Here is a 57,292-nt window from a genome sequence, read left to right on the forward strand (position 1 = left end):
TTGACCGGCTCACAGTCAGCAGCATATTGTTGACCCCGTTTGACGTATTTCCGGATCGTCCGTTCCATGATGAACCGGTCATGATCACTGATTTCACGAACGATTTTTGCCGGAACGCCCATGACCATCGAATTCGGAGGAACGACCATTTTAGGTGGGACCAGACTGCCGGCTGCAACGAAGGCACCGCTTCCGATTTCAGCTTCGTCCAAAATCGTCGCCGACATCCCGATCAAAGCGCCTTGGCGAATGATTCCCCCGTGAATCATTGCCATGTGTCCGATCGTGACATCATCTTCAATGATGGTCGGATACCCTTCATACTGATGAATCATGGATCCGTCCTGAATATTGACACGCTCGCCAATTTTAATCGGACCTTCATCTCCCCGGATGACCGTATTGAACCACACAGTCGAATCTTTACCGATTTCGACCTCTCCGATGACTTTGGCGCCGTCTGCGATGTAGACGCTCGGGTCAACGTTTGGAACCAATTGACCTACACGATATTTCATGTCTGTTCCTCCCTTTTACTTTCAAGTGTACGCTTTCATCTTGACTGTTGGAAAAATAAATTGCAACTGCTTCCAAACTAATTGTAAGATGGTAAAAATACCGTTCACACCAGGAGGAAACAGGATGAATCAGACAGTTCGGGCACGACTTATTACCATCGCCGCAAAAAAAGAAAAAGCAGCAGTCGTCTATCAAGGCATTCAGGTCATCGATGTCATGACACGTGAGACGTATCAAGCGGATGTTGCGGTAGATTCCGGCTACATTGCCGCTGTCGGCGACGGATATGAAGGAATTGAAATGATTGACGGAACAGGAAAATTCATTGCGCCGAGTTTCATTGACGGCCATGTCCATATCGAGTCATCGATGGTGACACCAAGTGAATACGAACAGGCAATTTTACCACTCGGTGTAACGACCGTCATTGCCGATCCGCATGAGATTGCGAACGTAAAGGGAGCGGAAGGGCTCCAGTTCATGTTGGACGATGCAGCAGGACTGTCGCTTGACGTGCGGATGATGTTGCCGAGCTGTGTTCCAGCGACATCATTTGAACATGCCGGGGCATCGCTCGATGCAGCGGCACTCGCACCTTTCGTGGATCATCCGGGCGTGCACGGCTTAGGAGAAGTCATGGACTATCCGGCGGTGGAACGGGCGGATCAGGATATGCTGAAAAAAATCGAACAAATCGAAGCTGCCGGGAAACTCGTGGATGGTCATGCCGCAGGACTCGGTGCACGTGAATTGAACATCTACGGTGTGGCAGGCATCCGGACGGATCACGAAGCGGTCAGCAAGCAAGAAGCGATTGAACGGGCGCGACGCGGATTATACGTCGAAGTCCGGGAAGGGTCGGCTGCCCGGAATCTCCAGGAAGTGCTTGATGCGGTCACGGAAAGTAATGCCGGTCGATTCCTGTTCTGTACGGACGATAAGCATCTGGACGATACGTTACGTGAAGGCACGATTGACTATAATATCCGCTATGCCATACAACACGGGATTAAGCGGGAAACGGCTTATGCGATGGCTTCTCTTCATGCAGCCAATGCGTATCAACTAAACGATCGTGGAGCAATCGTCCCGGGACGTCGTGCAGACTTTGTCCTTTTAGAGGATGCCGATCAAGTGACGATTAAGGAAGTCTTCGTCAATGGACAGGCGGTCGCCCGTGACGGAAAAACCATTATTTCATCGAAGAAAGTACCGGTGCCTGCGACACTGCGCGGCGAATTAAAAACGAAGCCGATCACGGATCAGGTGTTTGAGTTGGTGTTGACGGAACCGAAAGCGCATGTGATCGGTGTCATTCCGAAAAGTATCGTCACGGAACATTTGATTTTGGATGTCCCTTTGGAGGACGGAAAATTTATCCCTGTTCCGGAGCAGGACTTATTAAAAATTGCCGTCATCGAACGTCACAACGCGACCGATTTCTCAGCAGTCGGCATCGTCAAAGGTTTTGGTATGAAGCGGGGGGCGATTGCCGCGACAGTGGCCCATGACTCGCACAACCTTGTCATTGTCGGGACATCGGATGCTGAGATGAAACTTGCCGCAGAACGACTCGTTAAAGCGGGCGGTGGGGTCATCGCGGTCAACGGGACAGAGGTTTTGGCCGAGTTGCCTCTTGAAATTGCGGGACTCATGACAAGTCGTCCTTTCCAGGAAGTCGGAGATACACTCGAAGCGCTCAATGATGCACTTGATGTATTAGAAGCCGACCGTTCCTTTAATCCGTACTTGACGATGTCGTTCCTCTGTTTGCCTGTCATCCCGAATCTGAAGTTAACGGACAGCGGATTGTTTGACGTTAAAACGTTCCAACATATTGCAGTACAAGCTTAAATGAAAAGGTAAAGTCCACGAAAGGTGATGACGTGGACTTTACCTTTTCTTAATAGTTTTCCGGTTGAATCATTATTTGATCCTTGTTATAGTAGGTCTTATATCTTTGTGAAAAGTGTAGCTTAATGAAACTTTTCAGGAGGATACTCCGTAGAAAAGAAGAGAACAATCAGAAAGGACAGATTCAATGGATAAGTCATATTTTGAAGGTCATGAAAAGTTGATTGCTGATGTATACCGTTCGTTTATCAATCAGTTTCATGAACTGCCGAATAATCGACGTACCAAACGTCAGTTACGAAATCTTGCGTTTTCAGTCATTCGACAAGCTGGTCCGACCTATCAGGAACGAACCGTCTTGTACGCATTTTTTGCTGAATTTTTCCGGGCTGTCGAAGAAGGACAGCGGGAAGAAATCGAATTTTATAAACAAATCGCACAGTAAAGACCCCGATCGGCTCCGGCAGAAGGGGTCTTTGTTGTATACAAAAACCGGTCACCAAGGGAATCCTGGTAACCGGTAGGAAGATACTTATTTTACTTCCATCCATTTGAAGCTCATGTCTGCTCCGAATGGGTGACGATATAGTTTGTCGATGTTCGCACGTTGCAAGTATGCTTCACCTTTTTGGTAGATTGGAGCAATCGCATAGTCTTCTGCCAAGAGCATTTTTTCAGCTTCTTGAAGCGTCGACCAGCGTTTTGCTTCATCCGGCTCTGCTTTTGCTTCTTTAATCATCTTATCGAACTCTTTGTTCGAGTATTCCATGCGGTTAAAGCTTCCGCCTGTTAACCACATATCGAGGAACGTCATTGGATCCTGGTAGTCAGGGCCCCAACCGGCAGCAGAGATGTCGTAATCACCTTTAGACTCGAGGTCCAGGAAGTTTTTGAACGGTTGCTGCTTGATGTTGACAGTAAGACCCGGTAAGTTTTTCTCGAGATCCCCTTTTAAGAATTCAGAAACTTTCTTGAAGGCATCTTCATCACGTGACAACATATCGAGTTCTACTGTTTTGACACCGAGTTCTTTTAGGCCGGCATCCCAGGCTTTTTTCGCTTCTGTTGCATCAAAGCTTTGGAGATCTGGATATTTGGCACGGAAATCTTCCCCATCCGGTGTGAATGTAAAGTCTTTTGCGACGATGAAGTTAGCCGGTTTTGAACCGTCATTTAAGATGACGTCTGTAATTCCTTGTTTTTCAAAACCAAGTGCAAGCGCTTTACGGATGTTTTCGTTTTTAAGTGCTTTATTTTTTTGGTTGAATCGGAGGAAGTTGATCCGTGCATCTGGACGTGTCTTGTAGTTGTCGGATTTTTCGTATTGTGAGACGAACTCCGATGTGATAGGTGCGAAGTCGACGTCTTTCGACTCGAACAAGTTGACACCAGTCGAAATTTCTTTAACGACTTTTACATCGATTTTTTCCATTTTGACGTTTGCTTTATCCCAGTAATCCGGGTTTTTCTTATATGTCCAACCGGAATTAGATTGCCACTTATCCAAAATGAATGGTCCGTTGAAGAGCATCGAGTCGACGTTTGTCGCAAACTTGTCGCCTTTTTCTTCGACAAACGATTGCTTGAGTGGTAAGTAAGTAGGGAAACTTGTCAATCCGAGGAAGTATGGAGCCGGAGCTTCCAATTGCACTTCAAGAGTTTGATCGTCTACTTTCTTGACACCGAGCGAATCGAGTTCTGCTTCACCGGCTAAGATTTTGTTAGCATTTTTTAAATCCTGAAGGATGTATGCGTACTCTGCTCCTGTTTTTGGATCGAGTGCACGTTTCCAAGAGTAGATGAAGTCGTCTGCCGTAACAGCTGAACCATCTGACCACTTGGCATCTTTACGGAGTTTAAATGTATATGTTTTCTTATCATCTGATACTTCGACACTTTCTGCGATTCCGGCAGTCGGTTTGTTGTCGCCGTCAAGACGGTAGAGACCTTCAAAGACGTTGTTCGTAACGATGATGGATGTTGAGTCCGTTGTTTTTGTTGGATCAAGTTGTGGCACGTCCGTAGTCGAGATGAGTGTCACCTCTTGCTTTTTTTCTTTTGAGGAAGAAGAGTTTCCATCTGATTCATTGCTTTGGCCGCAAGCTGCTACTGCGAGCAGCGCCATGCTGGATAGTCCAGCAAAGGCAATTTTAGTTTGTTTCTTCATGTGAAAGATGACCCCCCGATTAGATTGAAATGATTTCAGAAAAGTGTGAACATAATGTAAATTTAAGTGAAAGCGAGTAAAAATGCAACACAAATTTTCTGACAATTTCTATTGATCAAGGTCTATATGCTCAATTCCGAGTGTTTTCAAGTAGTCATAAAGTATGAATATCGTCAGTTTATGAGGAGAATACATCCGTAAAGTCAACTGCCGCGCATGACCGCGTAACCGGATATTAGTAATGCGGACTCCTTTTTTTTCTAATGCTGTTTTGACCGTTTGAGCATCCGTATCCGCTGCGAGAGTCAGGTGGGCAACGATGACGTTAGCTTCGAACCGGCTATTGTTGACCCGCTTCATGACCCAAGTCAGTCCTTCCAATGAAAAAAATAAAAAGAGGACTAAAAACGTTGCTTCTAGGATAAAGCCAGCTCCGAGTGCAATGCCAATTCCACTGGCTGCCCAAATGATGGCAGCAGTCGTCAAACCACTGACGATATCGTGCGGACGTCTTAAAATCACGCCGGCGCCGATGAAGCCGATTCCGGCGACGACTTGAGCGACAAGACGCATCGGATCCATTTGGACATTGGGGGCAATCGTACTGTACAGCACGACAGACTTAATGGATACGATGGTTAACAGACAACTGATCAGGGTAATTACGAGGCTAGTACGTATACCAACAGGCTTATTTTTGATTTCGCGTTCGAATCCGATGATGATACCGAACAGTGCGGCTATCATCAATTTAAAAAAGTCCTCTAGTTGGAACGAATGGATCCAATTCATATTGATCAAATCCTTTCTTTACAATGGCTTTGATTTTGTTATAATGAATTTTGTGTCTTTCGAATGAATATACGTTTGATATGAATAGATATACAAGAAATAAAGGACGTGTTAGAGAATGAATCAACAAAAAATCGGCTTTTTTGCTTTAGCCGCAATGGTCATTGGATCGATGGTCGGTGGAGGTGCCTTTAATCTGCCGGGAGCGATGGCTCAAAAAGCAAGTGCAGGTCCGATTTTGATCGGATGGGGAATTACTGGTCTTGGTATGATTATGCTGGCACTGGTATTTCAGCACTTAGCAAACAGTAAACCGGAACTTGAGGGCGGCATTTACGCGTATGCCCGTGAAGGATTCGGACGATTTATCGGTTTTAACAGTGCCTGGGGATATTGGGTCTCGGCCTGGATCGGGACAGTTGCCAACATAACGTTGGTCTTTAATGCACTCAGTTACTTTTTCCCGATTTTCTCATCAGAAAATCGTGTATTTTTGTTGATAATGAGTATTTTCGTCGTCTGGGGACTTTTTTTCATCGTCTCGAGTGGGATTAAAGAAGCGACACTTGTCAATCTGATTACGACGATCGCCAAGCTTGTTCCGATTTTGATCTTTATTTTACTGGTAGCAATTGCGTTTAATGTGAAGACGTTTAACCTCAATTTTTGGGGAGAAGGAACAGAATTAGGCAGTATCTTTACGCAAGTCAAAGGAACGATGCTTGTAACGCTTTGGGCCTTCGTCGGGATTGAAGGGGCTGTCGTCTTGTCGACACGCGCCAACAAACGGAGTGATGTCGGGAAGGCGACAGTCGTAGGACTTGTCGGAGTACTTGTCATCTACATCCTGATTTCCGTCTTATCGCTCGGTGTTTTGAACCAGGAGCAATTAGCAGGATTACAAGAACCGACAATGGCTTATGTGCTCGAAGCGGCGATTGGTCCGTTTGGAGCCACATTGATTATGATCGGATTGATCATTTCGTTATCAGGAGCATTGCTCGGATGGACGATTCTTGCATCTGAAATTTCCTACCTTGTCGCGAAAGACGGTGCGTTTCCAAAGTTCTTTGCAAAAACGAACCGTAAAGGGGCGCCGGTCGGTGCGTTGCTGATCACTCAAATTGCGACCCAGTTCGTTGCGGGTATCGCCTTATTTTCTGCACAGACGTATTTAGTCTTATCCAGTATTGCCGGAATTTGTGCTTTGTTGCCGTATCTGTTGTCTGCCGTATACAGTGTCCGTTTTTCACGAGCAGAACGTAATACGAAGATGTTAATCTTCTCGACGATTGCTGCTGCCTATTCACTGTGGCTCGTCTACGCTTCAGGGATTTGGTATATCGTCATCGCAGCCCTCGTCTATGCACCGGGTATCATTGCCTACCTGATGGCAGAACGGGAACAGAAACGGGGCGGCATGTCGCGTTACGAAATGATTGCAAGCGGAATTTTAATTATCTTAGCTGCCGTTGCGATTTACGGAATGGTCGGAGGTCAAATTCAATTGTAAGACAAAAAAGCAAGAGGGACGTTAATATCCGTCTTGATAGACAAAACAGGAACCGGATCAGCATCCGGCTCCTGTTTTTTTGTTGTCTGGTATCTATCTCAGTCTTCAGAATTTGCTGAGCCGAAGCGTTGTTCCACTGCATCAACAGACAGTGGTTCAGAGAAAATGAATCCTTGCATTTGTTGGCAAGGCGTCTCTTGTAAATAATGTAAGGCGGTTGCCGTTTCGACACCTTCTGCGACGAGGTTCAGCTTTAAGTTTTGACCAAGTTGAATGATTGAGTCGAGCAACCCGTTTTCTCCTAAATCGATGCCGTCAATGAAGACTTTATCGATCTTGAGTTCATCAATCGGAAAAGCACGCAAATATTGTAAGGAAGAATAACCTGTTCCAAAATCATCAATCGATAATCGGAAGCCAAGCGCTTTGATCAGTTGCATCCGTTCAATTGTCCGCTGTGTTTGTAAAATTGCGATGTTCTCCGTCAATTCAAGGGTGACGAATTGCGGATTAATTATTTTCTGGGTCACGACGTGTTGCAGCGTCCGGACGAACGAGTCACTTTGGAACTGGTGCGGTGAAATATTGATGGCCATCGTCAAATCAGCCGCAATCCGTTTCTGCCAAATGGCGAGCCGCTCACAGGCCTCGATGACGACCCAGTTGTTAATGGGTGTGATCAAAGCGGCTTCTTCCGCAAGTGGAATGAATTCATCAGGAGGAATGCTCCCGAGTGCCGTATGATTCCAACGCAACAGCGCTTCAAAACCATCGACATGTTTGGTTTTCAAGTTGATGATTGGTTGATAGACCAAATGAAGGGCTTGATCCTCTAAAGCCGTAAATAATGAGCGTTCGAGCTGTAATTTCCGGGTGAACTGCTCATCCATTTCATGGGTTAAATATTGAATCGTTCCTGTACCGATTGATTTTCCGGCATACAAGGCCATTTCCGAACGGCGGTACAAATCTTCAAGTGATTTGGCTTCCGAAGGATAGACGGTAATTCCGAACGTACAGGAGATGATTAAGGAATGCCCATTAATATAATAGGGACGTTGCAATACTTGTTGCAGTTTCCGGGCATACTGGAACAGGGCATTCCGGTCGGTGACTTTTAGCAATAAACCAAACAAGTCACTCGTCGGATGGAACGTTAACAGCTGTTTTGCATGTTGAGACAAACGTTTGGCTAACGCTTGTAACAGTTGGTCGCCTACATGTGTACCGAAAGAATCGTTGATGACTTTAAAACGATCAATATCAAATAAGATGAGTGAGATCGGGAAATCATCAGATGCTTGGGAGAATAAGACCTGACCTTCACGAAGGAAGCCTCGTTTATTCAGCAGATGGGTCAATTCATTATGATGGACTAAAAAATCAAGTTCCTGCTCCAAATGTTCAGTCTCCGTGATATCAGTCCCGATAAAGATATGTTGGAAACGGACACCATTTACGTCATAGACCGGAATCAGGGTGGCACGAAGGACTTTTTTAGAATCATCCCGGGTCGAAATCGATAGTTTTCCGGACCAGGCCTTTTTTCTTTTGATTTGAGAGCGGATCATTGGAAGAGCCTCTTCCGACGAATCAAGGAGGATCGTCCAAGCTTGTCCAAGCAACGCATTTGGACAAAATCCTGTGACGTCCGTCAAGTTGGCATTGGCATATTGAATCGTTCCCCGTGCGTCGAAGATGGCGACACAAGCGATTTGATCAAACGCATATCGTAAATCCATCAAGCCTTGGAATAGCGGTTTGCTTGCATTCTGTTGAGTAGAAGAAGGCAATTGACAGAAAAAAGCACCAGACGGCTCGTTTTTATCATCAAAAAGCGGTGAGACGAGCATCGTTGCTGTTGAACGTTCACCTGATTTATGCAGAAAGGTTGTATTAGGTAATTGGATCGATTGTCGTTTTTCTAAAAATGAATGCCAGATTTGCCGACTGAACGCGGCATCTTCCGAGTTGAGTAGAGGAATCAATTGTCCGATAACTTCTTGTGCCGACCAGCCCCAGCAGGATTCGGCAGCCTCATTCCAAGAATGAACAGTTAAATCGACGTGCAGGATAAATGCAGGCAAAGGAAATCCCTGCATGACAGTTTCATAGGAATTAATGGTCGAACGATCCATTACGGACGCACACTCCTTTTAAATGATCAGAGATGACGGTTCACTTGTCTTGTCTATTCCCAGTATATTCAATTTTCATGCGGGTAAATCCTGTATTTCGATTGAAGATTATCTGTGTGAATCTGTTATAATCATAATGAAAGCGTTTTCTAAGCGAAAAAAGGGGGATTTATCATGAATCAAACAGAGAAAATCATTACACAAACAGAGAAATTCGGAGCACACAACTATCATCCACTTCCAATCGTCATTTCAGAGGCCGAAGGGGTGTTCGTCAAAGATCCGGAAGGCCGCGAATATATGGATATGCTCAGTGCCTATTCAGCCGTGAACCAAGGACACCGTCATCCGAAAATCATTGAGGCTCTAAAACGGCAAGCGGATAAGATCACATTGACATCACGTGCCTTTCACAATGATCAGCTCGGATTCTTTTATGAAAAGGTCGCACAACTGACAGGAAAAGATATGGTCTTGCCGATGAATACGGGAGCGGAAGCGGTCGAGACAGCAGTCAAGGCAGCACGTCGTTGGGCATATGAAGTGAAACAAATTCCGGGAGACGCAGAAATCATCGTTTGCGAAGGGAACTTCCACGGCCGGACGATGACAGCTGTCTCGATGTCGACGGAAGCGGAATATCAACGTGGATTTGGTCCGCTCCTACCGGGCATCAAAACGATTCCATACGGAGATTTAGAGGCACTGAAAGGTGCCATCACGGAAAATACAGCGGCTTTCATCGTGGAACCGATTCAGGGAGAAGCGGGAATTTTAATTCCATACGAAGGATTCCTGAAAGACGCCCAAGACGTCTGTAAGGAACAAAATGTATTACTCGTCTCGGATGAAATCCAATCAGGACTCGGCCGTTCAGGGAAATGGTTTGCTTCGGACTGGGACAATGTAACGCCGGATATGTACATCTTAGGTAAAGCACTCGGCGGCGGCGTCTTCCCGATTTCCTGTGTAGCCGCCAATCACGATATTTTGAGTGTCTTTAATCCGGGATCACACGGTTCGACATTTGGTGGAAATCCGTTGGCTTGTGCGGTATCTGTCGCTTCACTCGAAGTTTTGGAAGAAGAGAAGTTACCGGAACGTTCGCTTGAACTCGGCACATACTTTATGAATCGTCTGAAAGAAATCGACAACCCGATGATTAAAGAAGTTCGTGGACGCGGATTGTTCATTGGTGTCGAATTGACTGAAGCGGCTCGTCCATATTGCGAAGCATTAAAAGAAAAAGGGTTGCTCTGTAAAGAAACACACGAGACGGTCATTCGTTTTGCACCGCCACTCGTCATTACAAAAGACGAGTTGGACTGGGCATTTGAACGGATTGAACAAGTTCTCGGCGTATCGGTCGCCCGGTAACAAACTACTCCCTGTCAAAGCGATGGGGAGTTTTTCGATTGACTGACTTACGGATTTAAAAAGAAAGCGATGTTTGAATCTGTTTCAGGTGGGAACATACTACTATGCGTTAAAAAAATAGGGGGTAATGAACATGTCACATGATAGCGGATTAAACAAAAAAGCTGATGGTTTAGTTGATAAAGTTGCCGGAAAAGCGAAAGAAGCGCTCGGAAAAGCAACAGGAGATAAATCAACAGAACGTGAAGGCAAAAAAGATCAGCTTAAAGGCGATGCCAAAAAAACAGTTGGTAATGTTCAACAGAATCTCGAAGATACGAATCGTCGTTAATCTGTACCCGTAAGGTCCCTTATTTAAAGGGATCTTTTTTTATGAAAAAATATGTATAAAGGTCTAGTCATTTAGACGTGTATGTGGAATAATAATAGGTGTTAAAGCGTTTTCATCGTCATGTCATTATTTGTTTTTATTTAGGAAAGGATGAAGTATATGTTGCAGTTTCTTCAACGAATCGGTAAAGCTTTAATGCTGCCGATCGCCGTTTTACCAGCCGCGGGAATTGTCCTTCGACTCGGTTCAGCCGATATGTTGGATATTCCGTTAATGGTGGCAGCAGGTGGTGCGATTTTTGATAATCTTCCACTGATTTTTGCGATTGGTGTTGCGATTGGATTATCCATTGATGCCAGCGGAGCTGCCGGATTGGCAGGAGCAGTCGGGTATTTGGTCTTAAAAACGGGCGTTGACTCGATGAATAAGGATTATTCAAATGCCCAGATTCAGGCCAAGTACGATGCGATTGCCGCCATTGTCAATGACTCCTCGACGAAAGTGGACGGAGCGACCTTAAGTTCCATTGCCAATCAGGCAACCTTAGGATCAATGGTCAACATGGCTGTCTTCGGCGGAATCATTGCCGGTATCGTCGCCGGTTTGCTGTACAACCGATTTTACAATATTAAATTACCGGATTGGTTAGCATTCTTCGGCGGACGCCGTTTTGTTCCGATCATCACGTCAGCCGCTATGCTGGTCTTAGCGTTTGTCTTTGGTTACTTATGGCCGTTCATTGAAGACGGAATCAATAATGCGGGAGAATGGATGGTCAGCCTTGGAGCAGGAGGGGCCGCACTGTTTGGATTCTTCAACCGTCTGTTAATTCCTGTCGGTCTTCACCATGTCTTGAACAATATTTTCTGGTTTGTCTTCGGTTCATATGAAAAAGCGGATGGAACAATTGCGAATGGAGATATCGCACGCTTCTTCGCTGGAGATCCGACAGCCGGTATTTATCAAGCCGGATTTTTCCCGATCATGATGTTCGCTTTACCGGCTGCAGCAGCAGCCATGGTCATGGCGGCACGCAAAGAAAATCGGAAAGCCGTCGCAGGGGCGATGATTGGTCTTGGATTAACATCATTCCTGACAGGGATTACGGAACCGATTGAGTTTTCATTCATGTTCTTGTCACCGGTCTTATATGTCATGCACGCCGTGTTGACGGGTGTTTCCATGGCAGTCGTCAATTTACTCGGTATCTTGCACGGGTTCTCCTTCTCTGCCGGTTTCATCGATTATGTCCTGAACTTCGGAATCGCTACAAAACCGTTGCTTTTACTCGTTGTCGGTCTCGTGTTCGCCGTCATTTATTACTTCCTGTTCTACTTCATGATCACGAAATTCGATCTGAAAACGCCGGGTCGTGAAGATGAATCACTTGTGACGGATGCAGGCCCTGTCACGGGTGTATCGGACGATAAGTACGAGCAACAAGCAGCACGGATTCTTGCAGGCTTACAAGGAACGGACAACGTTACAGCGATTGATAACTGTGCGACACGTCTCCGTCTCCAGGTAAAAGATTCAACGATTATTGACGAAGCTGCAATTAAAGCGGCCGGCGCAAAAGGTGTGATGAAGATGGGCGCGAAAAACGTCCAAATCATCATCGGTACGGATGTTGAGTTCGTCGCTGATGCGATGAAACGTCAAAAATAATGCTATAAAAAAACGACCTTTCCTGATTGCTCAGGAGAGGTCGTTTTGACGTGGAACAGAAGTGGTCGATTGTTTCAGACTGCTGACGTAAATCGGATAGAAAATTCCAATCAGGATGATGATGATCCCGATCCACTGTGAACCGGAGAGATGCTCACCGAGGATGAGGACGGAACAGATGACGGCAGTCGGCAGTTCGGCTGCACCAAGCAAGGAGACGCTGGCCGGGCTTAAGTGTGGGGCACCTGCTGCGAATAACAGCGGTGGCAGAATTAAGGCGAACAGACCCAGTGGAAGTGCGTACCAGATCAGTCCCTGTTCGAAATTCGCTGCAGTCAGGAAAGTCGTCGGCGGATACATGATCATGACGAACAGAAGTCCGCCTGTCATCATATAAAAGCTTTTTTTAATGACCGGTACATGGTTTGCGACCCGTCCGCTCGCAAGCAGGAAGATCGAGAAACTGACGGCTGCGCCGAGTCCGAACAACGTACCGCGCACGTCAAGGGCGCTCGTATAAGCAGCGCTCGCTAAAATGGCACCGCCGATCAAAAGGACGGCAGACAAGAAATGAGAACGCGACGGCAGACGTTTTGCCAAAATCGAATCAATCACGACACCAATCCATGTGAATTGGAAGAGGAGAATGATGGCGACTGAAGCGGAGACGGTTTGTAGGCTCTGATAATACAGGTAACCGGTCGTGCCGCTTGAAATCCCGATGGCCATTAAAGTAAGAGCTGTTTTCGGATTCAGACGAAGATTTTTTGACAGCAGGGCTAAGACAAAAATCATCAGCCATCCGAAGAAAAATTGACTTCCGGAAACAGCGGCTGAGTCAAAACCGGCACCGTAAGCCAGTTTGACGATGGTCGACAGGACGCCGTAACTGATGGCGCCGATTAAGACGAAAAGTGTTGCTTTTGAACGATTCATACAGATCCCTCCATGTTTTAGAACGCACAAAAAAGGTTGCAACGGGGCCTTGTCCAGGTTTTTTGGACAGGGTTTGGTTGCAACCTGTGTGAGTTATTTAATGTTGAGTCCAGCCTTTTTATAAAAGACGGGCTTTAATTCATTGTATCGGACGGTCAATCGATTAAAGGTTTTGAGTGCTTCTGTCGCTTGACGGGAAGTCCGGTTTAAATCAGCTGTCGCTTCGTCAATCTTAACGAAGTTCGGTTTTTCGGTCAAGTAGGAGAGCACTTTCTTTTCTGACGCGATTGCTGCCGTGTAACGTTTTAAAAACGTATCAAAAGCTTTCTCCCGCTCTTTAAAGGCCTTAATAAGAGCGGTCCCGTCTTTTTTAGCGGCGGGTAACGAAGATAAGCTGCCCGTTAGTTCCGAAAGATCCAACTCATCAAAAGCACGGGTACGAATGGTTTTTTCCTGCTTTAACAAATCGACACGATCTTGATTCAAAGCGGTTAATTCTTCCCGTTCATTTTGTGACCGTTTGATGTCATCGGCTCCGGCTTCGAGAACGGCTTGATACGTATTAACGGAAATTTCGTCTTGGCGTGTCCGTTGTTCAGCAATCGCTGCGGCTTTTCGTTCAGACTTGGCCTGTTCTTCCAACTGGTTATATATCGAAGCAGCGGGATCGCTCGAGCAGGCACTGAGAAATAAGACGCCGAGACAGGTGAAACAGCTATTAAAAATCATCCGTTTTTTGATCATGAAAGTAACTCCTTACAAATTAGAGAATTTTGCGAAATTATACGGGATATGAAAGTCTTCATCATAGACGGAAAATTGATATCCTTTTTTCTTTAGTCCGGCGACGATCGCAGGCAATGCCCGCAATGTTTGCGGTTGTTCATGTAACAGGATGATTTCGACCGGATCTTCTGCCCGGTTGATAACGGTTTTCGCAACTTCTTTCGCACTGTCTTTGTAGTACCAGTCCATCGAATCAATCGACCAGTCCCACATCCGGAGTTTAGCCTGCTCCATTTCTTTCGCAATGGACTTGCTAATGCCGGGCGTTGATCCATAAGGCGGACGTGTCAATAATGGAGCATGATTCGTTAGTTGTTTAATTTGTTTCTGCACCCTCAGCATCTCAGGAACATACTGCTTTTTCTTATACAGCGTGTCATAGTCATGGGTTTCACTGTGTGGTCCGATGTAATGTCCATCCTTTGCCATTGAGCGGACGACATCCGGTTGCTCGGCGATATTACTTCCAATCAGAAAGAAGGTCGCCTTAACATTTTGTTCTTTTAATGATTTCAAGATATCCGGAGTCAAAGCGGTCGGACCGTCTTCAAATGTCAGATAAGCTACTTTTTTAGTAATCCCGTTCCATTTCTCGACACGTGCCTTGTCCAAGTTCGGAGTCGGGACTTTCTGTAAAGGTTGAACGGATTTTACATCCGCTTGTTGTTGTGTTGAAGTCAGGTATTGATAAACGATATAACCACCAAGCGGAAGAAGGATAAGTGCCATTAGAATAAAAAGCTTGGCGAAATATTTTCGTTTTGGTTTTCGATGCCTTGGACCAAGTCCGAGGGGATTGCCTGAGTTGTATGGATCCATTGATGTCTAAGCTCCTTTACGGAAAATCTTATGACTTAAATGTAACATTTTGTCTGTTTCATTTGTAACAAAGATGTTACAAAAAGATGACTCGTAGAGCTATAATCTAAAAAAACGTTATTAAAATAGAAAACTAAAAAGTTTTTTTAACAAAAAAAGAAGTCCATCCGTTATCGGAGACTTCTTTTTTCGGACAATTCTCGATCAGTGTTCTGTAACAGCACACTCATCACATTCTGTTTTATATGATTCGCACTGTTCATCCATTTCTTTTCCGCAATGAGAGCAGGTCTTGACCGGAAGTTGACGGTAAAACTCCGGAGAAGTTTCTTGGTAAAGGGGTTGTTCCATGATTTTGTTCCTCCTCTTAATGTATGGATATGGCAGCAAGAAACATTGAATTTCTTTTATTGTACTAGTACAGAATATGTATGTCAATCTTTGTTTTATAACAGATAGAATATCAGCGAGTCTTGTCGTATGACAGGTAGTGAAGAGGATGATACGATAACAAAGTAAACAGATGTACTTAAAGGGGGATCATTATGAATCAAACACTATCCGACACACTATCACTTTTGGCAGAACGCCGTTCAGTTCGTCATTACGATGAGACATTCACGCTTTCGCAAGAAGACGTACAAGAATTGATTGAATTGACGACAGCTGCGCCAAGTGCTTGGAACTTGCAACATTGGCATTTCGTCGCCTTCCATTCGGAAGAAGCGAAGCAGCAATTGGCTCCAATCGCTTACAATCAGCCTGCCATCAGTTCTTCTTCAGTCGTCATTGCCGTACTAGGGGATTTACAGGCAAACCGAAACTATAATCCGGTTTATGGTCCAGCCGTAGAAGCAGGAGGTATGACGGAAGACTTGTTCGACGCGATCAAAGGACAAGTGGAAGGAGCTTACCAAAGCGAGGCTTATGCGAGAGATGCAGCCATGTCAAACGCAAGTCTAGCAGCGATGCAACTCATGTTGGTCGCTGAAGCAAAAGGATTATCAACACTTGCGATGGGGGGATTCAATCACCAACTCTTTACGGAAACGTTTATTACAGATGAACGTTATGTTCCGGTCATGTTGATTGCCGTCGGTAAAGCAGTGGAAGATGCGAAAAAACGTCCGGCCCTTCGTCTGCCGGTTGATCAAGTCACGACAATTCTATAAGTAAATGTGAAGGGGCCGACTCGAAATCATGGTTCGGTCCCGTTCATTTTTATTTTTAATTTTTTTAGAAAAGTACTTGTCAGATGGTTAGTTTCTTGCTATATTAATACATGTCCTAGCAAGTACATAACGTACTGCATCATGATTCTGTAGCTCAGCTGGGAGAGCGCTACCTTGACAGGGTAGAGGTCGCTGGTTCGAGCCCAGTCAGAATCATACCAAAAACTCCGTTCATCCTTGGATGAACGGAGTTTTTTTATTTAATTTTTGGCTTGAAGTTCGTCTTCCGTCACCCATTTATGGTTCTTAATGGTTTTTCCACCAGTTGTCGGTTTAAAATCGACCATATACACGGTTGTTTCATCGGCTTGATCAATCGTCGCTTTAGCCCCATCCATGCCCTTCATGTGGTCCGCCGCTAACGTCACTTTGTCACCTGCTTTTAGCGGTGAATCCGGAACCGGACTCAGTTCTTCCTGAATCACCCATTTATGATTGCTGACTTTTTTTCCGCCGTTTGTTGGTGTAAAGCTGACGGCATAGACCGTCGTATCAAATGAGTCGACGACGGTTGCTTCTGCGCCGTCCATGCCTTTCATATGATCTGACGATAAAACGACATTCGCACCGTCCTTAAATTTTGGATTTTCGGCTTGTTTGAGTCCGGCTGGAATTTTTCCGTCACTTGAATGCATCATTCCTGCGTGAGAATCCTTCATATCATCGTGCATATCGTGCGAATTAGACGAATTCGAATCAGATCCGCAAGCACTTAAACCTATGACTGCAGAAAGTGCCAATGATGTGACGAACAGTTGTTTTTTCATGAAAAATGACCTCCTGTAAGTAATCTGGTTATGTCATTACTATACCCATGTTTTGTGCAGAAACCGTGCAGAAAAGGTGACGATTCAATGGTCTGACTGAATAAGCTTTTAAAAAAGTGTATCGTAAGAGTGAAGAGAGGAGGGAGCGGGACATGCGACATATTTCTTACTACATCGGTCTGCTTTTTTTGACTGCGATTCTTGTCATCGGCGGTATTCTGTTCAGTACCCTCTACTTTAATCTTGTGAATCAACGGACGGACGAAGTGGTCCTTGGTTTGTTGAACCGGGGAAATACACACCGTGATGTCCTCGAGGAATCTTTTAATGCAGAAACATTGGAACATGTCACTTTGATGGAATCAGCATCTGAATTTACCGTCGTCATCACAAATGAAGAGGGTGAAATTTTAAAGTCTTCGCCTCGACTTACTCCAGAAATGACAGAAGAGCTTATACACGTAGAATTTCAAACGCAACGAAACGATCGTATCCTACAATCTCAAGCAAAAGCGAACGGCTTTTTAATGACAGACAGTCCAATCACGATTTCAGGTGCTCATCGTGGACATGTCTTCATGTTTGCTCCTGAGACGTTGATTCAACAAGTAGTTAATCCGTTAAGACAGCAATTCATTCAAGTCGGTATTATTGCCGTACTTCTGTCACTCGCGACTGTCGTCTTATGCACACGAGTGATCTCAAGACCGCTCATTAAGATGGAACGCGCGACTGCTAAACTGAAAGAAGGGAATCTTGATGTGGATTTACCGGTGAACCGGTCAGACGAACTTGGAGCACTTGCAAGATCAATCACGCAGTTGGCTAAAGATCTCGATTTCTTGAATCGTGAACGGACGGAGTTTTTAGCGAACATTTCTCACGAGCTACGAACCCCACTGACATACGTCAAGGGATATGCGGATATTTTACAACGTCCGGACTTGCCGGAATCTGAAAAAGCAGCTTATTTGTCGATTATCAAAGAAGAAAGTGATCATGTAAGCAGATTGATTGAACAATTGATGTTACTGGCGCGTTCTGATGCCAACGAGTTTTCAATTGAACGGTTACCACTGCCGCTTGATGAACTAATTGTATCGACGACAGAAAAAATGCGACCGGCAATCGAAGAAAAAGGATTGCACTTGTATGTATCGGGAGAACCGGTAGAGGTAACAGGCGATAAAATCCGACTTAAACAAGTGTTAGTGAATATACTGGATAACGCAAGAAAATATACAGCAACAGGTGACATCATCGTCCGATACGGAGTAAATGAAACGGGACCGTATTTTCAAGTGCGGGATACAGGAATCGGCATCAGTCAAGAAAGTTTGCCCCATGTGACAAAACGGTTGTACCGCAGTGAACCGTCCAGGTCGAGAAGTCGAGGCGGATCGGGACTTGGACTGACGATTGCGTCAGCTATCGTCCAAGCACATGGAGCGACACTAGAAATTCAAAGCCAAAAAAATAGCGGAACGCGTGTAATCGTTCAGTGGAAGGGGTGAAAAAATGGCTCGAATCTTAATCGTTGATGATGAACAACGGATGCTTCAATTAATGAAATTATATTTGACACCGTATGGTCATACGTGCCATTTGGTCGATTCCGCTGAAAAAGCAATCGAAATCGTCAAAACAGTTCCGATTGATATCGCTTTACTGGATGTCATGATGCCTGAAATGGATGGTTGGACACTATGTGAAAATATAAGACGAATCGTTGATTTCCCGATCATCATGGTAACTGCACGGAATCAAATGGAAGATGTCGTTCGGGGACGTACAGTCGGCGCCGATGATTATGTGGCGAAACCGATTCATGAAGGTGAACTATTAGGACGGATTGAGTTATTGATTGGACGAGAAAAGCGGGAACAGTATACATTTCATGGTCTGCATTATGATGCTAAGGGATATGATTGTAGTTTTGATGAACAAAAAATCTTACTGACCAAAACAGAGTTTCAGCTGTTAGGAAAACTCCTGGCTTCCGTAAATAGAATCTTATCGAGAGAGCAATTAGTGCGGTCGCTCTGGAGTGACGACCAATCGATTGAACCACGAACCATCGATTCTCATATGCGCCACCTTCGTGAAAAACTGCGGCGTTCCGGCTTTCCGATTGATCAGTACTTGGAAACCGTCCGGGGTGTTGGTTACCGGTGGCTGGAACAACCAAAAGACGACTGAAAGGAGATTAACTATGACAACGATCTACTTAGTCCGCCATGCACATTCGACCTATTCTACAGACGAAGAAGCACGTCCTTTATCAGAACAGGGGAGAGACGATGCGGAGCAACTGACGACACTTTTTGACGGCATTACATTGGACTATATCTATGCGAGTCCCTATCGACGGGCGATTGAGACAGTTCAGCCCTTAGCGGAACAATCCGGATTAGCCATCCAAGAAACCGCAGCTGTTCAAGAACGATTGCTGGCACCGGGAGAACTGCCGGACTTCCGACAGGCTGTCCGGTATGTCTGGAAACATCCGGATGAAAACCCGTATGGCGGTGAATCAAACGTTACGGCACAACGACGGATCGTTCTTGAAATCAAACGACTGCTGGAACATCATCAAAATCAAACGATCGTCATCGGTACACACGGAAACATCATGGTGTTATTGATGCAGTACTTTGATCCGGCGTACGGGTATGATTTTTGGAACACCCTAAAGATGCCGGCCGTCTACAAAATGACATTCAAAGCTAAAACATTTCTTCAAATCGAAGAAATGTGTCATCATGACTGAAAAATAGGAGGTTATCCCGTCTATAAGGGGATAACCTCCTATTTTAATTATGCTTTTACATTTTCATGTTTTTGGATTAAATCTGCCGTCAGTTGACCCGACAAAGTGACCATCGGAACGCCACCGCCCGGATGTGTTGAACCGCCGACGAAGTAAAGCCCTTCGTAGAGATCACTTTTCGATGGAATCTTGAAGCCGCCGTTCTTTTTCCGATCGGCAGCCACACCGTAAATCGAACCGCCGTTCGGACCGTATAGTGATTTCAAGTCTTCCGGTGTAAAGCGGTATTCGAATTCAATCGATTCACGTAAATCGGTCAGTCCCATCCGTTCTAATTTATCAAGGACGACTTCACGATACGCATCCCAATCGGTTTTGCCGTCTTGTTTCGTCAGTGGCGGAACGTGCGTCAAGACAAACAGATTGTCTTTTCCTTCCGGTGCCTGGGAAGCATCTGATTTAGAGGAGACACCGACATAAATCGTCGGATCCTCTGGTGGGACACCTTCCTTGAACATTTGGGCAAATTCCCGTTCCGGATCATCCGAGAAGAAGAAGTTATGGTGCTTAAGATCTTTATACTCGCGGTTCACACCAAGTAACAGGACAAGACCGGAAACGGACGGAACGAAGGACTGATTTAACTTTTTAGCCTGTTTTGGTCCTTTTTTCTCTGAGATGAGATGTTGATAGGTCGGAATGACCTCCAGGTTTGAGACGACGACATCAGCCGGATAAAATGTACCGTCTGTCGTTTCCACGCCGACCGCACGTTTGCCCTCTGTGACGACACGTTCGACAGGTGTATTGACATGAATCGTCACCCGGAGTTCATCGAGCACGGTTTTCATGGCACGGGCGATATTGTACATGCCGCCTTTGACGTAATAGATACCAAGTCCCATCTGAACATAAATCATCTGGTTGAAGACGGCAGGAGCTTCGTAAGGGTTGGAGCCGACGTACATGACCATATAATTAAACAGTTGCTCCAGATACTTGTTGTTCAAGTGTTTTTTCGTACCGCTTGCTACCGTATTGAGCGGATCCATCTTAAGTAATTCAGACATCGTATGATATTTTTTTAAGTCCTTTAAATCTTCGAGACTGTACTTGTAGAAACTATCCAAACACAAATCGTACATTTTTTTAGAATAGCTGAACAGTTCGACAAAATCAGCCTGATCGGAGACTTTTTTGAACTCCTCGAGCATGCCCGGAAGATCGCCTTTGACGTCGAGTTGTGTTCCGTCTTCAAAGAAAGTCCGCCATTGCGGTTCGATCCGTTCGATTTCCAGATAGTCGTCCAGTCGACGGTGAACGCTCGTAAACAATTGCTCGAGCACCCAAGGCATCGTCAAAATCGAAGGACCGGTATCGAATGTAAACCCTTGGCCGCTGCGTTGGTTCAATTTACCGCCGACATTTCCGTTTTGTTCGAGCATCGTGACCTCATAACCGTCTCCCGCAAGGCGGATTGCGGCTGACATACCTGCTAAACCTGCTCCAATAACGACTGCCTGTTTCTTCAAAAAAATCACATCTCCTTATGTCTTAGTAGATAAACGGAATCAAACGTTTTCTTCTGCGGGCCCAATCCGTATAGGCAGGACCAAATCCTTCCGTCAACATCCGTTCCTCGATTCGAATACGGTGAAGCAAAGCGATGAACATCAGAATTCCGGCACACAACGCGACAAGCAAGTTCCCAAAGTACAGCGGGAAACCTAACGTGATGAAAAACAGACCGGTATATAGGGGATGGCGTAATGCTCGGTAAGGACCCGTACTGACAAGTCGATCGCCCGGATTGACAGCGACGTGACGGGTAAACTGATGCTTGAGATGATAAATCCCCCAGTAGCGTAGAGAGACACCGGAAGTCAAAAAGAGCAATCCGATTTCACGTGACAGGGGGAAACGAAGTGAATCGCTGAACAGAACGGAAAAAAGGATCGTCGTGAGTAAAGTAGCTAAAATCCAGTAAAAGCTTTGCCGTTCTTCCAGTGGAGAAGGTTCCTTCTTACGGTTTCGGAAAAGAAACAATTCAAGTAACCAAAGAAGAGAGACGGCGATGAACACTTTGTCTAAAATGGTCATAAGATTCGCCCCTGACTGATGCCAATCATTATTTAAAGAAAACGCATACAAGAAATGTTTACCCGAAAGACTGAATGTTCAATCCTTGTGCTGGACAATCCGACTTCATTTGATTGAAGCCGAAAGAATTAATTCATTTTGATTACACCCTGTAGAAAAAATGGTGGCGTTCTGAAATGAATGTTATTCTAAAAACAAAGATTAATTACCCTGTTTTGGAAAAAAGGAGTTTTATGAGATATGAAAAAACTAAAGAAAACGCTGACCGGGTTACTGGCAGTCCTTCTGTCACTCGTCAGTTTTTCACTGGCCGCAGAAGCATCCAGTTATCGCCAAGCGAAAACACCGCTTAACCTTCGAAGCGGAGCTTCGACAAGTAAAGCTGTTGTCACCGTTATCCCGACCACTGTTTACGTCAATGAGATCAGTCGGCTCGGGACATGGTCAAAAGTCCGTTATGGAACACAGACAGGGTACGCAAGCACAAAATATTTACTGACAGATCAACAAATCGGCGGATTGCGGATCGGAAAAACATTAATCGTTAATCCTAATCTTCCGTTACGTTCTACGTATGCCCCAGGTGAAAGTACGGTCGCACGGGCAGCCTTTGAGAAAATGAGACGTGCTGCCAAAGCGGACAACATTACGCTAGTCGCATTTAGTACATACCGTTCATATGCGTATCAAAAAGCATTATTTGAAAAATATGTGGCGCGGGATGGCTTTGAAAAAGCCAGTACGTACAGTGCACAACCGGGTAAAAGCGAACATCAGACAGGACTTGGTTTTGATATCGGTGGAGCAGATTCCTCGAAATATGCCAAGTTCAGCTTTTCCAGTACAAAAGAAGCCAGATGGTTGGCTGCCAATGCGCATCGTTACGGGTTTCATCTTCGTTATCCGCTTGGAAAAGAATCATGGACCGGATACACATACGAAAGCTGGCATTTCCGCTATGTCGGAGCAACACTTGCTGCACAGTTGAAAATGACCGGGTTAACGATGGAGGAATATTATCAACTGGCTCCTGGTAAACCAAGCACACCGTAACAGGTTTCGTTTCAAGCTTTGAATGGTAAATAAATGGTGTATTTCCTCATCGTCAACAGCGGCAATCCGTTTTTTTTCGAAAGAGGTGGAAAGTTGTGGCGAAAAAAGAAGAGAAACACCATATCATGACCTTTACATTTGAAGAGGAAGCGATATCGTACCAGGTATTCAGTGAGTTGAAGAAGTATCATGCAAACGGTCAGATTGATTTTGAACAAATTGCTGTCATCAAACGAAGTGAAAGCGGGGCTTTTTCTTTTGAAGATGCCGTTGACTTAAGCGGTTCCAACAAAGCATTTAAAGGTTCCCTGATCGGTATGGCCGTCGGAATTCTTGGAGGACCGTTCGGGATTTTACTCGGTTCGATGACCGGGATGCTGATTGGCGGTTCGAAAGACTTAAAAGAGAATCAAGCCGTTCAAGAAACATTCAAGCGGACACTCGGTGTGATTCCACCGGGAAAGACGGGTATCATTGCAATCGGAGAAGAATTCGAACCTTCTGTACTGGACGGACTCGTCGCGAAACATAACGGAACAATTGATCGGACCGATGAATTGCTCGAAAAATAATCAAAAAAATCCTTCCCTCATGAATGAGAGAAGGATTTTTTTTTTAGGATTGACGTTCTTTTTTGACCTTTTTGAAGAAGAACAGTTCATAGACGACAGGGACGATAATGAGCGTCAAGAGTGTTGACGTCGTCAGTCCGCCGATGACCGTCAAGGCAAGTCCTTTTGAAATCAGGGTACCGGATGATGTCGTCAGAGCGAGCGGAACAAGCGCCATGATTGTAGCGAATGCCGTCATCAGGATCGGGCGAAGTCGTGTTTTACCGGCTTCAATCAAGGATTCCCGAATCGGTAAACCGCGTGTGATGTTCTGACCAATCCGGTCAACGAGTACAATCGCGTTGGTCGTGACGATTCCGATGAGCATCAGGAATCCGATCATGACACTGACCGATAATGGTTCGTTCGCTAAGAACAGTGTGACGAGTGAACCAATCGGAACGAAGATGAGCGATGAAAGAATAATGAACGGAATCCGTGCTTTTCCGAACGTGATTAACATCGTCAAGTAAACGAGACCGATGGCGACGACGATGGCAATTCCAAGAGACTGGAAGATTTCGACCGTATCATCATTTCCACCGCCGCTTGTTAAGGAAACGCCGTCCGGCAAGTCGATTTTTTCGACAGCCGCTTTGACGTCACTCGAAACAGTTTGGACGTTATCGCCTTTGACTTGACCCGAGACACGGGCGTAAACTTTACCGTCCAGCTTTTGAATCGATGTGAACGTATCGACTTCTTTGACAGTTGCCACGTCTTTCAGAGCGACAGGACCTGCAGCAGAGAAGAGTTGGACGTTCTCGAGATCTGCTTTCGACGTCAAGTCTTCCTTATAAGACAATTGGACGTCCTGGTCTTTGTTATCAAGGTTAAGGGTGCCGACCGTAACAGGTTTCGTTTGGTCGTTGACCGTACCAAGAATCTGGAAGCCGGACAAACCACGATCGCTGGCTTTTTCAGAGTTGATTTCAACGAGGAATTGTTTTTGTTTCTCGCTGAAGTTATTCGTCACGTATTTTAGATCATTGTTTTTGTTCATGTTGTCTTCAACTAATTTAGCAGCTTTTTGTAGTGCTTCTAGATCAGTCGAGAACAAATCAACGTCAACGTTGTTGTTCGATGGGGGACCGCCAGTTGAAAGCTCAGCGACGCTGATTTTAACGTCGACATCGTCTTCTTTTGCGATATCCTCCATTTTAGTTTCTAGGGATTTGATTGTCTTTTCAACATCGACCCCGTCTTTTAAGTTCAAGAAGTAGCTGGCTTTGTTATCAAGTCGCAACCCGGTCGTGAAATCACGGGCTCCGACGGATGTCGTGACATCAGCAATCGCTTTTTCCTGATCAAACATTTTTTCCATGTTGAGCGATACATCACTCGTTTTTTCAAGTGAAGTCGCAGCAGGAAGTTCAAGTGAAGCCGTCAGTGTTTTTGAAGCTTCGTTCGGAATAAAGGTAAAGCCGAGTTGCGGTACAATCGCAAGCGAACCGCCAAGTAACAAGAACGAAACGACTAAGATGATTGCTTTATGCGACAACGATTTTTCAATCAGTTTGCCGTACCAGCGTTGTAAGGCGCCTTCTTTTTCTTCCGCCGGGACCTTTTTAAAGGCGAATTTCGCCAAGATCGGCACAATCGTAATCGCGACAAGCAGGGAAGCAAGTAACGAGAAGATGATCGTCAATGCAAACGGTAAGAAGAATTTACCGGTAATACCGCCGACGAAGCCGATAGGTAAGAAAACAACGACGGTCGTAAGCGTCGAAGACGTGATGGCCTTCAAGATTTCTTTTGTCGATTGTTCAATGACTTCATCCGTCATCCCGCCATTCGACTTGCGGACCCGCCGGAAGATATTTTCGATGACGACGATACTGTCATCGACGACCCGACCAACAGCGACGGCCATCCCGCCGAGTGTCATGATGTTCAGTGAAATATCCTGCCAGTTCAGGAAAATGGCTGCAATCAAAAGCGACAACGGAATCGAGACAATCGCGATGATCGTCGCCCGGATATTACGTAAGAACAGCAGAACGGCGAGTGAAGCAAACAGCGCACCGAGCAATCCTTCTTTTACTAGTGTTGCAACAGATTCTTCAATATCTTTTGCAGAATCAATCCCGATCGTATAATCGATTTGGTCATCGTATTTGTTTAAGATTTTTGTGACACCATCGGCGATTTCAACCGTATTAGCATCCTGTTTTTTCGTAATGGCCATCGAGAGAGAATCTTTTAAGTCATATCGTGTTTTTTCACTTTGTTTTGAGACGGCTTCGATGGTCGCGACGTCTGAAAGGCGAATCGGTTCAGTTGGTGCCGCTTGTTCTGTCGGAGCACCTGGAGCGCCGTCGACAGAACCGGCCGGAGGTCCTGATTGAGCCGGTTGACCTTGACCGCCTGATGCCGCACCGGAAGCGGCGCTTGACGTGAGTTGGAGATTTTTTAATTTATCCAAGTTTTCCAGCTTTTCTTCCACCCGGATTGGAATCTTCGAATCACCTTCTGCGAGCTGCCCGGACGGGAAGGAAACATACTTGGCATTAATTTGTTCTTTAATACTGGATAACGATAAACCGGCCGCTGTTGCTTTTTTGTTGTCGACCGTAATTTGGACTAAATCATCTTTATATCCACCAACAGAAACACTGTTGATTCCCGGAATTTTATTGAGTTCCGGTTCGATTTCATTCTTTAAGAGGGACTCAATCTCTTTTCCATCTTTACTAAAGAAGGAGATGTTGTAGATTGGGAACGATCCGAATGAGAAGCGGTTCAGCTTCGTTGTGGCTTCTTCCGGAAGATTGGCATCCTGAATCGCCGCGTCAATTTGTTGTTCGACCTTGTCCATATCGGTATCAAATGGGAATTCGATATTGATGATTCCAATACTTTCATAAGCAGAGCTCGTAATTTTTGTCGAGCCCTCGATTCCTTTCAGTGCTGTCTCGAGTTTTGAGACGACCTGTTTGTCGACATCATCCGGAGATGCGCCTGGATACACAGCTTCTACTGAAATTTGAGGAAATTCAATTTCAGGAAACTGATCCACTTTAAGCTGAGAAAACGAATATACGCCGCCCAAAACTAATAAAATAGCAATAATAAATACAGCGACAGAGTTCTTTAAACTAAACCTTGTTAAAAAATTCAACAGTTACCCCTCCTTTATTTTATATGTGCTTATTTACATAGTAGAGGACGAAACGAAACCCTGCAACTTTGAACTGTAGAGCAGAAAGAAAAAATATAATGAAAAAATTAAAGAAAAGTCTTTACAGTTTTCAATATGTTGCTATAATAAACATATACCCAGAACACACCAACATGATTCTGTAGCTCAGCTGGGAGAGCGCTACCTTGACAGGGTAGAGGTCGCTGGTTCGAGCCCAGTCAGAATCATACCGAACTCCCGTTCATCACACGATGAACGGGAGTTTTTTCATATGACGGTTTGTCAAATTAAGTGCAACACTTCTTCCGTGAAGACCTCGTATGCAGTTTTCCAGTTAAGACATTTTCGTGGTCTCCCATTAATCCAGGCGAGCGCTTGAGCGATTTCAGAGCGACTGACCTTTCCGAAATCTGTCCCCTTCGGGAAAAATTCACGGAGAAGACCATTGGCGTTCTCGTTACTACCACGCTGCCAAGAAGAATACGGATCTGCAAAATACATGGGTAAGCCTAACGTGTCACGAATTCGTTCATGACAGCTAAACTCTTTTCCGCGATCTGTCGTCGCAGTTTGGAACGTTCCCAACGGGAAGGAAAGATGTAATGCTTGAATCGCAGACTCCATCGATTGAGCGGACCGATTTTCCATCGGTACAGCGAGATAAAAACGACTCTTTCGCTCGACGAACGTTGCGACACAGGCTTTTGACGTCCCTCTACCCGATACAACAGTATCAAGCTCCCAATGTCCAAACGTTTGACGCCCTTTGACGTCGGACGGACGTTTACTGATTGGCAGTCCGACGTTGAAGCGTCCGCGCGTCTCACTTGGTTTCTGACGCTTTCCCTTTTGCCGAAGAAGTCCAGAATCGGCCTCGACGAGGCCACTATAAATCCAACGATAAATTGTCTTGAACGAGAGTCCTTCTTCTTGGAATAATCGTCCGGCAATTTGTTCAGGGGACCATGTCTCCCGTAATTTTTCGAGGATGAAGATTCTTTTTTCGAGCGTAAACTTCGTACGTGCACCGCACTTCTTTTTTCGCTCCACATAACGCTGGTCAGCATGAGAAGAATCGTAATGAGGATTTCGTTTCAATTCTCGTGAAATCGTAGAAGGTTGACGCCCCAGGCGTCCCGCAATCTTTCGGACAGAGAAACCTAGCTCGAGATACGTCTCTATTTGACTCTTTCTGATATGGTAAGATGAATATAGCTCATAACGAATCCTCCGTTGAATTTTGTGTGGTAACTCTATTCTACACGAGGCCGTTATGGGTTTTTTTTGTGTTTTCAGCTAGGTGTTGCACTTAATATTACAATTCGTCATATAAAAAAGCTGTTCCTTCATTAAATGAGGGAACAGCAGCATAAACATTTATTGAATTTCTAATCGAAGGTCGCCGATCTTTGTCCAACCAGCCATTGTCGTCATCCGGTAAAAGACGAGCGTCAAGACGCCTGGAAGGACAACGCCGGTTGCAAAAAAGATGAGGAACGCATTAAACCCCTGATTAACGAAGATGTTGAGTGGGGCAATCATTGAATTTAATCCGAGACCCGCAAGTTCATAAGGGACTTCAAGTGAAAGAACAAGTGTCGCAATCGGTGCCGAAATCATCGCGGCCAGGAATGGGGCGACGACAAGACGCGGATTCTTTACGATATTCGGAAACTGCACTTTTGGTGTGACGAAGAACGAAGCAATCAAACCGCCGGGGTCCGTTTGACGATATGCCATCAATGTAAATCCGACAAATTGAGCCGAACAACCGATTAAAGCAGCGGCACTCGCGACCGGGTCGAGTTGAAGGGCGATTGCCAGTGCAGCCGATGAAGCGGGTGACATCAATAAGACGCTGAAGATAAGGGCAATAACAAGTGATGTCGCGATAGGTGAAGATTCGACAGATGCGGTAACCATGGCACTGAATCGTGTGAGCAGAGGTGTTGTAACGGCAGCGGCACCAAGACCAGTGAATCCGCCGGCAAGAACAGCGCTGACCGGGATGACCATCATGTCGAACTTCGTTTTACCGGTCATCCGTTTTCCGACGAAGACGGCAACGGCGGCTGCGAGTAATGCACTGATTGGTTGTCCCGGTACGAGGACAAGCCCGGCATCCGTCGGTTGAAGTGCGGCACCCCCGATTGTCGCGGCAATCATCGCACTGAACAAGACCAGTGTATTTCCACCAAGCTGATAGGCGATTCCGGCTCCGAGGGCTGGAGCGAGTAAGACTTTGGCGACACCGCCAATCGTGAGTAACATCTCAATATGTAATAAATTGCCGAACGTTTCAATTAATAATCCTACCCCTAATGTCACTAACACGGCATTTGCCATACCGGCAGATACCTTTACCATTCGATCCATCGCATATTCCTTCAATTCACTCATCCTCTCTCTGTTTCTCTCTAGTTCGTTTTGCCATTAAAAAAACCTATCCGTTATCGGATAGGCGCCATCATTCCTGCGGGCGCCTCATTCGATGCATCGAAAGGAGGGCCCAAAATCAATTCCGAAAATCACCGGAAAGGTTTCAGTCCCTCGAGCATAGAATAATCAGTCGGCCAGCAATTTGTTTAACATTCATAAAAATGATTCCCCTCTCAATGAATTTTTCTAAGCCTAACACGGGTAAGATAAATAATCAATATTTTCTGACAATTTATTTTCAATGATTTTCAGACTTAAAATCAGGGGAAAGATAAGAATGGCATCAGATAAACATTGGAGGCGGTTTCATGAAATTTGCAGTCATCACAGATATTCACGGAAATGTAACGGCACTCAAAGCCGTTCTAAATAGAATAGCGGAAGAAGGGGAGATCTCGGAAGTCTTCTGTCTTGGAGATTTGATTGGGATTGGACCACAAACGAACGAAGTCATCGAAATTGTGCGATCGACACCACAAATGACGACGATCAGCGGAAATCATGATGAAAATGTCCTGGCGTTAATCCATGGTCAAAAATATCCGGACAGTTACCGTCATGCGAAAAACCACCACCAGTGGATTGCCGATCAGTTAACACCGGATAATCAATCGTTTCTCGAACAACTTCCAAGAACCGTCCGGAAAACATTTTCGGAACAGGAAGTATTGTTTACACATTATGCGTATCTGGATGAAACAAAAGCGATTGGGGAGGAACCGTTGGCGGAAGCAGTGGATGGAACCGAACAATCCCTGCCCGAGCTCTTTAAAGATGAGCGGGCGAGCCTGGTCTGTTTTGGACACCATCATCCGAGACAGTTGGTCCGGGCGAAGGGGATAACTTACCTGAATCCAGGGGCACTCGGCTGTCAGCCGGAAGCTGTAGCGCCATTTGCGGTAGTCGAACTGAACAGCGGAGAGTGGAATGTGAATGTCATTGAAGTAAAGTACGATGACCGACCATACCTTGAAGCGTTTAATGCGGCACCAATGCCGGAAAAAGAATTGTTGCGTAGACTTTTTCTCGGAGGAAGAACATAAAAAAACGATCCGTCTGCAAGAGTACGGATCGTTTAATGAGAAACAATGTTTCATAAAAAACGGCTTAAAAGAGAAAGACCTAAAGGGACGGCAATGAGTAAAATCCCGATGATTCGTTTTGTCCGGCTCCGTTTCCACTGAAAAGCGAGCGACAGGAACGGAGATAAAAGAAATCCGACGAACAGCGTGATTAACGTCAGGATAAAAAATAGAAAGTCTGTTTTGGAACTGGTACGGGTGTACGATTTCCACATATCAACGAGCGATACAATGACGTAGACCAGCAAAGCTAACGTGAAAAGAAAATTGGACAGTAAAAGCTGCGACAAATAAAACACTCCATTCAGGTACGAATAAGAATTGATTACGCAAAAACAGCCTCTCCATTTATCGAGAGGCTGTTTTCATTATAACAATTTTAACATCGCTTGACTGATTGTTTTTAGATCAAGTGGTTGCCCGATCAGCGGCCATTCAGAAATCAAGGCAATATACGTTTTGAACAGCAGGAACGCAGTTACTTCGACCGGAACTGCTGGAGACCGTTTTTCAAGTTCCAGCCGCGTCTCCAGCAGATTCTTTATATATTCGACGATATGTTGCTCGATTCGAATCCGTAGCTCCGACATCTCCTGGAGTTTCAACGTCTGGGTTTCTTGTGTGATTTGTAAGATAAACAGATGTTGCTGTTGATGATTGACAATGGCATCAATCATCGCCTGTTTATTTTCTTCGACAGAAGCTGTCGTCGTATAGGCGTTTTCCGCTTCTGCTTTCATCTCCTGCAAGACCCGTGTGACGAGGGATTCAAACAAATCAAGTTTACTTTCAAACAATTGATAGACAGTTGGTTTTCCAACATGAGCTCGTTTGGCAACACGTTCGATGGTCGTTCCTTTATATCCGAGTTCTGAAAAGCAGGACATCGCTGCATCTAAAATGAGATGTTCTTTATCAGACAGTGTCATGGCGTTTTCTCGCTTTCGTTGAGAGTAAGATTCGTTTTCCGCCTAAAGCACCAGCGAAGCTGATAACAAGTGCAGAAAACAGAATCAAACCAAGGATTTGTCCGTTTGTGATGAGTGTGTCAGTAACGCCGATTCCAAGTGCCTCACGGAAACCTGTGACTGAATATGTCATCGGCAGGAAGCGGTGAATCGATTGGAAGAAGCTTGGTGTCATTTCGACCGGGAATGTTCCGCCGCTGCCGCCAATTTGCAGTAACAACAGTAGGAAGGCGCTGAATTGTCCGACCCGACCAAAGAGCATTGTTAACGTAAAGAGTAACGTAATGAAGGTCATACCTGTTAAGGCGGCAAATCCGTACAGCGCAGGCGTACTTGCGACATCGGCATCGAGTACATAGACGATAGCGACGGAAGCCGCAATCCCTTGTAGCGCACCAATCGGTAAGATGATCGATAGTTTACCGACGAGGAAACGCCATGTTAATGTCTCGCCGTGTTCAGGACGAATCTGGTAAACGGAAGAGAACATCAACGCACCGGCGAATAAAGCGATGCTGAGAATGTAAGCTGCAAGACCGGATCCGTAGTTGTTGACGGTTGAATAATCGTGTTCTTTTAAGACGACGGGCTCAGCGAGCATATTATCCCGGGCATTCGATGGTTTCACAGTCGCATCTTTTGCCCCTTTACCGAGTTCCGTTTTCAATGTGTTGGCTCCGTCTGCAAGTTTAGAGTTACCGTCTGCGAGACGCGATGCTCCGTCTGTCAGTTGACCGGCACCGGAGGAAATGGCAACGGCACCGTCCGATAACTGTCCGAGACCTGAGGTCAATTGACCGGATGCCGTACTGGCATCGTTCGCACCAGTTGCCAGCTGTTGTGCCCCAGCTGTTAACTGGCTGCTTCCGGCAGCTGCTTTATGCACGCCGTCTGTATAAGCCGTCAAACCTTGCGTGAGCGTGCCTTGTCCTTGTTCGAGACTTTTTGCACCGGCAAGTAGTTGAGTTTGTCCTTGCTCTAATTGTTTTGAACCAGCAAGTAGTTGGGTTTGTCCTTGTTCTAATCGTTTTGAACCGTCAAGCAGTTGTGCTAGCCCACCATCGAGTTGCGAAACAGCAGAAGCGATACTTTGACCACCAACTGCAAGCTGATTGATTTTTTCTGTGGCGTCATTTGCTTGAGCAAGACTGGCATCAAGAGCAGATTCTTGCTGTGCTAAATTTTGAACGTTTTGTTCCATCGTTGCGATGGATTGAAGCAAAGCACCTTTTTCTTCTTCCGTTAACGTTTCAGATGAAGCAATGACGTCCTTGATGCTCGCGACGTTTGCTTCAAGCGCTTCACGACGTGAACTCAACTCTTGTTTCAGCGTATCCGCTGCCGCGTTGACTGCTGCCAGCGAGGCATTGGCTTCTTGAGCCCGGGCGTTCAATTGGTCGAGACCGGCTGTGAACTGTGGCAAGTTCTTGTCGAGCTTCGACGCACCGGCCGAAGCTGTTTCGAGACCTTGACGGAGTTCCGTCGATCCGGCAGCTGAACTCTCGAGACCTTGACGAAGTTTCATCGATCCGGCAGCTGAACTTTCGAGACCTTGGCGAAGTTTCGTTGATCCGGCCTGCAAATCGGCTGAACCTTTCATTAACTTCCCGCTGTTGTCATCGAGTTGATTGAGGCCGCTCGATAATTCACCAGATTTCTCAGCTAGTGTTTGTGTTCCACCGCTTAATGTGTTGAGACCGCTTGTCAGCTGAACGGAACCGTCTGCGGCTTTTGTTAAGTTTGTGGACAACTCATTTGTCCCGCTCGTTAATTTACTGAGATTCGTCGTCAGTGTTTTGGCGCCATCTGTTGTTTTCTTCGCTCCGTCCTCGAGTTTCGCCGAACCTTCGGATGCATCTTCGAGTCCTTTGGCAATTTTTTTAAGGGATCCGAAAATCGCACTGCTGTATTGTTTCGTGACGGATTTACGGATTTTTTCGTTTAATTGTTTGGCAGCGGCGCTGGAAATCTGCGTACCGGAATAGTTTTTGGCCGGATTCAGATAATACTCCAGCTCAATTTTTTTCGGGTGATCGTCGAGTAACGTAGTCGCATTATGAGAAAACTTCTTCGGGATGACGACTGTCATGTAAATATCACCGGCGCGAAGCTTTTTAGCCGCATCTTTGCGTGAGAGATACTGCCAGTCAAAGTCATCATTTTTTTTCAGTTTTTTGACGAACTGATTTCCGATGTCAATTTTTTCTCCTTCGAACTTCGTCGCCTTGTCTTCATTGACGACTGCGACCTTGATGTTTTCTGTCTTACCATACGGATCCCAGAAAGCAGATAAAAAGATCGAGTTGTAAAGAAACGGGACGAGGATAAGTGCAAGAATCACGATGATCATCATCGGGCTTTTTAATTTTTTCCATTCTGAGCGAAACATAAATCAAATCTCCTTCTTGAAACTAAAAACTAATTTAAGTTTCTGGTTTTGATGAGATTTACTTTACGCTCTTTTAGGAAGGAAAGCAACTACTTAAGTCGATGAATTTCTGATATGAAGAATTGTTTCTCTTTTGTAATCATTCCAGACGAAAAACGCATCCAACCAATAAAGGAAGGATGCGTTTAGACTTAGGGAATCAATAAAATTTTTCCGGTGCTCTGACGGCTTTCCAAATAATCATGAGCCCGTTGTCCGTCCGAGAGGGAGAAGATAGTCGGAGAGGCGATTTGCAGTTGACCGGATTCCAACCAACTGAACAGTTCACCGGCCCGACGGATACGTTCTTCACGAGTCGTCAGGACGTTCCATAAGTCCCCGCCGGTCAATGTTTTCGAAGTGTCCATCAGGAACCGTGGATCAACTGAGACCGGATCCCCGCCGGCCATGCCGTAAAAGACGACTGTTCCGTGGATTTTCGTCACTTCGAAACTGTTCATCAACGTCGATCCGACCGATTCGTAGACGACATCGACGCCACGCTGATCCGTCAGTGTTAAAATCTGTTCGACCCAGTTATCCGAATATAAAAAGACATGTTCGGCACCGGCTTGTTTAGCGATATCCGCCTTTTCCATCGATGACGTTAAACCAATCGGAATGGCTCCGTGTAATCGGACAATCTGTGTCAACAATTGACCGACGCCACCGGCTGCTGCGTGGACCAATACCAAATCTTTCGGCCGGATGGTATAGCTGTCCCGTGTCAGGTAGTGCGCAGTCAAACCTTGTAATAGAACGGAAGCAGCTGTTTCGTACGAAACAAAATCCGGTAAAGGAATCACTTTATCGACGGGTGCGGCAACGAATTCGGCATTCGCGTTCGGGACGTCGGCAAAGGCTACCCGTTGCCCGACTTGAAGATCAGTCACAGCAGCACCGATTTGTGTGATGATCCCTGAACCCTCGTAACCGAGCAGGTAAGGCGGCGTGCCTTCCAAATGATAATTGCCTTTCCGGCGGTAGATGTCGGCAAAGTTTAATCCGATAGCCTTCATTTCAATTAATACTTCATTCGACTGGATTTCAGGAGTCGGGTGTTCTTCGTAATGCAGTACACTTGAATCTCCGAAGGTACGAAATGTGAGAGCTCGCATAGTAAATACACGTCCTTTTTAGTAGTTGTCAAAGGTAGTATAATTCACTTAAGCAGAAAATCCTTTTCATATGCGTTAGAGTAAGGAAAAAGAAGGTGACACTATATGAAACAAATCCTGCTCGGTGGGATTCATTTTTATCAAAAAGTGATTTCACCGATGAAACCGGCGACCTGCCGATTTTATCCGACCTGCTCGCATTACGGAAAAGAAGCAATCGAGAAACACGGTGCCTTAAGGGGCGGTTATTTGACGACCCGTCGTTTGTTACGTTGCCAACCGTTCCATCCGGGCGGACTCGACTTTGTACCGGAGACATTTGACTGGAAAGCGCCGTTACAACGGGAAAACCCGGCAGAACATCAAAAGTAATTCAAAAAGAGTCTGAGCTCGTTAAACGAGTTCAGACTCTTTTTTTGAATGTTACAGGTCACCGGTTAAAAATTGTGCTTTTCCTAAACCGAAACTCCAGTCAGCTGCATCATTCTCGACGATTGAGACCATCAGATCAGCAGGCGAGAGTCCACATACAGCTTCCAACCGTTCAGCCAGTAAACGATAGAGTGCCTGCTTTTTCTCCTCTGTCCGTGTTTTACTTGTCACGCTGATAACGACGACTTGATTGGAACGTGTCAACCCGAGTCCGGTATCCTCAATGATCATTTCGTTCGCTTTATGCGTATGAACGATTTGATAACGATCCCGTTCCGGTACGTCAAAAGCTTCCAGCATCGCCTCATGGGCAGTATCGAGTAAAAGTTTCAGTTCTTCATCCGAGCGCCCTTCAATGACATCAAAACGCAGTAGTGGCATAGTCATCTTCCTTTCTATCTATATGTAGAAGTACGGGAAACCCCGTACTTCATATTTAAGCTTATCTTATTCAAAGAATGGTTTGTACTGACGGCGTTCGTGCATGACAGACAACCACTGCACAGTCGAGAATTCTTCAAGGACCCATTCTCCGTTGAAGCGGCCGAGACCTGAGTCTTTTTCGCCGCCGAACGGCATATGCGGCTCATCGTTGACGGATTGGTCATTGATGTGAATCATGCCTGTTTCGACTTGAAGTGCAAATTCTGTTGCGCGTTCAATTGAAGAACCGTGAACAGCACCGCTTAATCCGTAAGGAAGTGAGTTGGCGAGTTCAAGTGCCTCTGCGTCGTCTTTAAATGGAATGATGACAGCGACTGGTCCGAAGATTTCGTTTTTAGCAAGCGGCATATCGTTTGTAACGCCTGTTACGACCGTAGGAGCGATGACGTTTCCGTCTGCTTCACCGCCGACACGGACTGTTGCACCCGCTGCTTTAGTTTTTTCGATTTCTTCCATGATGCGGTCGACTTGCGATTGGTTGATCAACGGTCCGACTTGTGTGCGTCCGTTTGATGGATCACCAAATTGAAGTTCTTTGACACGCGCAACGTATTTTTCAACGAATTCATCATGAATGGATTGAGCAACCAAAATCCGGTTCGTCGACATACAAATTTGACCTTGGTGATAGAACTTGCTGTAAACCGCTGATTCGACAGCACGATCAAGATCAGCATCGTCCAGTACGACGAATACATTGTTTCCGCCGAGTTCAAGCGCTGTCTTTTTCAAGTGTTTTCCTGCAAGTTCACCGATGTGACGGCCGACTTCAGTAGAACCCGTGAATGAAATCAAACGTGGAACCGGATGCTCGACGATGGAGTCGCCGATTTCTGATCCGCGACCGACGATGACGTTTAAAACACCTTTTGGTAAGCCGGCTTTTTCAAAAAGACTGGCGAAAATCAAACCGCCTGAAACCGGTGTATCAGTTGCCGGTTTGACGACGACCGCGTTCCCGATAGCGATAGCTGTTGCGATTGAACGGACAGCAAGGTGGAACGGGAAGTTCCATGGGCTGATGACGCCGATGACACCAAGCGCTTTCCGGTAAATCCGGTTTTCTTTGCCAGGTACGACAGACGGACGAATTTCGCCGTGCATCCGTAATGGGAAAGTAGCAGCTTCTTTGACGATCAAGACAGAGGCAAGGAACTCGCCTTCAGCTTTAATGCGTGTACTGCCGGACTCCTTAATCAGCCAATTGACGATTGTTTCTTTTTCTTCGTACATGACTTTTAAAAATTCTTCAATCAATCCTTGGCGTTTCAGTGCCGGCACTTTTGCCCACTCTTTTTGGGCGACTTTGGCAGATTGGTAAGCATCATCCAAGTCATCGTTGTTAGCTGCTGAAATCTCAAACAGCGTTTCGCCCGTGAAAGGATTCGTATTTGTCATATTGCTGTCACTTGCGCCTTTGCGCCACTGACCGTTAATGAAAATTTTAGTGAAATCTGTGTTGAGTGTTGATTCAGTATGCTCTGACATAGCTTTTCATCTCCAATTCGTTTTGATAACACTTAAGTTATTCACGTTATGTGAAGAAGTAAAACACAAACCGACACTTTCACAAAGTGAATTGACTCGGCGGATTTTAATAAAGATGCCTGAGGACGTTTTACTAGATGAAGAAACAGGAATTAAAAATATATCGATATATTAGAGTGGAGTGGATGGAATGTGCAAAAGCTGAAATTGGTTTACCGGGAAACGAATTGGTGGTGGCCGCTCCTTTATGGGGTAGGCGGAGCAGTGTTGACGGCGGTTGTTCTGATGGTGGATTTGTATGCAAAAGAACTGTTTCCGAATGACTGGAAAACAACACTCGGTTTGGCTCAGACCATTCACAGTGCAGTCTTTACCGGATTATTAACGATGATGACATTTACGTTCTCGACGATTTTGGTCGTCCTGACAACCTATTCCTCACAATTTTCTCCCCGTACCTTACCGAACTTTATTGAAAATCGACAAGTTCAACATATTTTCGGGATTTTTATCGGAACCGTCACGTATTCGATTACGATGTTGTTCTTCATGCGACCGTCATTGAAAGATAGTGTCGTCGCTTCTGCCGTCGCCGTCATCGTTGTGTTGATCGCGGTCATTGCCTTTGTCGCATTCGTGCATATCGTCAGTCAATCGATTCGGGTCACGACGTTACTCGATCGTTTACATGAAGAAGGCTGTACGCTGATTGACGAGCATGTGGAAGCAATCGACGGAGGTCAGTATCAATTGGTGCCGGAAAACCGGTCGACGTATTCATTCGGACTTACCGCTCCGCAAACCGGTTATTTACAGGCAATCGATTATGAATTGCTGATGAAGTCAGGTGAGCGCGTCGCGATTGAGGTGACGATCGGGAGTTATGTCACGCAAGGGCAACGGATCGGCAGTGCCGAAAAAGAACATGTAGAACAAGGAATTCTTGTCGGCCCAACGCGTTCAGCAGAACAAGATTTTGCGTTTGTGATTCAAAAGCTGTCTGAAGTGGCACTTCGGGCGATTTCACCCGGGATTAATGATCCGAATACCTCACGCCATGCGATGCGGCAAATCGGTGATTTATTCAGACGGTACACCATGCTTCCGGACGGCGATCTCCTGGTCAACGGGGAAGGGTCGGTAACAGTCAAGCGGCTTGCGTTTTCTGAACTGTTGTACTTGACGTTTTATCAACTGCGGCATTACGGCGAAGAGGATATTTCAGTCCTTTCGACGATGCTTGAGTCACTTGAAATCATGAAACGGAATGCTTTACCGGAACATAGAGCGAGCATTGACCGGTTCATTCCATTTGTCTGCTCGGAGGTCGACTGGTCGGCATTAAACGACTGGGACCGTCAACATTTGGAGCAGGCTCAAAAAAGGGCACTTTCATGAAACCAGTCGCAGCTTTTTAACGTAATCAAGAGAAGAAAGAACAGCAGAAAGTAGGAGATTGGCATGACTATCATATTATGGAGTTTGATTGCAGTCTGTTTTTTGGCTGCGTTCGCAGGACTTGTCTATCCTGTCATTCCAAGTGCACCGTTACTCATCATTGGATTTTTGATTTATGGATTTGGATTCGGTTTTACCGAGTTGACCGTCAGTTTCTGGGTCATTCAAGCTATCTTCGTTATCCTGTTATTTACGTTAGATTATTTGGTCAGCTCTTATACCGTTGATCGACGCGGCGGTTCACAGGCCGCAAAAATCGCGACGACCGTCGGTTTGATTGCCGGTCCCTTTATCCTGCCTGGGATTGGATTGTTGATTTTCCCGTTCGTCTTTGCGATTTTAACGGAAAAAATCATCAGTAAGAAAACATGGAAGGATTCTGTTTCAATCGGAATCGGGACTGTGTTGGGCATTCTGTCGAGTGCCTTATTAAAAGGGATCGCCATGCTGTTAATGATTGTCGTATTCATCCTGTATGTCGTGTAAGGGAAAAGAAAGATTATCTGCAAGTACACATTTTCCGAGAGTTCCGTTATAGTATGAATATGAAAAAGTAGAGAAGCTTGTTCATTAAAAACAAGCTTCTTTTTGGTGGAGAAGACCGATGAGAAGCTGATCGGCTTAATTTAAATGGAGGTGAATCCCCTTAGTTTGGGGAAACGATTGGACAGTACACACGCAGTGGAGACATTCGATACAACAACGATTATCATTCGGCTTTTGATTATTGCACTTCTAATTGTGCTGACCGCTTTTTTTGTCGCAGCAGAATTTTCAGTTGTCAAAATGAGAATGTCCCGAATCGATCAATTGATTACAGAAGGCAGTAAAACCGCGAAGACGGCGAAAAAATTATTAGACAACCTGGATTATTATTTATCTGCCTGTCAGCTCGGGATTACCGTGACGGCCCTTGGACTGGGTTGGTTAGGCGAATCGACGGTCGGTGCGATTCTCGCGATGGTATTCAAGGAGATTGCACTTCCGGAATCCGTCTCGACGGTTGTTTCCTTTACGTTAGCCTTTTCCGTCGTGACATTTTTACACGTCGTCCTCGGAGAACTGGCACCGAAATCACTGGCGATTCAAAAAACGGAAGCCATTACGATGTTGCTTGCCCCGCCGCTTTATTGGTTCGGGAAAGTCATGAAACCCGTCATTTGGCTGCTCAACGGCTCAGCACGGGTCTTCTTGCGCCTGTTTGGTGTCGAACCCGTTGGTCATGAAGACGCTCACTCGGAAGAAGAAATCAAAATCATCATGACACAAAGCTACAAAAGCGGTGAAATCAATCAAACTGAGTTGTCGTACATGCAAAACATCTTTTCGTTTGATGAACGGATCGCGAAAGATATCATGTTGCCGCGGACGGATCTGATTACGATCTCAAACGATGCATCGATGGAGGACATCATTGCCCTTGTTGAAGAATACCAGTTCACCCGGTATCCGGTTGCGGAAGAAGGCGACAAAGATAAAATCTTAGGGTTTATCAATGCGAAACAATTGTTCACGGATCATATGGCGAACAAAGGGAAAGCACTGAGCTTTTATGTGCACAACCTGCCGATTGTATCGGAATATTCTCCGTTACAAGACGCGATGCTGAAGATGCAGGTCGAACGTACACCGATGGCGCTTGTCATCGATGAGTACGGTGGAACAGCCGGTGTCATCACGATGGAAGACATCCTGGAAGAAATCGTCGGTGAAATTCGCGATGAGTTTGATAAAGATGAAAAAGCGGACATCGAACAGATTCACGAGCGCTTGTACCGGATTTCAGGTCGTGTCTTGATTGACGACTTGAACGAACGGTTTAATCTCGGAATTGAAGAAGAAGACATTGATACAATTGGCGGCTGGGTCATGGCACAGGATACGGAAGTATCGAGCGGTCAGGAATTCCGTTATAAAAACCATACGGTCAAAGTCATGGAAGTCGACAATCATCAAGTTAAATCGATTTATCTACAGTTACCGGAAAAAGAACCGGTGACGGAAGAAATCGTTTGAATGTAAGACGGAAGACTACACTTCGGTGTAGTCTTTTTTTGTGAAAAAGAACACCTTTCATTGTTTATTCTTGTCGAGACAGTGGTAATACAGTTTATGTGGCCGAAACAAGCTACTAAAATTAGCGGATAAAGGGGTTCTTATTCATGACGAAAACAATTCTTACTTCACGTGCAACTGCAGTAGGGGGACGCGATGGAAAGGTCGCCTCTGACGATAACGTAATTAATTTAGATCTTGTCATGCCAGGTACAAAAGGCAAAGAAGATATTCCTACTTCAAATCCAGAACAATTATTCGCAGCAGGATACGCTGCATGCTTTGACGGGGCATTCAACCTGATGGCTCGCCAAGATAAAAAACGTGTTGAGACACGTACGAATTCTGAAGTCAGCTTACTTGAAGACGAAGAAGCAGGCGGCGTCAAAATTGCTGCTAAACTTGTTGTCGAAGTAGTTGGCGTAACAGAAGAAGAAGCACAGGACTTGCTGGAAAAAACGCATCAGTTCTGCCCGTATTCAAAAGCAACACGCGGCAACATCGATGTGGATTTGTCAGTAAAAGTCGTCGATTCTTTAGACAACTAAAATTTTATCCTCGTTGAAGGAGGGGAAGCAGATGGCTCCAAAAGAAACGGAACGACCAAACGAACAGTTTGAAGACGAACGAAAACGTTTGACGGACAAGGAACGTGAGCTTTCACCCGAACAACAGGAAGAAGTATTAAAAGGAAAAGACGAGATGCCGGACGATCCGGTTTCACCGCGAGACCGGGGAATGAACAAGTAACAAAAACTTTAATTTGGGGGATGAGCAACAATGGGTAAAAAAGTAGCAGTCGTGCTTGCTGATCATTTTGAAGATGTCGAGTTTACAGGTCCTGTCGATGCGTTAAAAGAAGCGGGTCATGAAGTAACAGTCATCGGAACAGAAAAAGGTGCAGAACTCGTCGGGAAACAAGAAGAAGCAAAAGTAACAGTCGATGTAACGATTGATGAAACATCTTCTTCAGACTTTGACGCACTATTGATTCCAGGCGGTTTTTCTCCGGACTTACTCCGTGAAGACGATCGTTTCGTCACATTTACGGAAGAGTTCGATACATCTAAAAAGCCAATCTTCTCAATCTGTCACGGTCCACAATTGATGATTAACGCGAAAATCGTCAAGGGACGCAAAATGACAGGATATAAATCGATTCGAATCGATTTAGAGAATGCGGGAGTGTCGTATGAAGACAAGGAAGTAGTCGTCGATGACAACTTCGTGTCAAGCCGTCAACCGGATGATATTCCGGCATTTAATCGCGAAATGCTAGCTAAATTAGGATAACTGCTTAAAGTGAAAATGAGCGCCCGCTGACTTCGATCAGCGGACGCTCATTTTTTAGTTTTCCGGATAATCACAAAGTTCCGTAATGACCCCATGCGAATGACGGGGGTCCATATAGATTAATCGTCGGCCGAGAGGAGTTTGACGGTAGGTGTCCTCTAAAAATGTAATTCCCCGTTGTTTTGCTTCCAAAATGGCTTGGTCCAAATCATCAACACGATAGGCAATATGATGAACGCCTTTTCCCCGTTGTTTTAAAAAGCGGGCAATCGGACTTTCCGGACTTGTCGGAGTCAACAATTCAATATGCGCATCTTCAAATTCAATGACAGCAATATTAGACGCAACCCCCGGTGTCGGATTGCTGTACTCACGAATTAACGTTCCTCCTAAAACAGTCGTATAAAACGTAATCGCTTCCTGCATATCCCGAACAGCGATGCCGGTATGATCTAAATACATAACAGTTCCTCCTTTACTTCGATAGTCATAGTGTGTCAAACTCTTTTCCAACACGCAATGAAGAAGATCCGGTTGGGGTGTCTGGATAGGAGCGAAAAGAGAACTTATCCAAAATGACATCTCACTGAAATATAATACAAGGAAAATGAATGCTATAATCAAAAACGTTCTTATAATTTTTAAAAAGTATTACTAAATTTAAATATCATCATTCGATTACTTATATAAACTACACAGAAAAAGAGGGAATACTACATGAAAAAAACGTTCGCGTCGCTCATCGTTTCGGCACTTATTCTTTCATCGACTCCTCACTTCGTAGCAGCAGATGACTTAAGTGAACAAAAAGCTAAAAACGAACAGAAGCAACAAGAAAATGCCAAAACACAAAAAAACTTAGAATCGTCCGTTAATCAAGAAGGACAAAAAATTTCCAAGACTCAGCAAGAAGTTAACCGCTTGGACGAAGCATTAAACGAAAAAATGTTTGCAGTTGAAACAAAAGACCGTCAGATCAAAGCAACTGAAGCAGAAATCGTTGAACTTGGAAAGCAGATCGAAAAGTACAAAGCGAAATTAAAACGCCAAGAAAAACTGCTTGGTGACCGTCTTCGTGTCATGCAAGAAAATGATGGGAACTCCATTAAATGGGAAGAAGTCATTTTTGGATCAAAAGATGTCGGGGATCTGGTCAGCCGCGTTTTAGCGGGGAAATCCATCTCACAACAAGATGATAAAATGATTACCGATTATCAAAACACACAAAAAAAATTAGCAGCTGCTCAACAAGAATTAAAAGATAAAAAAGCAAAACTTGTGACGGAGAAACAAGAGTTGAAACGTCAACAAGCGGAACTTGAGCAACAGCTCAAAGAACGTAACAAACGCTTAAAAGAACTCCGGAAACAGAAAAAGAAATTTGAAACTCAGTTGATGGATGCAAAAGAAGTACAACAAATTTTGATCGCGCAAGAGCAAGCAATTGCAGCTGAAAAAGCAGCTCGCGAACGTGAAGCACGAATCGAAAAAGAGCGTCAAGCGCAAGCGGCACGTGAAGCAAAAGCACGTGCAGAAGCACAGGCAGCACAAGCAGCAGCGGCTCAAAAAGCAGCAGCTGAACAACAGGCGGCAGAAGCAGCCGCTGCTAAAGCAGCAGCCAAAGCGGAACAAAAATCGTCAACACCTGCTACGTCGACGAAACAATCTACGCCATCTGTGACTGTGCCGAAAGCAGCACCGGCACCAACACCGGAACCGGCAGCACCAACACCTGCTCCATCATCTTCTTCTATGTTTATTCACCCGACAAGTGGATCAATCACACAAGGATATGGTTCAGCAAGCGGTTCGAACGGTTATTCTTTCCACAATGGAATTGATTTCGGAGCGCCGGTCGGTACGCCGATTGTTGCAGCAGCAACAGGAACGGTTATCACTGCATCAAGTGGTGGTCCGTACGGTAATCATGTCATGATCGCACACCAATTAAATGGAAAAACATATACAACGGTTTACGCGCATATGAGTTCATTAAATGCACATGCTGGACAACGTGTCAGTCAAGGACAACAAATCGGTGCCCTTGGCAGCACAGGGAATTCAACAGGCCCGCACTTACACTTTGAAATTCATGTAGGTGGTTACAGCTACAGTGCTTCAGGACCGGCGAATTCTGTAAATCCAATGTCGATGTTATAATTACGGAAAAAGCGATTGCTATGGCAATCGCTTTTTTTTGTGTGTCTTGATCAAAATGAAAAATGTTATATTGCAAAAAAACGCTTTCACTTGAAACATAAATGAAATTTTACTGAAACTATTACGATGCTATAATCAATCTCAGACATAAATACTTTGAATTAAATACTTTTCAAATAAGAAATCATACATAAGTGAGGAAATGAGACATGTTAAAAAAATTGTTGTCAACGGTATTGTTAGTAGTGTTGCTCGTATCAACTGCGCCGACTTCTGGTCATGCTGCAACGATTAAAGAAAAGAAATCTCAAAATGCGACAGAACAGCGTCGATTGGAAAAAGCCATTAAAAAGCAAGAAGCCAAAATATCGGTGGAACAACGCGAAATCAATAAAATTGATGCAGCGATTAATGAAAATATTTTCCGGATTTCCGAAAAAAATAAGCAGATTAAACAACTAAACCTTCAGATTGAAGATCTGGAAGCGGAAATCGTCCGCTATGAAATCATGCTCACACGTCAAGAAGAGTTGCTCGGAGACCGGTTACGTGTACTTCAAGAAAACGACGGTAATTCGATCAAATGGGAAGAAGTCATTTTTGGTTCGAAAGACCTGGGGGATTTATTCAGCCGTGTCATGGCCGGTAAAAAAATCGCCGAACAAGATGATAAAATGATTTCTGCTTATTTGGAAACACAGGAAAAGCTGGCGGAAATGAAAAAGAACCTCATCACTAAAAAACAAGAGCGTGTTCAAGAAAAAAAATCATTGCTCATTCAAAAGAAACAATTAAAACAACAGATGAAAGAACGGAGCGCAACCCTGAAAAAATTACGTAAAGGGAAGACGAAGTTTACGACAAAACTGTTGAGTGCCAAAGAATTACAGGCGACTTTAGAAGCTCAAGAAAGAGCGATTGCGGCAGCAAAAGCAGCAGCGAAAGCCGCTGCGGAAAAAGCGGCGGCTGAAAAGGCAGCAGCGGAAAAAGCAGCAAAAGAGGCGGCAAAATCAATGCCTAAATCAAGTGAATCAACGGTTGTTCCAACTCCTGTCAGCAGTGGACCGACCGGATCGGCGAAGTTTGTTCGTCCGGCTTCGGGTGGTATCTCACAAGGATTCGGACCGGCCAGTGGAGCGAACGGTTATACTTTCCATAACGGTGTCGATTTCAGCGGACCTGTCGGATCGCCAATTCGTGCGGCGGCTTCCGGAACGGTCATTACGGCCGGAAGCGGCGGACCTTACGGGAATCACGTCATGATTTCCCATTTCCTTGACGGTCAAGTGTATACAACGGTGTACGGTCATATGAATTCGTTATCGGTTTCAGCAGGTCAAACGGTCACTCAAGGTCAAACGATTGGTACTCTTGGGAGTACGGGTAATTCGACTGGACCGCATCTGCACTTTGAACTGCATATCGGTGGCTATCAATATAGTGCGTCAGGACCTGCCAACACGGTTAATCCACTTGGATACTTGTAAAAACGAGCTTCGGCTCGTTTTTTTGATGTTGCTGTGATACAGTGAAAAAGAATTTAAATTACGAGCAACTAGGGGAGCTGGAGGAGTCCGGCTGAGAGGAAAACCATTCTGTTTTCGACCCTGTCACCTGAACTGGATAATACCAGCGTAGGAAAGTTGAGATCGAAGACATGATTACTTTAACCGGTGAACCTGGTTATTCATGGCGTCGTCTGCTTTTTTACAGCGGACGGCGCTTTTTGTTGTCCGTTTTCTCCTTATTTGCTCAGGGGAAAGTGAGGAATTGGAATGAAACACGTATTAACGATCGCCGGATCCGACTCCGGTGGCGGAGCGGGAATTCAGGCGGATTTAAAAACATTTTCAGCACTCGGTGTATATGGCATGAGTGTCATCACGGCGATTACGGCACAAAATACATTGGGTGTTCAAGCGGTTGAAGACGTCTCTCCCAAGCTTGTGGAAGCGCAGTTAACCTCGATTTTTTCAGATATCCGTGTCGATGCCGTCAAGATTGGAATGGTTTCTAATCAGGAAACGATTCAAGTGATTTCCCGACAACTGGAAAAGTATCCTCTGCCGATTGTTCTTGATCCGGTCATGGTCGCAAAAGGTGGCCATGCTTTGTTACAACCGAATGCGGAACAGGCATTGCTCGAACAGCTGTTACCACTTGCGACCCTTGTGACACCGAATATTCCTGAAATCGAGCGGATGATCGGCGGAACCGTCCATTCACTTGCTGATATGAAGCAAGCAGCGGTCAAGCTGATTGAACGACAAACAGGAGCTGTGTTGCTCAAGGGCGGGCATTTGGAAGGGCAAGACGCCACTGATCTTTTATACACGGACGAACGGTATGTTGTCTTTGAACAAGAACGGATTGAGTCCCGTCATACGCACGGGACAGGCTGTACGTTGTCCGCTGCTATCGCTGCCAACCTGGCTCTTGGTCATTCACTGGAAGACAGCGTCCGTTATGCGAAACGTTATGTGACCGAAGCGATTCGTCACGGTTTTGCTCTTGGACACGGAATTGGACCGACACATCATTTTCATGAACTTTGGAGGGATACACATGCTACGACGCATCCATGATAAAAAACCATTAATTCATCATTTAACGAATACCGTCACGATCAATGATTGTGCTAATATGACACTTGCGCTTGGAGGATCTCCTGTCATGGCAGAGGACCTGCTCGAAGTCGAAGAGATGGTTGGTCTTTCAGACGCCGTCGTGATTAATACAGGAACCATCAATCCGGACATGCGCAAAGCACAGCTGCTAGCAGGGAAAACGGCTAACCGGCTGGGGAAACCGGTCATTTTGGATCCGGTGGGTGCGGGAGCCACGACATTAAGAACGGATTTTATGAAACAACTGATGGAGGAAATCACCTTTACGGTCATCAAAGGAAATGCTTCGGAAATTAAAACGTTGCTTGGACAGGTTGCTCGAACGAAAGGGGTCGATGTGGCGGAAGGAGAATCACTCGATCTTCAAAGTGTTCACGCCTTCGCTTCCCAGACGAAACAAGTCATCGTCGTCACCGGACCCGTTGATTTTGTGACAGATGGAGTCCGTCAACATCATTTGGACGTCGGAACAAAACGACTCGGCCAAGTGACGGGAACAGGATGTATGACCGCTTCCTTGATTGCGACTTTTTTGGGAGCAGGATACGATCATTTCGACGCAGCTGTATTTGGGACGTACGCCATGGGAAAAGCAGGGGAAACGGCCGGAAATCGTCCTGGTATCGGCAGTTTTCGGACCGGATTGTTTGACGCGGTCAGTCTGATGACAGAGGAAAGTTTGCCGGAGGTGCAGATGAATGGACAGTGAATACTTGATTTATGCAGTGACGGATAGACGTCTGCACCCGCATCTTCCCTTGGAGGATGCTGTCGAAGCAACGATTAAGGGCGGTGCAACGATTGTTCAATTACGGGAAAAAGAGATGTCGGGTAAGAATTTTCTCGAATCAGCCGTTGTACTGAAGGATCTGACTGCCCGTTATAATATTCCGTTGATTATCAATGACCGGATCGATATCGCTTTATTAGTCGAAGCGGGCCTGCATATCGGTCAAGATGATATTCCTTTAACGGAAGCACGTCGATTGTTACCGACGGCGACGATCGGTGTTTCCGTTTCAACGGTCGAACAGGCTGTGGCAGCAGAGCAGGACGGTGCAGATTATTTAGGAGTCGGGTCACTTTTTCCGACGGCGACGAAACAAGATGCGACATTCATGTCACGTGTGACATTAGAGCAAATCAGGAAAGCCGTTCGCATCCCGTTAGTAGGCATCGGTGGAATTAGCGAAACAAATGTATCGTTACTTGATTCTCTCGTAGATGGATATGCCGTGGTGTCCGCTTTGTTTGCCAATCCGGAAATTGAACGAACGACGAAAAAGTTTAAACAGACCGTCGAACAAGTGCGTCAGAGCGTTTCAGACAGGGTATAATCCTTCTAGAGGTGATGGTCGTGAAATGGCAGTCTGTTCGATTTCGAGGACGATGGATTCGATATAAAATCGAACCGCAAATCATTCGAGTCGAAAATCGCGGGAAATATCATTTAGGGGCAGCTCTATTTCCTTTCCCGAATCGTTATTCCTATCAACTGGCGGTCTTATTAAAGAATAAATACCAGCAACAGTATAAACGTTCCTTACTCATTCAAACGAGTTCCATCGCAACGGAAATCTGGGGACACACACATCTGGACATTTTTTACCGGATGCTGCTGCCGCTTCCGTTACCCCGTTTTTTACGGAAACGTTACCAGGAGCGTTTGAAAAGTACAGGTGTGATTGATATCGGTGTACGTGCCGTCGATTCCAATCGTATCGTATGGGATATCGGAAATTTTTTGGGCGGTTGGTTCTTTTATGCCGTCTCAAGACGAAACCGTGACAAATGAACAGGTCTGCTTTCCGTTTTGGATGAATGGGAAGCAGACCTGTTTTGTTTTTCGATGTTCAGTTACCGGATTTAAAGGAGTCAGTCGTTGGAGTCTTGGAGTGATTTCCTTGCAATTCATTTGAAACGATGGTGGAATTAAAGGGAAAGAGGTGATGACTGTGGATGCACCACGTTGTGAAACGATTGCGATTGATCAGGTACGTGCGCAAGAGATTGAGCAAGTCGTCGATACGATTCCGACGACAGATATCGGAAAGTTATTCAAAGTCCTGTCAGATGCCACGCGTCTGCGGATTGTTTACGCCTTAACGGTAGAAGAGGAACTTTGCGTCTGTGATGTCTCGGCTTCGGTAGATTGCTCGATTGCAACAGCTTCTCACCATCTCCGCACCTTGCTGAAACAAGGTTTGGTGAAATATAGAAAAGAAGGTAAGGTCGTCTACTACTCGTTGGACGATCACCATGTCTCATCGCTCGTCCATCTGGCCATGGAGCATGTAAACGAGGGGAAGGCGTCCTCATAAGTCTGCTCCATCACAAAAACAAACACGCATCGTTCTTACGGACGGTACGTGTTTGTTTTGTTTTCGAGAATTGGTTTGGGCCGGTGAAATAAAATAATGGTCGTTGCGATTAACAAAAAAGCTAAAATGGATAAGCTGAAGCACATCCGTTTATATTCTGCCGTCATTTCAGTAGTCAATTCCAGTTTTTGCTCCAGATCACGATATAATTTGTCTTTGATTTGCGACAGATCTTCAAGAATTGTTTGAGTCGTTTGAGTCGTTTGTTTCGCCAACTTTTTCGCACGTTGCGGATGATCTGTTTCGTAGACGGTAAACACCTCTTGAATCTCTTCTTCCCACGCATTGTTGCGTGACAATAAATCTTTTACTGCCCCGGGGGTCTGATTGGAGGAATTCAGTAATCGCCGTAAATCATGAACTTTAGAGGTGGAAAAATAGTATTGTTCGATGTAACGATCATCTTCGTATAATAGCAGTCCCCGAACAGCATTCGCCCGGTCGCGATTATGCTCTATCAGTTGGTCCACTTGTTTAATCATTGGAATGTCCTGTGTATGCATCTCTGCCGTCAGCTTCGAAATCGTACGATACCCGCTGAGAGCGTAGAGGAGGGGGATCGAGGCAAACAGGCTGACGACTAGAATAAGGATGATGCGGTGACGCCATAATTGATTCATACAATCCGTCCTTTTTTTTACAAAACGTAATGTCATTAGCTTAACCACTATTTCCCAAAAAGTGAAGGATTCTTCAGAAAAATGTGGAACATTTTCTTTGGATTTGCGTATTATACACAAAAAAACCGCTACAACGAGTGTAGCGGCGACAGAATTAAGGCTATTAAAAAGAATAGGAATGCTCTTTATAGTTACCGAAGACCGTGTGAATTTCAGAAAATGTAACAAAGGCATTTGATTCGACGGAGGAAACAATTTCCTGAAGCTTAAGAATTTCATTGTTCTGAACAACGACATAGACCATCTTTTTCGTTCGTTTCGAATATCCGCCGCGGGCATCGAGAATCGTTACACCGCGCCCAAGTTCTTTTGTAATGACATCATTGATTTCATCGGCTTTTTCACAAATGATGATACATTGTTTAGAAGCAGAGTAAAAACTGTATACTGTCTGAAGTGCTTTTGCTCGAACGAAACTCATGATTAAAGCATACATGACATGTTTTAAATCAAACACGAACCAGACAAGTACATAGATGACCAAATCCTGCATTAAAAAAATACGCGGAAGCGGCCAATTGTGGAAGCGGGCATAAAAAAACTTTCCAAGAATATCAAGACCGCCAGTCGAGGCGCCGCCAAAGAAGATTAAAGCCATTGCCAAACCGGAGACAAGTCCGGCAAAAATGGAAGCGACCAGTGGATCATTTAAAGATTCCGGAACGATTTGCGTCGGAATCCAGTCAATCAGGAATGATGAAGCCAAGACGATGAGACCGGATAAAAACATAAAACGTTTTCTCAAAAAACGAAATCCTAGTAAAAAAAGTGGAATATTCAAGACCAGTTGTGTCAAGCCGATTGGCGTGTGGAATAATTCCTGAACAATAAGTGTGATTCCCATGATTCCGCCGGATCCGATATCATTCGGCGATAAGAGAAGACTGATGTACAACGAGTACAGCAACGTCCCGATCAAGAGGAAACCGATTTTCTCTGTACGTTTTTTCTTTGCGGGCTGTTTAGTTTTCATGTTGATTGATGAGTAATCTCATGCTCCTCCTCCATAAAGTATCTGCCTGCAAGAGTACGCTGATATGAGGATTAATTCAACCCCTGTTTTGAAAAAAGAACAATCAAACCATCTGTTTTTCAGAAAGGAGACCATTTTTTTGAAAAAAATCATACTGGTCATTCTCTGCATTGGACTCGGATTATCGGCAGGATCATGGTTTGTTCTGAATTTACAGCAGCCACCGGAAGAAGAGCGTTTTAAGGATGGTCAGGTGATTGCGCGTCATGTCGGGATTTCGGTTTCCAATACGGCTGCGATTGAAGAGCTGGTTAAGCAGTTGCCATTTTCAGAAGCTTTGACTGCCGTATCGGTAGAGGGGACATCGGTGAAGATGACGTACGAACCAGCCGAAAAAGAGCAGGCGGACTGGACGGGTAGTAATGGAAAGACAGTCCGGTCTGCCGGTGCTTCTTTTCTCGAAAGCCGATTATCCAAGCTGATCATGCATCAGACATTAGCACTTTTTTTAAGTGTCTCTGATTTATCTGAACTTCAAATCCGTTACACCGACACATTTTCTGATGTCACGTTTGAGACGGATCGACAACGGATTGAAGATTATACACCGCGGGATATCGAGCGGGCCACTTCTTCCGCAACCAGATTTAACCGCGTCGTTGTCGAAGACTATGTACTGGTCGGATCCAGACGATCGGTATTCTTTAAAAAATTCGAGGATGCGCTTCAAATCCTTCCTTCAAACTAGTTGTATTCACCAAGAAAAGGCACTTTTCACAAACTTGACACAATGGTATCGTTTACATCCTCCTCTTTTAATAAAACGCTAAATAGTGTCTATTCATGACTTGAACATCTTATAAGATGGAAGTATGATAATAAATGAACAGACATTGTGAAGTGTTGAACAAAAGAAAGCGGGGTTTCTACAATGAATGAAGTAGAAGCATTAGAAGGGTTAAGAAAAAAAGCTGTCAAATCGACACAAATGCTACGGATGCGTCCGCTGGAATATTTGGTTCGAGCGATGTTAGCTGGAGTATTCATTGGTTTTGCCATCATATTTACACTCAAAGCAATCAACGGTTTATATTTAAATGAATCACCGGTTACGACGCTTGTCGGTGGATTGACATTCGGTGTCGCACTCGTCTTGATCGTCTACGGCGGAGCAGAATTGTTTACCGGAAACACCATGTATTTCACGACGTCGACCATGCGTGGTTTTACTTCGAAAATGGATACATTGAAAGTATGGACACTATGTTTTATCGGAAACGGTCTTGGTGGACTTGCCTTCGCCTTACTCTTTTCACAGACAGGAATTATCCAGGAGCTCGGAATGGAGAACTGGTTGTTTGCTGTTTCCGAAACGAAAATTCATCATACGACATGGGAGATCTTCACACGAGCCATCTTCTGTAACTGGATGGTCTGTCTAGCGATTTTCATTCCGAAAAATATGAAAAACGAACTGGCACAAATCATGATGATGATGATTTTAGTTGCTGTGTTCTTTGCCTCCGGTTTTGATCACGTCATTGCCAACATGGCCTTGTTCTCACTGGCTTTAGTCGTTCCGCATCCGGAAGCGATTTCCTTTGCCGGTGCGATCCATAACCTGGTTCCGGCATTGCTTGGAAACATCATCGGCGGAGCATTGTTCATGGGGATGGTTTACACATGGCTTAATAAATCAAAGCTGGAAGTAGAACAGTCAAACGAACAGGCAGCGACAATCAACATCGCTTCCAAACAAAAAGCTTAAAAATCGTTAAGGACGTCGTTATAAAAACAAAAAAGAAGGATTCGATGAAAAATCGGATCCTTCTTTTTTGATGTCTGTCATTATTCGAGATGTTGAAAACGATCGACATCTGCTGCTAGTTCTTCATAAATGGCTTCGACGATTTGAGCATCATCGAACAGGCCTAAAATATTTTCATCGGGCAGGGCATCAACCGGAGACGTGAAGTACAAAACGGCCGTCAATAAAAGTTGTTCCTGTTCTGGTTGCATTTCGAAACGTTTGTTGTACAAAGCACGTAACATCTCGAGCAACTGCTTGAGCTGGAAGTAAAGAACAAGTTCTGCTTCGCGTTCGACATCCGAGCCGTCCTCAGAGGCAAGATCTGTCGTCAATCGGGCTAATCCGAGTTCCCCTTGGATCAATAAGTCTTCCTGAGCTTTCGCATTTCCGACCGCGGTTAACGCTTGCCGGTGAAAATAGGTGTAAGCGGATTTAAAATCGCCTGGTGTAAATTCCATCATCAACACTCCTTCTGTATCTCTAGTTTCACCTTATTTCTTGCAAAATTGCAACTATTTCGTGAAAATAAGAGTAATAGTTGAAAGGGGATTACATAATGTCGACTCAAGAACAATTAAAAAAATATGCCGCACTTGCAGTACGTACAGGAATTAACCTGCAAGCCGGTCAGCAACTCGAAATTCGGGCGGGGATTGAAAATGCACCGCTAGTCCGTGAAATCACACGCGTTGCCTACGAAGTGGGCGCTTCGAATGTCTACGTCCAATGGTCAGATGACGAAATGACGAAAATCCGTTACTTCGACGCACCGGAAGATTCATTTGATGCGTTCCCGGACTGGCTGAAAGCCCGCTTTGATCAGTTGGCAGAAGAAAAAACAGCCTTCCTGTCCGTTGTCAGTGAAGATCCTGACTTATTAAACGGCGTCGAATCCAGCCGGATTGCCCGGGCGAATAAAGCTGCAGGGGTGGCATTGGCAAATTGGCGTAAGTTCGTCATGAGCGATAACGTCAGCTGGTGCGTCATAGCCGCGCCGTCAGATGCCTGGGCGGCAAAGGTATTCCCAGACTCGGAACACGCTGTAGAAGACCTGTGGGAAGCTATCTTGAAGGCGACACGTGTCGATCAGGACAATCCGGTCGCGGCGTGGGAGCAACATGATGCGAACCTGCGGACGAAAGCAACCTTCCTGACAGAAAAGAAATACAACAAGTTGCATTATTCAGCACCCGGAACGGAACTGACGATTGAACTGCCGGAGCGTCACGTCTGGTTAGGTGGCGGCGGACCAAACGCGGATGGTGTTGACTTCATCGCCAATCTGCCGACGGAAGAAGTATTTACGTTACCGAAGAAAACAGGCGTCAACGGTCATGTTTCGAGCACGAAACCGCTCAGCTACAGCGGGAATCTCATTGATGAATTCACATTATGGTTTGAAGACGGAAAAATCGTCAAAGCCGAGGCAAAACAGGGGCAGGCAGCGCTTGACGAACTCATCTCATTGGATGAAGGCGCCCGTTATCTCGGAGAAGTGGCCCTCGTACCTCACCACTCACCGATTTCAGATTCGGGTATCTTGTTCTACAATACGTTATTTGACGAAAATGCTTCGTGTCACTTGGCAATCGGTCGTGCGTATTCAACATGTCTCGAAAACGGTCCGAGTTTATCAAATGAAGAATTGGCGGCACAAGGCGCAAACGATTCAATGACACACGTCGATTTCATGATCGGTTCAGGTCAGATGTCGATTGACGGTGAGTTGTCTGACGGGACACGCGAACCATTGATGCGTGACGGAAACTGGGCAATCTAATGCAGGAATTTTGACGGAAAGAAAAACGAGGGAGCACCCGGGCAGAATTAACATGCCGCGGTGCTCCCTTGTTTAGTTCGATGGGATGAACAGGAATCAAGCTTCTTCGCCGATGATTTTTACTTCCGGCTCCAGTAAGATACCGAACTTTTCCTGGACGGTTTCCTGAACGTGGCGGATGAGCGAGATGTAGTCGGTCGCTGTGGCATCCTTGATATTGACAATGAAACCAGCGTGTTTTTGTGACACTTCCGCGCCACCGATTCGTGCACCTTGCAAGCCGCTGTCTTGAATCAGTTTACCGGCAAAATATCCTTCCGGACGTTTGAAGACACTCCCGCATGAAGGATACTCGAGAGGTTGTTTCGTCTCACGTTTATGCGTCAGATCGTCCATCATTTCCTTGATTAAAGCAGGGTCGCCTTCTGTTAATGAAAAACGTCCTTCGAGAATGATGTACTCTTTTTTCGAAAAACAGCTTGTCCGGTACCCGAGCTCAAGTTCTTCGTGTGAGATGTTTAACAGCTCACCTTTACGTGTCAAGACCGTTGCACTGTGGAGGCAGTCTTTTACTTCTCCGCCATAGGCACCGGCATTCATGATGAGTGCGCCGCCAATCGTTCCCGGGATACCGCAGGCAAACTCAAGACCGCTTAAGGCGTGGTCGTAGGCGATACGTGAAGCCTGGATGATGGCCGCACCGCTCTGCGCGATCAGTTCATGTCCTTCAACCGAAATATCCGTTAATTTTTCAAAGGATAAAACGATGCCGCGGATACCGCCGTCGCGGACAACGAGATTCGAACCGTTTCCAAGCATCGTCAACGGGAGGTCATGTTCATAGGCATACCGGACAGCGAATGCAGTTTCTTCGTATGTCGACGGGATGAGGAATAAATCTGCCAGTCCACCCATCTTGGTGTACGTATGGTTTTTTAAGGGTTCATTAATTAAAACAGCTTCTTTTGCAATACCTTCATATAATCCAGCTAATAATTGCTCAGTCATCATGTCTCAGTCCTTTTTCATAAATTCCATTCAGCCAAAAAACGCTCAAAATATATTTTACACTAATTCCGTGATTGATGTTTAGCATACTGTTCCCAAAATACAGAGTTGACAGATAAAAAGCAAGCTGTTCGTGAAGAATGTAATCGAATCAACATGTAGATGTTGTTTTCTTTTTATAAAAAATGAGTGGATTGTGAATGAATAAAAGTAAAAAAGGGAAAATTAAAGAAACGACTGTCATCCGGAAAGAGGGGATTTAAATGGAAAGTGAACGACTGGAAATGCGACCGTTCGTAGAAGAGGATTTTACGTTTTATAAAACCCTTGTTCAAAATGAGCAGGTCATGCGTTACATCAACGGCGGTGTCGTCTTAGACGAGGATGAGGCGCGGAGTTGGTTTGAGCGTCAACTGGATCGCTACAAGGATGAGCGGCAAACCGGATTTTTATTGTTAATCAAAAAAGAGACGAATGAACCGATTGGATTTGCCGGACTGCTTTTACAAACAGTCGATGGAATCGAGGAACTCGAAGTCGGCTACTGGTTGACGCCGATTCATTGGAAAGTGGGATATGGCCGGGAAGCAGCCAAACGACTGATGCGCGAAGCATTCGAGCGGGGACATGACCGTCTCATTTCCATCATTCATCCGGAAAATCATTCTTCGCAAAATGTTGCGCGGGCGAATGGGTTACAATGGGAAAAAGACACGTTGTTCAACGGAATTCCGGTCGTTATCTATTCCTGCCGGTTGTCCCGATTGTTCAGAGGTTGAATTTAGAAGCCAAGAGGAGCGAATCAGGTATGTATCAGACAAAGTGGATGGGGTTCAATGAGTTGGATAATACAAGCTTGTATCAATTATTGAAATTAAGAACAGATATATTTGTCGTGGAGCAGAATTGTCCGTACCCGGAACTCGATAACCGTGATCAAGATGCCCTGCATGGTCTCGCATATGACGGCGAACGTTTGATTGGTTGCCTGCGCATTTTGCCGAGGAAGTCGTCAGGCGCCGTTGCAATCGGTCGGGTAGCGGTCCAAACGGATTACCGGTCAAACGGCGTAGCAAGAAAACTGTTGAACGAAGCGATTACTCACATCGAGAAGCAAGGGGAATCATTGATTGATCTCCAGGCTCAGGCACATTTGAAACGGTTTTACGGTTCCTTTGGTTTTAAAGAAACATCCGATGTCTATTTAGAGGACGGAATTCCTCATCTAGACATGCAAATGAACTTGGGGGAAGATTTAAAAAGACTTCAGGAATAGGACGGACGAACCGATGAAGAGAGCAGGAAGAACTTTGTCTGGAGGTGAGTCAGTCATTGAAAAAAGTACTGGTCATTCTCGCGTTAAGTTTGATTGGCGTATTGTCGTTTGCTGTCGGAATTTCCTACGCTGAACTTCAAAGTAGTCAACGCAGTGCAGAAGAACAGTTGACGAAGATGTTGCAGACACAGCACAACATCGATAAAACGTCACTACTGGAAGTGAAGGCTTCTTTTTCCATTCAACATCGTCAAGTGATTAAAGTACGTTTGCGCGGTGAACCGGCAATTACTTATGAATTCATTCAGCCTAAACAACAGATTGAATACAGCGGCTCGGTTGGAACCAGTGTTGAAAAAACCGGAAAACAGGATGAAGCATTCCGGAATTCACATCTCCAGTTAAGTAAAAAATAAAAATCTTGGTGCTTCTTTCTCCATAAAGAAGCTGCCAAGATTTTTTTTGAGCCTTTCAAGACGATTCAATATTGCGTACACTACGAAGAGAGACATCATGCAGGGGGACAATAATTTATGAAAAGATTTGTTAAAAATGAAGCCATCGCTCCGGCGCTGAATGCTTTTCTTACACTTGAGAACGAAGCCTTTCAAACATACAATCAATTGCTGACAGCACAGGAGCGGCAAGCTTTGAATTTTGTCGGACGGGCCGTCGCGCTTCAATCGGACAAACATCTCGCGTTAGCTCTTGAGACGAAACAGCCGTTGATTGAGATGGACCGTTTACTGATGAAATTGACGGAAATCGAGCAGGGCGCGCTGCTGTTTCGACAGTTGCTTGCATCCGGTCTCGATCT

At 45.3% G+C, this 57,292-nt stretch carries 58 protein-coding genes, 2 tRNA genes, 1 pseudogene and 1 riboswitch (2 of these 62 only partly in view); of the genes and pseudogenes, 36 read left to right on the forward strand and 25 right to left on the reverse strand.

Annotation, left to right across the window (positions count from 1 at the left end; all coding sequences use genetic code 11):
• Positions 1-518: the 5' portion of a gamma carbonic anhydrase family protein gene (locus N7U64_RS11330; protein ID WP_318929831.1), read on the reverse strand. Its footprint begins 22 nt before the window's first position; 518 of the gene's 540 nt are visible here — the first part of the coding sequence; its start codon is at positions 516-518; its stop codon lies off the left edge, out of view.
• A gap of 124 nt (positions 519-642) precedes the next feature.
• On the opposite strand from N7U64_RS11330, the gene ade reads away from it, so the two are divergent.
• Together ade and N7U64_RS11340 are read left to right on the forward strand one after the other, a co-directional pair.
• Positions 643-2,373 carry an adenine deaminase gene (ade, locus tag N7U64_RS11335; RefSeq protein WP_318929832.1) on the forward strand — a complete coding sequence of 577 codons (1,731 nt, stop codon included), beginning with the start codon at positions 643-645 and terminating at the stop codon, positions 2,371-2,373.
• A 187-nt stretch (positions 2,374-2,560) separates the two neighbouring features.
• Positions 2,561-2,818 carry a hypothetical protein gene (locus N7U64_RS11340; RefSeq protein ID WP_318929833.1) on the forward strand — a complete coding sequence of 86 codons (258 nt, stop codon included), beginning with the start codon at positions 2,561-2,563 and terminating at the stop codon, positions 2,816-2,818.
• 87 nt (positions 2,819-2,905) lie between these two features.
• Here N7U64_RS11340 and N7U64_RS11345 read toward each other — a convergent pair whose 3' ends face one another.
• Both N7U64_RS11345 and N7U64_RS11350 read right to left on the reverse strand, forming a co-directional pair.
• Positions 2,906-4,540: a peptide ABC transporter substrate-binding protein gene (locus N7U64_RS11345; RefSeq protein WP_131504296.1), complete on the reverse strand. Its 1,635-nt coding sequence runs from the start codon at positions 4,538-4,540 to the stop codon at positions 2,906-2,908.
• Positions 4,541-4,648: 108 nt separating this feature from the next.
• Entirely contained in the window at positions 4,649-5,332 is a 684-nt protein-coding gene (locus tag N7U64_RS11350; RefSeq protein WP_114596918.1) for an MgtC/SapB family protein, read from the reverse strand.
• 118 nt (positions 5,333-5,450) lie between these two features.
• On the opposite strand from N7U64_RS11350, the gene N7U64_RS11355 reads away from it, so the two are divergent.
• Positions 5,451-6,845, forward strand: a complete 1,395-nt coding sequence (locus N7U64_RS11355) for a basic amino acid/polyamine antiporter (RefSeq protein ID WP_131504294.1) — start codon at positions 5,451-5,453, stop codon at positions 6,843-6,845.
• A gap of 98 nt (positions 6,846-6,943) precedes the next feature.
• Here N7U64_RS11355 and N7U64_RS11360 read toward each other — a convergent pair whose 3' ends face one another.
• Positions 6,944-8,983: an EAL domain-containing protein gene (locus N7U64_RS11360; protein WP_318929834.1), complete on the reverse strand. Its 2,040-nt coding sequence runs from the start codon at positions 8,981-8,983 to the stop codon at positions 6,944-6,946.
• Positions 8,984-9,157: 174 nt separating this feature from the next.
• Here N7U64_RS11360 and N7U64_RS11365 point away from each other — a divergent pair, with 174 nt between their 5' ends.
• From N7U64_RS11365 to nagE, 3 genes are all read left to right on the forward strand, one after another.
• On the forward strand, positions 9,158-10,360 hold the full coding sequence (locus tag N7U64_RS11365) for an ornithine--oxo-acid transaminase (RefSeq protein WP_318929835.1): 1,203 nt from the start codon (positions 9,158-9,160) through the stop codon (positions 10,358-10,360).
• 133 nt (positions 10,361-10,493) lie between these two features.
• Complete coding sequence (locus N7U64_RS11370; protein WP_012369411.1) at positions 10,494-10,691, forward strand: CsbD family protein; 198 nt, start codon at positions 10,494-10,496, stop codon at positions 10,689-10,691.
• Positions 10,692-10,850: 159 nt separating this feature from the next.
• Positions 10,851-12,359, forward strand: coding sequence for an N-acetylglucosamine-specific PTS transporter subunit IIBC (nagE, locus tag N7U64_RS11375; protein WP_290829868.1), 1,509 nt, complete (start codon positions 10,851-10,853; stop codon positions 12,357-12,359).
• A 30-nt stretch (positions 12,360-12,389) separates the two neighbouring features.
• Here nagE and N7U64_RS11380 read toward each other — a convergent pair whose 3' ends face one another.
• The 4 genes from N7U64_RS11380 to yhfH all read right to left on the reverse strand — a co-directional run bounded on the left by N7U64_RS11380 (position 12,390) and on the right by yhfH (position 15,251).
• The gene (locus tag N7U64_RS11380) at positions 12,390-13,295 is read right to left on the reverse strand and encodes an EamA family transporter (RefSeq protein WP_214766615.1); all 906 of its coding nucleotides are present in this window, start codon (positions 13,293-13,295) and stop codon (positions 12,390-12,392) included.
• Between the two features lie 93 nt (positions 13,296-13,388).
• Positions 13,389-14,039, reverse strand: a complete 651-nt coding sequence (locus tag N7U64_RS11385; protein ID WP_318929836.1) for a YkyA family protein — start codon at positions 14,037-14,039, stop codon at positions 13,389-13,391.
• 12 nt (positions 14,040-14,051) lie between these two features.
• Positions 14,052-14,900 (reverse strand): polysaccharide deacetylase family protein, encoded by an 849-nt coding sequence (locus tag N7U64_RS11390; RefSeq protein ID WP_318929837.1) that lies wholly within the window; start codon positions 14,898-14,900, stop codon positions 14,052-14,054.
• Between the two features lie 204 nt (positions 14,901-15,104).
• Positions 15,105-15,251: a protein YhfH gene (gene yhfH, locus N7U64_RS11395; RefSeq protein WP_251135546.1), complete on the reverse strand. Its 147-nt coding sequence runs from the start codon at positions 15,249-15,251 to the stop codon at positions 15,105-15,107.
• A 194-nt stretch (positions 15,252-15,445) separates the two neighbouring features.
• Between yhfH and N7U64_RS11400 the strand changes: the two genes are divergently transcribed.
• Together N7U64_RS11400 and N7U64_RS11405 are read left to right on the forward strand one after the other, a co-directional pair.
• Complete coding sequence (locus N7U64_RS11400) at positions 15,446-16,072, forward strand: nitroreductase family protein (RefSeq protein WP_318929838.1); 627 nt, start codon at positions 15,446-15,448, stop codon at positions 16,070-16,072.
• A 143-nt stretch (positions 16,073-16,215) separates the two neighbouring features.
• Positions 16,216-16,288 (forward strand) — tRNA-Val (locus N7U64_RS11405).
• A 44-nt stretch (positions 16,289-16,332) separates the two neighbouring features.
• Here N7U64_RS11405 and N7U64_RS11410 read toward each other — a convergent pair.
• On the reverse strand, positions 16,333-16,899 hold the full coding sequence (locus N7U64_RS11410; protein ID WP_012369419.1) for a YdhK family protein: 567 nt from the start codon (positions 16,897-16,899) through the stop codon (positions 16,333-16,335).
• Between the two features lie 152 nt (positions 16,900-17,051).
• Here N7U64_RS11410 and N7U64_RS11415 point away from each other — a divergent pair, with 152 nt between their 5' ends.
• Genes N7U64_RS11415 through N7U64_RS11425 form a run of 3 tightly spaced genes read left to right on the forward strand, consistent with a single transcriptional unit; the run spans position 17,052 to position 19,669 of the window.
• A complete protein-coding gene (locus N7U64_RS11415) occupies positions 17,052-18,413 on the forward strand; it encodes a HAMP domain-containing sensor histidine kinase (protein ID WP_318929839.1) in 1,362 nt (453 codons plus the stop codon).
• A 4-nt stretch (positions 18,414-18,417) separates the two neighbouring features.
• Positions 18,418-19,098: a response regulator transcription factor gene (locus N7U64_RS11420; protein WP_318929840.1), complete on the forward strand. Its 681-nt coding sequence runs from the start codon at positions 18,418-18,420 to the stop codon at positions 19,096-19,098.
• A gap of 13 nt (positions 19,099-19,111) precedes the next feature.
• Complete coding sequence (locus N7U64_RS11425) at positions 19,112-19,669, forward strand: histidine phosphatase family protein (protein WP_318929841.1); 558 nt, start codon at positions 19,112-19,114, stop codon at positions 19,667-19,669.
• Between the two features lie 47 nt (positions 19,670-19,716).
• Here N7U64_RS11425 and N7U64_RS11430 read toward each other — a convergent pair whose 3' ends face one another.
• Together N7U64_RS11430 and N7U64_RS11435 are read right to left on the reverse strand one after the other, a co-directional pair.
• A complete protein-coding gene (locus N7U64_RS11430) occupies positions 19,717-21,201 on the reverse strand; it encodes a phytoene desaturase family protein (RefSeq protein WP_318094191.1) in 1,485 nt (494 codons plus the stop codon).
• Between the two features lie 22 nt (positions 21,202-21,223).
• Entirely contained in the window at positions 21,224-21,769 is a 546-nt protein-coding gene (locus N7U64_RS11435) for an isoprenylcysteine carboxylmethyltransferase family protein (protein ID WP_318929842.1), read from the reverse strand.
• 240 nt (positions 21,770-22,009) lie between these two features.
• Between N7U64_RS11435 and N7U64_RS11440 the strand changes: the two genes are divergently transcribed.
• Both N7U64_RS11440 and N7U64_RS11445 read left to right on the forward strand, forming a co-directional pair.
• Positions 22,010-22,822, forward strand: a complete 813-nt coding sequence (locus N7U64_RS11440; protein WP_318929843.1) for a D-alanyl-D-alanine carboxypeptidase family protein — start codon at positions 22,010-22,012, stop codon at positions 22,820-22,822.
• A 95-nt stretch (positions 22,823-22,917) separates the two neighbouring features.
• On the forward strand, positions 22,918-23,394 hold the full coding sequence (locus N7U64_RS11445) for a DUF456 domain-containing protein (protein WP_318929844.1): 477 nt from the start codon (positions 22,918-22,920) through the stop codon (positions 23,392-23,394).
• Between the two features lie 43 nt (positions 23,395-23,437).
• Here the strand turns inward: N7U64_RS11445 and N7U64_RS11450 are convergent, their stop codons facing one another.
• On the reverse strand, positions 23,438-26,554 hold the full coding sequence (locus N7U64_RS11450) for an efflux RND transporter permease subunit (RefSeq protein ID WP_318929845.1): 3,117 nt from the start codon (positions 26,552-26,554) through the stop codon (positions 23,438-23,440).
• Between the two features lie 175 nt (positions 26,555-26,729).
• On the opposite strand from N7U64_RS11450, the gene N7U64_RS11455 reads away from it, so the two are divergent.
• Positions 26,730-26,802, forward strand: a tRNA-Val gene (locus N7U64_RS11455).
• A gap of 55 nt (positions 26,803-26,857) precedes the next feature.
• Here N7U64_RS11455 and N7U64_RS11460 read toward each other — a convergent pair.
• Both N7U64_RS11460 and N7U64_RS11465 read right to left on the reverse strand, forming a co-directional pair.
• Positions 26,858-27,795, reverse strand: a pseudogene (locus tag N7U64_RS11460) (IS30 family transposase).
• A gap of 157 nt (positions 27,796-27,952) precedes the next feature.
• On the reverse strand, positions 27,953-28,975 hold the full coding sequence (locus N7U64_RS11465; protein ID WP_131504278.1) for a PTS transporter subunit IIC: 1,023 nt from the start codon (positions 28,973-28,975) through the stop codon (positions 27,953-27,955).
• 347 nt (positions 28,976-29,322) lie between these two features.
• On the opposite strand from N7U64_RS11465, the gene N7U64_RS11470 reads away from it, so the two are divergent.
• Positions 29,323-30,057 carry a metallophosphoesterase family protein gene (locus tag N7U64_RS11470; protein ID WP_318929846.1) on the forward strand — a complete coding sequence of 245 codons (735 nt, stop codon included), beginning with the start codon at positions 29,323-29,325 and terminating at the stop codon, positions 30,055-30,057.
• Positions 30,058-30,107: 50 nt separating this feature from the next.
• On the opposite strand, the gene N7U64_RS11475 is transcribed toward N7U64_RS11470, so the two are convergent.
• From N7U64_RS11475 to N7U64_RS11490, 4 genes are all read right to left on the reverse strand, one after another.
• On the reverse strand, positions 30,108-30,386 hold the full coding sequence (locus tag N7U64_RS11475) for a hypothetical protein (RefSeq protein WP_318929847.1): 279 nt from the start codon (positions 30,384-30,386) through the stop codon (positions 30,108-30,110).
• A gap of 78 nt (positions 30,387-30,464) precedes the next feature.
• Positions 30,465-31,025: a TetR/AcrR family transcriptional regulator gene (locus N7U64_RS11480; protein ID WP_318929848.1), complete on the reverse strand. Its 561-nt coding sequence runs from the start codon at positions 31,023-31,025 to the stop codon at positions 30,465-30,467.
• On the reverse strand, positions 31,012-33,453 hold the full coding sequence (locus N7U64_RS11485; protein WP_318929849.1) for a YhgE/Pip domain-containing protein: 2,442 nt from the start codon (positions 33,451-33,453) through the stop codon (positions 31,012-31,014). The genes N7U64_RS11480 and N7U64_RS11485 overlap by 14 nt, the downstream gene beginning before the upstream one ends.
• 191 nt (positions 33,454-33,644) lie before the next feature.
• Positions 33,645-34,610 (reverse strand): quinone oxidoreductase family protein, encoded by a 966-nt coding sequence (locus tag N7U64_RS11490; protein WP_214767293.1) that lies wholly within the window; start codon positions 34,608-34,610, stop codon positions 33,645-33,647.
• Between the two features lie 105 nt (positions 34,611-34,715).
• Here N7U64_RS11490 and yidD point away from each other — a divergent pair, with 105 nt between their 5' ends.
• Positions 34,716-34,982 carry a membrane protein insertion efficiency factor YidD gene (gene yidD, locus N7U64_RS11495; protein ID WP_214767295.1) on the forward strand — a complete coding sequence of 89 codons (267 nt, stop codon included), beginning with the start codon at positions 34,716-34,718 and terminating at the stop codon, positions 34,980-34,982.
• Between the two features lie 51 nt (positions 34,983-35,033).
• On the opposite strand, the gene N7U64_RS11500 is transcribed toward yidD, so the two are convergent.
• Positions 35,034-35,423 (reverse strand): tautomerase family protein, encoded by a 390-nt coding sequence (locus N7U64_RS11500; RefSeq protein WP_012369434.1) that lies wholly within the window; start codon positions 35,421-35,423, stop codon positions 35,034-35,036.
• Between the two features lie 66 nt (positions 35,424-35,489).
• Positions 35,490-36,974 (reverse strand): aldehyde dehydrogenase family protein, encoded by a 1,485-nt coding sequence (locus N7U64_RS11505; protein ID WP_214850309.1) that lies wholly within the window; start codon positions 36,972-36,974, stop codon positions 35,490-35,492.
• A 192-nt stretch (positions 36,975-37,166) separates the two neighbouring features.
• On the opposite strand from N7U64_RS11505, the gene N7U64_RS11510 reads away from it, so the two are divergent.
• The 6 genes from N7U64_RS11510 (at position 37,167) to N7U64_RS11535 (ending at position 41,780) form a co-directional block, all read left to right on the forward strand.
• Positions 37,167-38,372, forward strand: coding sequence for a DUF2254 domain-containing protein (locus N7U64_RS11510; RefSeq protein WP_318929850.1), 1,206 nt, complete (start codon positions 37,167-37,169; stop codon positions 38,370-38,372).
• A gap of 63 nt (positions 38,373-38,435) precedes the next feature.
• Entirely contained in the window at positions 38,436-38,918 is a 483-nt protein-coding gene (locus N7U64_RS11515; RefSeq protein ID WP_214767302.1) for a DUF456 domain-containing protein, read from the forward strand.
• 144 nt (positions 38,919-39,062) lie between these two features.
• Positions 39,063-40,448, forward strand: coding sequence for a hemolysin family protein (locus N7U64_RS11520; RefSeq protein ID WP_012369438.1), 1,386 nt, complete (start codon positions 39,063-39,065; stop codon positions 40,446-40,448).
• 146 nt (positions 40,449-40,594) lie between these two features.
• The gene (locus N7U64_RS11525; RefSeq protein WP_012369439.1) at positions 40,595-41,035 is read left to right on the forward strand and encodes an Ohr family peroxiredoxin; all 441 of its coding nucleotides are present in this window, start codon (positions 40,595-40,597) and stop codon (positions 41,033-41,035) included.
• A gap of 31 nt (positions 41,036-41,066) precedes the next feature.
• Positions 41,067-41,237: a hypothetical protein gene (locus N7U64_RS11530; RefSeq protein ID WP_318929851.1), complete on the forward strand. Its 171-nt coding sequence runs from the start codon at positions 41,067-41,069 to the stop codon at positions 41,235-41,237.
• Positions 41,238-41,267: 30 nt separating this feature from the next.
• Positions 41,268-41,780, forward strand: a complete 513-nt coding sequence (locus N7U64_RS11535) for a type 1 glutamine amidotransferase domain-containing protein (protein WP_012369441.1) — start codon at positions 41,268-41,270, stop codon at positions 41,778-41,780.
• Positions 41,781-41,834: 54 nt separating this feature from the next.
• Here N7U64_RS11535 and N7U64_RS11540 read toward each other — a convergent pair whose 3' ends face one another.
• Positions 41,835-42,242, reverse strand: a complete 408-nt coding sequence (locus N7U64_RS11540) for a VOC family protein (RefSeq protein WP_012369442.1) — start codon at positions 42,240-42,242, stop codon at positions 41,835-41,837.
• 255 nt (positions 42,243-42,497) lie between these two features.
• On the opposite strand from N7U64_RS11540, the gene N7U64_RS11545 reads away from it, so the two are divergent.
• The 7 genes from N7U64_RS11545 (at position 42,498) to N7U64_RS11575 (ending at position 48,888) form a co-directional block, all read left to right on the forward strand.
• Positions 42,498-43,940, forward strand: coding sequence for a murein hydrolase activator EnvC family protein (locus tag N7U64_RS11545; RefSeq protein ID WP_214767304.1), 1,443 nt, complete (start codon positions 42,498-42,500; stop codon positions 43,938-43,940).
• Positions 43,941-44,149: 209 nt separating this feature from the next.
• Positions 44,150-45,427 (forward strand): murein hydrolase activator EnvC family protein, encoded by a 1,278-nt coding sequence (locus N7U64_RS11550; protein WP_318929852.1) that lies wholly within the window; start codon positions 44,150-44,152, stop codon positions 45,425-45,427.
• A gap of 60 nt (positions 45,428-45,487) precedes the next feature.
• Positions 45,488-45,598, forward strand: a riboswitch (TPP riboswitch).
• 117 nt (positions 45,599-45,715) lie between these two features.
• Positions 45,716-46,525, forward strand: a complete 810-nt coding sequence (gene thiD / locus N7U64_RS11555) for a bifunctional hydroxymethylpyrimidine kinase/phosphomethylpyrimidine kinase (RefSeq protein ID WP_318929853.1) — start codon at positions 45,716-45,718, stop codon at positions 46,523-46,525.
• Entirely contained in the window at positions 46,506-47,276 is a 771-nt protein-coding gene (thiM, locus tag N7U64_RS11560) for a hydroxyethylthiazole kinase (RefSeq protein WP_318929854.1), read from the forward strand. Before thiD ends, thiM begins: the two co-directional genes overlap by 20 nt.
• On the forward strand, positions 47,266-47,904 hold the full coding sequence (gene thiE / locus N7U64_RS11565) for a thiamine phosphate synthase (RefSeq protein WP_318929855.1): 639 nt from the start codon (positions 47,266-47,268) through the stop codon (positions 47,902-47,904). Before thiM ends, thiE begins: the two co-directional genes overlap by 11 nt.
• A gap of 14 nt (positions 47,905-47,918) precedes the next feature.
• Positions 47,919-48,362, forward strand: a complete 444-nt coding sequence (locus N7U64_RS11570; protein ID WP_251136039.1) for a hypothetical protein — start codon at positions 47,919-47,921, stop codon at positions 48,360-48,362.
• Positions 48,363-48,522: 160 nt separating this feature from the next.
• A complete protein-coding gene (locus tag N7U64_RS11575) occupies positions 48,523-48,888 on the forward strand; it encodes a metalloregulator ArsR/SmtB family transcription factor (RefSeq protein ID WP_318929856.1) in 366 nt (121 codons plus the stop codon).
• Between the two features lie 35 nt (positions 48,889-48,923).
• Here N7U64_RS11575 and N7U64_RS11580 read toward each other — a convergent pair whose 3' ends face one another.
• Together N7U64_RS11580 and N7U64_RS11585 are read right to left on the reverse strand one after the other, a co-directional pair.
• Positions 48,924-49,568 (reverse strand): hypothetical protein, encoded by a 645-nt coding sequence (locus N7U64_RS11580; protein ID WP_318929857.1) that lies wholly within the window; start codon positions 49,566-49,568, stop codon positions 48,924-48,926.
• Positions 49,569-49,731: 163 nt separating this feature from the next.
• Positions 49,732-50,601 carry a YitT family protein gene (locus N7U64_RS11585; protein ID WP_214767316.1) on the reverse strand — a complete coding sequence of 290 codons (870 nt, stop codon included), beginning with the start codon at positions 50,599-50,601 and terminating at the stop codon, positions 49,732-49,734.
• Positions 50,602-50,740: 139 nt separating this feature from the next.
• Between N7U64_RS11585 and N7U64_RS11590 the strand changes: the two genes are divergently transcribed.
• Both N7U64_RS11590 and N7U64_RS11595 read left to right on the forward strand, forming a co-directional pair.
• Complete coding sequence (locus N7U64_RS11590; protein WP_318929858.1) at positions 50,741-51,349, forward strand: hypothetical protein; 609 nt, start codon at positions 50,741-50,743, stop codon at positions 51,347-51,349.
• Positions 51,350-51,532: 183 nt separating this feature from the next.
• Positions 51,533-52,369, forward strand: coding sequence for a formate/nitrite transporter family protein (locus tag N7U64_RS11595; RefSeq protein ID WP_012369453.1), 837 nt, complete (start codon positions 51,533-51,535; stop codon positions 52,367-52,369).
• 80 nt (positions 52,370-52,449) lie between these two features.
• On the opposite strand, the gene N7U64_RS11600 is transcribed toward N7U64_RS11595, so the two are convergent.
• On the reverse strand, positions 52,450-52,869 hold the full coding sequence (locus tag N7U64_RS11600) for a DUF1232 domain-containing protein (protein WP_290829722.1): 420 nt from the start codon (positions 52,867-52,869) through the stop codon (positions 52,450-52,452).
• A 98-nt stretch (positions 52,870-52,967) separates the two neighbouring features.
• Between N7U64_RS11600 and N7U64_RS11605 the strand changes: the two genes are divergently transcribed.
• Positions 52,968-54,191, forward strand: coding sequence for an aminopeptidase (locus N7U64_RS11605; protein WP_318929859.1), 1,224 nt, complete (start codon positions 52,968-52,970; stop codon positions 54,189-54,191).
• A 96-nt stretch (positions 54,192-54,287) separates the two neighbouring features.
• Here the strand turns inward: N7U64_RS11605 and murB are convergent, their stop codons facing one another.
• The gene (gene murB, locus N7U64_RS11610) at positions 54,288-55,202 is read right to left on the reverse strand and encodes a UDP-N-acetylmuramate dehydrogenase (protein WP_012369457.1); all 915 of its coding nucleotides are present in this window, start codon (positions 55,200-55,202) and stop codon (positions 54,288-54,290) included.
• Between the two features lie 260 nt (positions 55,203-55,462).
• Here murB and N7U64_RS11615 point away from each other — a divergent pair, with 260 nt between their 5' ends.
• The 4 genes from N7U64_RS11615 to N7U64_RS11630 form a co-directional block, all read left to right on the forward strand.
• The gene (locus N7U64_RS11615; RefSeq protein ID WP_290829727.1) at positions 55,463-55,978 is read left to right on the forward strand and encodes a GNAT family N-acetyltransferase; all 516 of its coding nucleotides are present in this window, start codon (positions 55,463-55,465) and stop codon (positions 55,976-55,978) included.
• A gap of 29 nt (positions 55,979-56,007) precedes the next feature.
• Positions 56,008-56,475, forward strand: coding sequence for a GNAT family N-acetyltransferase (locus N7U64_RS11620; RefSeq protein WP_318929860.1), 468 nt, complete (start codon positions 56,008-56,010; stop codon positions 56,473-56,475).
• A 56-nt stretch (positions 56,476-56,531) separates the two neighbouring features.
• The gene (locus N7U64_RS11625) at positions 56,532-56,891 is read left to right on the forward strand and encodes a hypothetical protein (protein ID WP_012369460.1); all 360 of its coding nucleotides are present in this window, start codon (positions 56,532-56,534) and stop codon (positions 56,889-56,891) included.
• A 117-nt stretch (positions 56,892-57,008) separates the two neighbouring features.
• Positions 57,009-57,292: the beginning of a hypothetical protein gene (locus tag N7U64_RS11630; protein ID WP_012369461.1), read on the forward strand. It continues 649 nt past the right edge of the window; 284 of the gene's 933 nt are visible here — the first part of the coding sequence; its start codon is at positions 57,009-57,011; the stop codon falls past the right edge of the window.

It is taken from the genome of Exiguobacterium sp. K1, assembly GCF_033721435.1.
GTDB classification, from domain to species: domain Bacteria; phylum Bacillota; class Bacilli; order Exiguobacteriales; family Exiguobacteriaceae; genus Exiguobacterium_A; species Exiguobacterium_A artemiae.

Bases quoted from the DNA above. Each gene is read 5' to 3' on its own strand.
- ade (WP_318929832.1), top strand. From the start codon at position 643: ATGAATCAGACAGTTCGGGCACGACTTATTACCATCGCCGCAAAAAAA.
- N7U64_RS11340 (WP_318929833.1), top strand. From the start codon at position 2,561: ATGGATAAGTCATATTTTGAAGGTCATGAAAAGTTGATTGCTGATGTA.
- N7U64_RS11345 (WP_131504296.1), bottom strand. From the start codon at position 4,540: ATGAAGAAACAAACTAAAATTGCCTTTGCTGGACTATCCAGCATGGCG.
- N7U64_RS11350 (WP_114596918.1), bottom strand. From the start codon at position 5,332: ATGAATTGGATCCATTCGTTCCAACTAGAGGACTTTTTTAAATTGATG.
- N7U64_RS11355 (WP_131504294.1), top strand. From the start codon at position 5,451: ATGAATCAACAAAAAATCGGCTTTTTTGCTTTAGCCGCAATGGTCATT.
- N7U64_RS11360 (WP_318929834.1), bottom strand. From the start codon at position 8,983: ATGGATCGTTCGACCATTAATTCCTATGAAACTGTCATGCAGGGATTT.
- N7U64_RS11365 (WP_318929835.1), top strand. From the start codon at position 9,158: ATGAATCAAACAGAGAAAATCATTACACAAACAGAGAAATTCGGAGCA.
- N7U64_RS11370 (WP_012369411.1), top strand. From the start codon at position 10,494: ATGTCACATGATAGCGGATTAAACAAAAAAGCTGATGGTTTAGTTGAT.
- nagE (WP_290829868.1), top strand. From the start codon at position 10,851: ATGTTGCAGTTTCTTCAACGAATCGGTAAAGCTTTAATGCTGCCGATC.
- N7U64_RS11380 (WP_214766615.1), bottom strand. From the start codon at position 13,295: ATGAATCGTTCAAAAGCAACACTTTTCGTCTTAATCGGCGCCATCAGT.
- N7U64_RS11385 (WP_318929836.1), bottom strand. From the start codon at position 14,039: ATGATCAAAAAACGGATGATTTTTAATAGCTGTTTCACCTGTCTCGGC.
- N7U64_RS11390 (WP_318929837.1), bottom strand. From the start codon at position 14,900: ATGGATCCATACAACTCAGGCAATCCCCTCGGACTTGGTCCAAGGCAT.
- yhfH (WP_251135546.1), bottom strand. From the start codon at position 15,251: ATGGAACAACCCCTTTACCAAGAAACTTCTCCGGAGTTTTACCGTCAA.
- N7U64_RS11400 (WP_318929838.1), top strand. From the start codon at position 15,446: ATGAATCAAACACTATCCGACACACTATCACTTTTGGCAGAACGCCGT.
- N7U64_RS11410 (WP_012369419.1), bottom strand. From the start codon at position 16,899: ATGAAAAAACAACTGTTCGTCACATCATTGGCACTTTCTGCAGTCATA.
- N7U64_RS11415 (WP_318929839.1), top strand. From the start codon at position 17,052: ATGCGACATATTTCTTACTACATCGGTCTGCTTTTTTTGACTGCGATT.
- N7U64_RS11420 (WP_318929840.1), top strand. From the start codon at position 18,418: ATGGCTCGAATCTTAATCGTTGATGATGAACAACGGATGCTTCAATTA.
- N7U64_RS11425 (WP_318929841.1), top strand. From the start codon at position 19,112: ATGACAACGATCTACTTAGTCCGCCATGCACATTCGACCTATTCTACA.
- N7U64_RS11435 (WP_318929842.1), bottom strand. From the start codon at position 21,769: ATGACCATTTTAGACAAAGTGTTCATCGCCGTCTCTCTTCTTTGGTTA.
- N7U64_RS11440 (WP_318929843.1), top strand. From the start codon at position 22,010: ATGAAAAAACTAAAGAAAACGCTGACCGGGTTACTGGCAGTCCTTCTG.
- N7U64_RS11465 (WP_131504278.1), bottom strand. From the start codon at position 28,975: ATGAGTGAATTGAAGGAATATGCGATGGATCGAATGGTAAAGGTATCT.
- N7U64_RS11470 (WP_318929846.1), top strand. From the start codon at position 29,323: ATGAAATTTGCAGTCATCACAGATATTCACGGAAATGTAACGGCACTC.
- N7U64_RS11480 (WP_318929848.1), bottom strand. From the start codon at position 31,025: ATGACACTGTCTGATAAAGAACATCTCATTTTAGATGCAGCGATGTCC.
- N7U64_RS11485 (WP_318929849.1), bottom strand. From the start codon at position 33,453: ATGTTTCGCTCAGAATGGAAAAAATTAAAAAGCCCGATGATGATCATC.
- N7U64_RS11490 (WP_214767293.1), bottom strand. From the start codon at position 34,610: ATGCGAGCTCTCACATTTCGTACCTTCGGAGATTCAAGTGTACTGCAT.
- yidD (WP_214767295.1), top strand. From the start codon at position 34,716: ATGAAACAAATCCTGCTCGGTGGGATTCATTTTTATCAAAAAGTGATT.
- N7U64_RS11500 (WP_012369434.1), bottom strand. From the start codon at position 35,423: ATGCCACTACTGCGTTTTGATGTCATTGAAGGGCGCTCGGATGAAGAA.
- N7U64_RS11505 (WP_214850309.1), bottom strand. From the start codon at position 36,974: ATGTCAGAGCATACTGAATCAACACTCAACACAGATTTCACTAAAATT.
- N7U64_RS11515 (WP_214767302.1), top strand. From the start codon at position 38,436: ATGACTATCATATTATGGAGTTTGATTGCAGTCTGTTTTTTGGCTGCG.
- N7U64_RS11520 (WP_012369438.1), top strand. From the start codon at position 39,063: ATGGAGGTGAATCCCCTTAGTTTGGGGAAACGATTGGACAGTACACAC.
- N7U64_RS11525 (WP_012369439.1), top strand. From the start codon at position 40,595: ATGACGAAAACAATTCTTACTTCACGTGCAACTGCAGTAGGGGGACGC.
- N7U64_RS11530 (WP_318929851.1), top strand. From the start codon at position 41,067: ATGGCTCCAAAAGAAACGGAACGACCAAACGAACAGTTTGAAGACGAA.
- N7U64_RS11535 (WP_012369441.1), top strand. From the start codon at position 41,268: ATGGGTAAAAAAGTAGCAGTCGTGCTTGCTGATCATTTTGAAGATGTC.
- N7U64_RS11540 (WP_012369442.1), bottom strand. From the start codon at position 42,242: ATGTATTTAGATCATACCGGCATCGCTGTTCGGGATATGCAGGAAGCG.
- N7U64_RS11545 (WP_214767304.1), top strand. From the start codon at position 42,498: ATGAAAAAAACGTTCGCGTCGCTCATCGTTTCGGCACTTATTCTTTCA.
- N7U64_RS11550 (WP_318929852.1), top strand. From the start codon at position 44,150: ATGTTAAAAAAATTGTTGTCAACGGTATTGTTAGTAGTGTTGCTCGTA.
- thiD (WP_318929853.1), top strand. From the start codon at position 45,716: ATGAAACACGTATTAACGATCGCCGGATCCGACTCCGGTGGCGGAGCG.
- thiM (WP_318929854.1), top strand. From the start codon at position 46,506: ATGCTACGACGCATCCATGATAAAAAACCATTAATTCATCATTTAACG.
- thiE (WP_318929855.1), top strand. From the start codon at position 47,266: ATGGACAGTGAATACTTGATTTATGCAGTGACGGATAGACGTCTGCAC.
- N7U64_RS11570 (WP_251136039.1), top strand. From the start codon at position 47,919: ATGGTCGTGAAATGGCAGTCTGTTCGATTTCGAGGACGATGGATTCGA.
- N7U64_RS11580 (WP_318929857.1), bottom strand. From the start codon at position 49,568: ATGAATCAATTATGGCGTCACCGCATCATCCTTATTCTAGTCGTCAGC.
- N7U64_RS11585 (WP_214767316.1), bottom strand. From the start codon at position 50,601: ATGAAAACTAAACAGCCCGCAAAGAAAAAACGTACAGAGAAAATCGGT.
- N7U64_RS11595 (WP_012369453.1), top strand. From the start codon at position 51,533: ATGAATGAAGTAGAAGCATTAGAAGGGTTAAGAAAAAAAGCTGTCAAA.
- N7U64_RS11600 (WP_290829722.1), bottom strand. From the start codon at position 52,869: ATGGAATTTACACCAGGCGATTTTAAATCCGCTTACACCTATTTTCAC.
- N7U64_RS11605 (WP_318929859.1), top strand. From the start codon at position 52,968: ATGTCGACTCAAGAACAATTAAAAAAATATGCCGCACTTGCAGTACGT.
- murB (WP_012369457.1), bottom strand. From the start codon at position 55,202: ATGATGACTGAGCAATTATTAGCTGGATTATATGAAGGTATTGCAAAA.
- N7U64_RS11615 (WP_290829727.1), top strand. From the start codon at position 55,463: ATGGAAAGTGAACGACTGGAAATGCGACCGTTCGTAGAAGAGGATTTT.
- N7U64_RS11620 (WP_318929860.1), top strand. From the start codon at position 56,008: ATGTATCAGACAAAGTGGATGGGGTTCAATGAGTTGGATAATACAAGC.